We start from the raw sequence: 43,812 nt of genomic DNA, 5'->3' as shown, positions 1-43,812 counted from the left end.
TTGAGGCTACCGCGAGCGACATTGAAGGGAATTTCTAAATAAATCCTTGGTCAAAATCGTTCGCGGTAGCCTCAACCTCCCTCAACCATCTCAACTTCCCTCAACCAAAAAAAACGCAATGAATATTCGCCCAGCAACCCCCGCCGACCTCGATGCCGTCTGGCACCTCTGGAAAGCCGTGGTCGACCAAAAAATCTACTTCCCTTACGACGAGACCTACTCGCGGGAACAAATGGAAGCCACCTGGATCAACCTCGACAATGCGGTCTTTGTAGCTGAACTGGACGGGCAAATAGTCGGGGCCTACATTTTGCGCCCCAATCAACCGGGTTATGGCAAACACATCGTTAATGCTGCCTATATGGTGGATGCTCAAGTTCGGGGCAAAAAAATTGGCACTCAACTCTGCGCTCATTCCATTCTTGCAGCCAAGACCTTGGGCTATCGAGGCATGCAATTCAACCTGGTGGTTAGCACCAACGAATCGGCGGTACGCGCTTGGAAAGCCAATGGCTTTGAGATCATCGGTACCACCCCTGGTGGTTTTTACCACCATGAACTGGGTTATGTAGACACTTACATCTTTTTTAAAGACCTGACCAAAGTAGAATAGCCATGATCACATACCGATTAGTAGAGCCTCAAGACGAAGCTGCCATCGCCCAACTCCACGCCCAAAGTTGGCAAAAGCATTACCGAGGCATTTTTAGCGATGCCTATCTGGATGAACAAGTGGTGCAGGAACGTGCTGATTTGTGGGCCGAACGCTTTGCCCAGCCCATGCCCAATCGAGAGATTTTGTTGGCGGAAAAAAATGGGCTACTGGTAGGTTTTGCCTGTATTGAGATCAATGAAGACCCGAAATTTGGAACTTTATTGGACAATCTCCACGTCAGCCGGGAGGTTCAAGGCCAGGGAATTGGTGCCCAATTGATGGAACGCACCGCTCAATTGGCCGAATCCAAACAACCCGGATTAGGCTATTACCTGTGGGTATTGGAGGAGAATCACCAAGCTAGGAAATTTTATGCTTTGATGGGGGCCATCAATCATGAAACCATGCCCCACGGGAACCCGGATGGAGGGACGGCGATGGTGTGTCGGTACATTTGGCGGAGTACAGAGGAGGTTAGGTTGAGGAAGTAGTCATTACAATTCCTTCAACCACGCAATAATCCGCTCAAAAACCTGGATTTTTTCCGGCTCATTGTGTGTTTCGTGGTAAAATCCCTCAAATGCTGTAAAACTCAATGGGGCACCTACCCGCTCAGCAAAAGCTTTACTGGCTGGATAGGACGTAATTTGATCCGCAGTGCCATGAAACAACAAGGTGGGGACTGGCATGTTGCCCGCAAAAGTTTGTAAATCCTGCGCTGCCAGCATCAAATCATACCCCATGCTGGGCGTGATTCTATTGTGTATCAATGGATCTTTTTGGTAAGCGGATACGACCTGAGGATCATGCGACAAAAGGCTTACATTCAGGTCATTGGACATCGACAGTTTGGACAACAATAGTTTCAACCAACGCGCCGCACTTACCTTCCAGGCTGGTGGCGCAAAGGCCAATTCAATCCAGGGCGAAGAAACAATCAGCCCCGCAATGGCCGCCTTTCTTTTTAAGGTATAATTCAAAACCACATTTCCACCCATACTGTGTCCGTACAGCACGATGGGGGTTCCTGGATACTCCTTTTCCACTTTCCGCAGGAACAAAGCCAGATCATCCAGTAGGGCCTCAAAACTAGGGCTATGCCCCCTTGGGCCTCCCGATTCTCCATGCCCCCTTTGGTCGTAGGCCATCATAGCATAACCTTGTTGATTAAAATAATCGGCCACATGTCCATAACGACCACAATGCTCACCCATCCCGTGCACCAGGGCAATCACTGCTTTGGGTTCAACATGATCCCAACTTAAACAACGGAGATTTAAGCCATCAGAGGTAGTGAGGTAGAGGGTGCGTGGTGCTGGCATGGATTTTATATATTTACGCCAAATTAGCAATTAAGCATGAAATTAAAAATCGTTTTTATGGGAACCCCGGATTTTGCGGTTCCTTCACTCGATGTTCTGGTGAAAAATGGCTACGAAGTAGTAGGCGTGGTGACGGTAGCAGATAAAATGGGTGGCCGGGGCATGAAGCAGGTTTTGGAATCTCCAGTTAAAAAATATGCGGTTGAACAAGGTATTCCGGTACTGCAACCAGAAAAATTGCGCAACCCGGAGTTTTTGGCCCAGTTGCGGGCTTTGGAAGCCAATCTATTCATCGTAGTTGCTTTCCGCATGCTTCCCGAAATCGTGTGGAACATGCCGGCCATGGGCACTTTTAACCTGCACGGCTCCCTCTTGCCCCGGTATCGCGGTGCAGCCCCCATCAACTGGGCGGTCATCAATGGAGATGCCGAAACTGGCGTAACCACCTTTTTTCTGCAACATGAAATCGACACAGGCAACATCATTTTCCAGGATAAACTTCCCATCAATGAAAACGAAACCGCGGGTGAGGTACACGATCGCATGATGCAACTGGGGTCAGGTACTGTACTCAAAACGGTACAAGCTATCGAAGCAGGTACGGTGCCACGGCAAGCACAAGACGACTCCCAAGTGAGCCATGCCCCCAAAATTTTCCACGAAACCTGTCAGATCAATTTTGATCAAAACACTGCTCAAGTGCACAATTTTGTACGTGGCCTGAGCCCTTTCCCGGCAGCTTGGACAATGCTGGATGAGCTGGAATTAAAGGTGCTGCGGACAGAAAAGGAAATTGTCGAGCACGAGCATCCAGTGGGGCAGTTGTTTTCGGATGGGCGCTCATATTTGAAATACAGTACGAGAGATGGCTACGTGAAAGTATTGGAATTGCAGTTGCAGGGGCGGAAAAGGATGGGGGTGAAGGATTTTTTGAATGGGTATAAAATAAGTGGCTTGTAATCAATTTTGTCCACCTATGTCTAGAAGAAATAGCGACTCCAAAATTCATCCTTTTTTTGATCAACTATGGTATGGTGGTGATTTTTCTAACCATGAGATCATCAAGTGGATAGAGCTTGAACCAGACTTGTTGTATGCTGAAGCTTTGAATGGCAATATGCTGCTGGACTATGCAGCAGATAAAGGCAATGCCGAGCTGTTGAGTTATCTGTTAAAACATGGGTTAGATCTTAATACGAGAAAAAACATTCAAGCGCTTTATAAATCGGCCAATGTAGAAATCGCTCAATTACTATTGGAAGCAGGGGCCAGCCTGGAGCATGGTTATCCACATAGCATTTTATTTTGGTCTGGTCGGATGAATCGACCAGAAGTGTTCCGTTTTTTAATTGAGCAAGCTCAAAAAATTGGTAGGGATTTAGTAATTGGAAATCAGGACACTCTATTCCTGGTTGCACGATTTCCAGACGATGATGAGAAGGACGATATAGGTTGCCTACAAATACTCCTCGAATATGGAGCCAACCTCAATGCGATTCAAGAAGGCAATGAATTTACGGTAGTAGACGAAGCTGCGATGGGCAATAGTGTAACGCGCTTTGAGCTACTCATGTCCCTAGATGCACGGTTTAATCGCTCCAAGGTTTACAGATACGCCAAAAAGGACGTAAAAGCCTACATTGAAGAAAAATACCCCGAGCTCATTCTTTCTGAATGGAAATTGACTACTGAAGAGTTGGCAAAGATAGAACCAGAAGGATACTTTCCTGGGTATTTTATTCAAGAAGATGCTTTTTTATCGCGAGAATCGGAATTGCAAATCGTGCTTTGGCGTAAACAAAAAGATGGCACTTTCAAACCATATCGAGGCATTCAGTTAGTCGATCGGGCGTTTCGAGGGATTGCACTTTCTCCGGATAAAAAATTATGCACCATCCCCGATTGGGAAGGCTTGCACCTCAAAGATACTTCGACTCTGGAATCAGTAGCTTCCTATCAATTTTCACCCGGCAAATTTATTGAATATGCGGCCTTCTCGCTGTGTGGAAAATATATTGTGGCTCTTCCCTGCCAAGACACTAAACTTTATGTATTGAATCTAAAAACAGGCAAAATTACCAGTTCAGTTATTCCCTTCACCTCTCAACCGGTCAGCCTCAGTTTTTCAGGTGATGCACCTTTATTTTCTTACATCAGTATTGAAGAAGGCGGGGCAGAAAGTGGCATCTTTCGAATAGAACCCGATGAAACCGTTAGTCTCATCGAAGTGTATATCGAACTAGGTAATTATACTTGTAAATTCCATATGCATCCCTCGCTGCCTCTATTCCGCCTGGATAACCGTATTTACAGCTATGATGTTGAAACATATCTTGAAAAGCCAGCACTAAACTATCAATGGAACAACCATTATCCACTGTCTGCTACTTTAAAATGGGAAATTACTGCTGTCTCAGACGAATCTAAAACTATTTACTATTTTGTCGAGCAATATTTGTTGGTGTTAGCTGCGCACAAAGCAACTTATTTATTACTTGAGAATGGAAAGCAAATAGCAGAACATGAGTTTCATCTGGGTGAAGGAGAATCGATATTAGATTACATTTTTGAAACAAACCAATTTTTAGTAGGTACACTACAGCATATGAAGGTCATAGACAACCCAATTTTATTGAATCCTCATTAGGTTTAACTTATCGGGCAACTCCGTCATTTTACGCTTTCTCAAATCAAGTTTCTCCTCCGTGGTTTCTATATTCTTTCTAATTTGCTCATTAATAGTGAAAGATAGTAGTTGAATTCTACGCCCTGCTCAAATCCATCAGCAATGAGCACGGCGTAAAATTCAATCCCATAAAATCAAGACCCCGGATACCCCTCTACCGTCTTAACCTCATTAATTTGCTGCGTATGCCGATTGCTATGCCCAGCGATGAACAAAATGAACTGATAGGCGTCCATTTTGCCAAAAGGTAGGGCTACAATGTGATTACACAGGTCGGCATTGGTGGTTTTTACCAGTTCTATCAGCATTGCTCTTTTACCATCAAAGGCAGCAATAGCTTCCGCCAATGACTTGTAGCCGGTATTTTCTGGTTGAAAGGGTTCGGCGGTTTTTACCTTATTCGTTCGGCTGACCACCCCTGCTTTAATCTCTTCATCGGTAGCTTTTAATTCAGCTTTGGCTTTTGGATCAGCAGGAGCGTTTAGCGCTTGATCCAGGGCACCGCGTAGTGTACCTTCTGAAAAAGCGATATGGTACATACAATCTTGTGGCGACCAGCGGTCAGCCGCAGGTTTGAAGCTTAATTGAGCTTCCGATAAACCTTTCAAACTTTTCTTCAGCTCTTTGGTACACCATTTGATGTACTTCACGGCTTCTTTACGCTCAGTTTTGGTCAAGGTTTGAGCAGTTAAGGCTCCAGTAAAGACAAGCGCCAATAGAACAGTCATTAGTATTTTCATAAAATGAATTTTTGGTGTTTTAATTGTTTGATGTACTCAAAAATAAAAACTTTTATTTTATTTTCCAAACTAATTTTTTAATGCCCTCTCAATACCGAATCACTTAAAACGAGCAAAATGAATATTGATTTATTAACTTTGGCATACTTTGCCTCGGCAATACTTTCCACCCTCTAACGTTTCAACAAAAAACCGCCAACCCACGGATTTATCCGTGGGAGGCACATACACAAACCCAACCCATGGCTTTAGCCGTGGGAGAAGGCCGCCGGGCCTGAAAACGCACACCATGACCACCACCATCCACCCCGTCGCCCCCGGCGACACCCTCACCAGCATCGCCCGTCAATACGACGTCAAAATCCGGCACCTCAAAGCCCTCAATGGCCTGAAATCCAGCCAATTGTTCCTGGGGCAGAGCCTCCTGGTCCGAATAGACGAGGAAGACGACAGCCCCGTGATCGCCAAATCCCGCAGTTTGGTTGATACCTCCTCCTCCCAGCATGTCGTCAGACCTGGCGACACCCTCTACCGCATCGCCATCAATTACAAAATCACGGTTGATCAACTCAAAAAAGACAACAACCTCAAATCAGATGCCCTGAGTGTAGGTACGGCACTACGCATCGGCAGCAACAAGCCGATCACTACGCCAGTGAGTTCCCAGAATTTTAAAAACTACAAGGTGGTCAAAGGTGATACCCTGACTAAAATCGCCCGTGAAAACAACACGACCATCGTCGTCTTGCGCAGCCTAAACAACCTCAAAAACGATAACCTCAGCATTGGGCAAGTACTCAAGGTCAGTGTCAGCGTGGGAGGAAGTACCTTTCCGCCGATTACTCCATTGCCTCCAACGCCGCCGCCAGTGGTGGTGAAGCCGCCGGTTGTCAATCCTCCAGTTCCAACGCCGCCGCCACCCACGCCAACCCCGAACCCACCCGTTAATCCTGCGGGTAATTCAGCCCTATTGAGCCGCCGAGAAGACACTAACTATAACCTTTACCTGGAGATTCGTCTGCTCAGCAATGAAATCCGCACCTTTAAACTCATCCGAAAACTAAACGGCTATAGCCTTTCGGGCCAAGCCCGTGCTGTGCCTACCCACGCTGCCATTGCCGCCGCTGGACTAACGCCGAAAATCTTCAATGCCTTACAATTTTGTAAAAAAGTAGAAGGGCATTACGATGCGATCAATACCTATGACGTAGGCATTTTTTCCTACGGCTTCATCCAGTTTGCTGCCAAATTTAGCCTGAACCCGCTGCTGCAAAGCATGAAAACCAATGCCCCAGCGCAGTACCAACAAATCTTTGAACGGGCGGGAATTATGGTCAAAAATGGGCAGGTCAGTGTCGCCTCTGCACCATCGGTTGTCAATCAGGTGCTGATATGGGAGTACATTAAATCGCAGTCAGATTTGTTTGTGCCTTTTATTCAAGCCGGGTTTGTGCCAGAGTTGGTAGTGGAGCAATATCGGGTGGCCAACGCCTTGTATGCAGTGCCATCGCTCAGCGCGATGTTGAATTTGAATTTGGCAAATGGTGCCCGCATACAAACGCCTATATCAAATGTTTTACGTGACCTGGAAACTCAAGCCTTAGCCATTGCGATGGGCGTGAACCTCGGCCCGAACTACATGGCTATGGTGCTCAGTGAAGCCTTAAGCGATTTGGCGCAAAACCGCAGTATTGCAGATGTGAATTTCCTGGCCAGTACTGCCTGGCGCGACATTTGTAGCCATTTGATCGCCTTTGAAACGGTGCCTCGGCCGGATCAATCCCGGCGGAAAAGCGCACTGACGATTGAGCGGGCGCGGAAAATCCTGGAGATTGGAGTGCCAGTGGTTTTGGTATAAAGCTTAAAAAAATGTAGTACTGAGGTGAATCCTTAAGTGCCTTTAGTTTCTTAGGTGGTGAAATTGTTTTTTCTTTTTTCACCACCTAAGAAACTAAAGACACCTAAGGGACACCTCAGCAGGTATTCATATTATCTAGGGAAGCGTATCCGGTTTGATTCCCGCTAAGGGTGCCACCTGCAAGGTCTTCAAAAAGTTCGTATCCCTCCGCAGCAAATCCCGGTAAATGATCGAGTCCCGAATCATTTTGGTCTGGCGTTCATCCAGCGCGATCCTTTGCTTGTCCACTTTGAGGTAGAGCGTACCGAGAGCAAAGAGCACTCCGAGGTTGAGTACGACTAAAAAAATGAGAAACTGCTTGGCAAAAGTATACGTTTGATTTGGCTGGTTTTCCGACATGATTTTTTATTTAGGGTTGAGGGAGGTTGAGAAGGTTGAGAAGGTTTAGGCTCCGCAAGCGAATTTGACAATGACGCTCGCGGAGCTTAAACCTTCTCAACCTCCCTAAACCTTCTCAACCATTACACAGTACGTTTGACTACATACCCAATCAGCAGATTGAGCAAAAAGAACACCCAAATTCCTCCCGTAAGGTACGCCCAATCACGCGTGAATGCAACTAGAAAGCCTGATTGGCCGATCGAGTAAAAGCTATAGCGCAACCAGTCCAGGCCATTGCGCGTCCAGAGCTTTTGCACCGGATCGGGCTGGCCATCGGCAGTTTTGCCATAATCGAAGGGCGTATTGACATTGAGGTATTGGCTGAGTTCACTTTTTAGGGCGGGAAAAGGAGCCGTATTGTCTTTGATGGTGCGGGTGACTTCGTCCAGGCGGTGTTTGGCCAATTGATCTACGTAGGCCTTGCGCACCAGGTCTTCCTGCGCGCGTTCGTAGGCGGGGAAGGAGTTGGCGGTGCTATCACTTTCTTTGTCCATCAAACGGTCGTACTCGCCCTGCTTGGTAGATGCTTTAAAGAAGACGGGTAAAATGTCAACCAATACAAAAAAGACAATCAAAAACCACTTGGTCCACTTTACCGAGGTTCCACCGACTGGTTTGGCTTCCAGGCGCTCCAGGGCGACTTCACGGGCCAGGTAGTTGTAGCTGAATTGATCCTGGAAACCCTTGAGTTTTTCCTCTCGCTCGGCTTGTAGGCTGCCAATTTCTTTGGTGTTGTCACCAATTTTCACATCGTTCTTATTGCGCAAGGCGGCAATCTCCTCATTGAGGTAGCCAATTTCTTCCTTGATTTCATTGGCGCGTGGGCCGTATTGCTTCATGCCTGAGGTGGTACCACAATTCATGGTGGTATCCTTGCCACTCATTTCAAACAGCAGCAATTTTTCCTTACAAGCACGTTCAGCCAATTTGAGTTCTACTTCTCCCTTGAGCAAGGAGTCGCGGTTGCGCACCACGTCGATGGTGTTTTCGTACTGGGCATAAATGGCTTTTTCCCCTTCTTCTTTCATGGCAAAAAGCTCCTGCTCCAAACTATCGTCAAATACGAGCAGCACAATCGGATGAGAAACCAATACCCCAATGCCAATCGAAAACAACAAACGACTTAGGAACAAAAAGGAAAACAAGTCTTTGCGGGCGCTGTCGGACTTGCGGAAAGTGGAGACAATAAAGCGGTCGAACGTAAAAACGATGCAAGCCCAAACGATCCCGGCACCGATGTAAACAAATGCTTTGTCGGTCAAGGTAGAAACGGCGTACATCATCGAAAACAACCCGAGTACTGCCGGCACCAGCACCAAACCACCATATCCGGCGTGTTTGACGTGCTCAGAGCGCCCGGTTCGGTCCAGGATTTCCCGGTCCGAACCTGCACTCCACACAAAAAAATCGTAGAATAATCCCTTCATAAACAGTCGGATGAATAAGCCCCAAATAACAGGCTTTTTATTCCCCTATGTCACAATTTGGGACGAACCTGGGCAAAAAAGGGACAAATTCTAAGGTTTAACCTTTTTAAGTTGATAATCCAGGCGCTCCTGGTCTGAAATGCGTTGCTGAATCACGTAGACGTAGTTCTGCGATGTTTTGTTGCCGTACTGGGTGAAGGCTTTGCTGGCCCAGTCTTCAGCCTCTTTCAGGTTGCCATTGCGCTCCAGGGCGAGGGCCAGGTTGTGCGCTGCCTTACCTTTGGTTTTGGGATCGCGGGCTGAACTGAGCAAATCATTCCAGACTTCAGCGGCATCTTCCCATTTGTTGGCCTGGGTGAGGCGGTGAGCTTCTTCCATGGCACTCTTGTCTGCCCCCTTGGCGGTCGTGTAATAAGTGCGACTCACATTGACCCAAACTGGAGCAATCCGTTTGCCGTAAGCGTCACCAGCTTTGGAAGCGAGGTCTCGCACTGCAGTCAATTGAGAACGCAAATTGTTGCGGGCTCTATCTTGGGTGTCCCCCGTTGCCGAATCCTCATCGTATTCACTAACCGTATTTTCATCCACTACCACTCGTTTTTTGGCGTCGTATACGCGCCAGCCCATGTATACGCGCAGGTTGCGGCGGGCGGTGTGGGTGTATTTGGTGATTTCAGTACCGTCTTTTTGTTTGGATTTGTAGCTGGATTGGCTGTACGAAATATCGGAGGAGGAATCGAAGGACTCCAGGGCAATCATGGCATCCGCGCCGTATTTGCTACAAATGGATTGCACTTCGTTCCAATTGAGTGGGGGCAACATTTGTTTGCCATTTTTTAGGCCGTTGTATTCCAGCCCCGTTCCTTTTATCTGTAGGGTAGGCGTGCGGGTCAGGGTAGTGGTGAGGTTTTGCAGGGCCAAACGGCGACCTTCGCGGTCTTGTCCAATATCTTCACCAGAAATGGCACCTTCCAGGAAATTGGCAAAACCTTTTTCTGGTTTGCTGCGGTCAATCAGGGCCACTACTTTGATGTCATCAGGCAATACAATTTGAGAAGGTTGTAGAACTTCCAGCAAGGTAGAACTGGTGCCACAACTCCAGGAAATGAGCGCTACCAAAGCGAGTAGCAATAGGGATTGATTTTTCATCACTCGTGTCAGGTTTTGGTGGTTAGTATAAATGTGTATCTCAGACCAAAAAAGTCCGAGCTAGGATGCATTTTTTCGATGGGTGATGTAAAAACAGGGTGGAAATTCAGCTCTATTTCGATCTAAGTGATTTTTTAAGTTGCATCGGAATCAGGAATTTTCCGACTTTTGGGAATTCAGAAATGTACTCATGGCCAAAACCAACTCCTTGTCTCTGATTAGTGCTGTACTACTGCCCGAATTTAAGGAGCAGTTGCCAGATATTGATTGGCCTGAGTATGCCAAAAACTTCCCTAAGATAAGCTTTACCAGCGACAATTTCAGCTTTTATGCCTCGGTTTCCTCGGTTTATTCTTCAAAAATTGAAGGAGAAGACATCGATCTCAACAGTTTTTTGAACCACAAGTTTTTTAATGGAAACTACCAACCCGATTATACCCGCAAAATAGACGACCTTTTTGAGGCGTATACTTTGGCGAAAGATCAGGTGCTGAATCCTGCAAATTTACTCAAAGCCCACGGAGTATTGACCAAGCACATTTTGCGCAGCAGTGGAAGAGGGAAAATTCGCAACAAACAAGAGTTCATCATCAACAGTCAAGGGCAAATCGAATACGTGGCTGCCGATGCAGGCATTGTGGCTTTAGAGATGGAAAAGTTTTTTAAGGATTTGAAGCGACTGGTAAAAACGAAACTATCCTTTGCTGAAACCTTGTACTATGCGGCTATGCTGCATTTGGTTTTGCTCAAAATCCACCCTTTTGAAGATGGGAATGGGCGAATGGCCCGCTTGCTTGAAAAATGGTTTTTAGCTACTCAGCTAGGGCCGGAGGCCTGGAACATTCCCAGTGAACAATACTATTACCAAAACCTAAGCGCCTATTACCGCAATGTGCACATTGGCTTTGACTACGAAAGTGTAGACTATCAGCGTAGCTTGCCTTTTTTGCTCATGTTGCCACAGGCGATACGACATCAATCCTAAATTTACTAATAAACATGCTACCACCCATCCAACACAGCGTACTGGAACGTTTTTTGCGCTACGTGCAAATCGATACCCAATCCAACCCTTTTTCCCAAACTTTTCCCACCACTGAAAAGCAAAAAGACCTTGCGCGTATTCTGGCACAGGAACTCCAGGACTTGGGGGTAACTGACGCCCATATGGACGAGCACGGCTATGTGTACGCCACCATCCCCGCCACGGTGGACAAAGCGGTACCCGTCATTTGTTTTTGCTCCCACATGGATACTTCGCCGGATAGCAGTGGTACGAATGTGAAGCCCCTGATTCACCAGCATTACGATGGTCGCGATCTGGTACTGCCCGACGATCCCAACGTGGTCATCCGTTTGCAAGACCATCCCAATTTGGGCGAACAAATGGGCAACGACATTGTCACCGCCAGTGGCCTTACCTTGCTGGGCGCGGACAATAAAGCGGGCGTTGCCGAAATCATGGATGCAGCGCAGTATTTCATGCAGCATCCAGAACTTCCCCACGGAACCATTAAAATCCTCTTCACCCCCGATGAAGAAGTAGGCCGTGGAGTCGAAAAAGTTGACCTGCAAAAATTGGGTGCCCATTACGGATATACCATCGATGGGGAGCGGCGGGGTTCTTTTGAAGACGAAACTTTTAGCGCCGATGCAGTTACCTTGATCATCGATGGGGTGAGTGCACACCCGGGTTTTGCCAAGGGAAAAATGGAAAGTGCGGTCAAAATTGTTTGTGACATCATTGCCAAACTGCCGAAAGACCGCCTTACTCCCGAAGCTGTGGACGGCCGGGAAGGATTCATCCACCCTGTGACGTTAGAAGGCTTGGCGGAAAAAGCGGCAGTTCACTTCATCATCCGCGATTTTACCGACGAAAAACTGGTCGAGCATGAGGCGTTTTTGGAAAGTGTGGTGGAGGAAGTGATGCAAAACTACCCTAACTCTCGTTACGAATTGCGTGTACACGAGCAGTACCGCAACATGAAAAAGATCCTGGATCAACATCCACAAGTGAGCACCAATGCACTGGCCGCCATTCGCCGGGCAGGTATGGAGCCGATTCATTCCAGCATTCGCGGCGGTACGGATGGTTCACGCTTGTCCTTCATGGGCTTGCCTTGTCCGAATATCTTTGCGGGAGAACACGCCTTTCACTCCAAGCAGGAATGGGTCTCGGTACAGGACATGCAGAAGGCTGTGGAGACGATTGTGCATTTGGCGATGATTTGGGCGGAGTAAATAGAATGCCAATTGGCATATGAATGATGTCAATTGGCTTCTCCTATTGTTTTTTCAATACGCCAAGGATCAACATTTTTTTGGAAAAAAATAAAATCCTGATTATTTTTGGAACCGATGTTTGTTTTGCTAATCACCCTGCATTTTTCCATTTTTAAAAGCGAAACAACATGTCAAAACAAGATCTTGAACCCTACCGCCAAAACTTGCAGTACAAGCAAGCTTTTGAAGACTTAGGCGTAAACCTTGCCGAAGTGTTTGAGTTCACACCAATGGATTTGGATTTGGAAAATCAGCGGCTGGAAAATTTGCTAAACTTCACCCTGAAGTACCAGCAATACGGCAGCCAAGAGTTGATGGAACTGGAAGAAGGCAGATTTTGCTTTCCACCGATTTTTCCAGGTATTTCGCCAGAAAGTGATTGGTATCGCTTTGAGCTTTGGCTCTTAAATCAACCTACCCGGAAAACCATTGTGGAGCAATTGCCCCAAACCTTCAAAATTAAAAACCCTGATGAAATTCCCGAAGCAGAGATAGACCAGGAATTGGAAAAACTGCTTGTTGCGGTTGACCAAGCTGGTTATGGGATTGCGCTCTGCGAAGGAACTCCCGCTCGATTGGTATACAAAGCAGTGTTAGAATGGGTAGGAGAAGAGTTTGAACTGACTGGATCTGGTTCAGGAGGCTGGGTTTTTGATGGTTGCAGTGGTTATTGTCCAGCATGTATGCAACGTCCCTGGTGTAGTTCGGGGCAGGAAAATTGTTGGAAAGAAGACGAGGAAGCAGGGAAAATGACTTTGACTGATGAACTGAAACCGTATGTTTCAGCAAGCCCCCAGTCTTTGGCAATTTTGCAGGAAAGCCAGACAGAAAAAGATGCATACATGGCCAAGTTCATGGAAGAGCACAAAAATTCAGGGGCTGATGAAATTGGCGATTTTGAGGAGGATGATTGGAAAGTGAAACTAAATTGAGTGACTTGAAATCTTTAGAAAAAAGCAAAAAGGAAGGCATAGAGCCAAATTGGACTATGCCTTTCCTTTACCTTACTGTTCACCCCCTTAACACACCTTAACACCTCCCCTTACAATTTAACTTTTTAACAAATCTATCTTAACTTCCCCATAATGATTTGGTATTCATTACGGTATTAACTTTGACCTATTACAAGCTCAAAACACACTGCCATGACACCGAAGCACTTTATTTCCAGCATCACGACCACTATCGTATTGGCCCTCTTGGCCGCCGCCTGTGCTTCTCCAGTTAAACTAGCCGAAGTAGGCGATTACGACCAAGCCATCGAGCGCAGTGTAAACCGCCTGGTTGGGAAAGACCGCAAGAACGAAGAACTCGTCCGCACGGTGGAATTCGCTTTTGAAAAAGCCACCACCCGCGACATGGATCAAGCCGAAGCCCTGCGCAATGAAAACCGCGCCGAAGCCTGGCCCCGCATCTATGACGTTCTTCAACGCATCCAACGCCGCCAGCGCCTCGTAGAGCCCCTGATCCCACTGGTAGACCGTCGGGGATACAAAGCCTCATTCCAGTTTGTACGTGTGGAAGGTTTAATCACTGAAGCCCGCGAAAAAGCTGCTGAATACCACTACAACTATGCAAGCGACCTGCTCAGTCAGGCTCGTCGCAACAACAACGATAAAACACCTGCTCGCCGCGCTTACGATGAGTTGGAGCGCATCCGCGAATACTACTCAACTTACCGCGAGCGCGAAGCCCTACAACGTGAAGCTCAACACCTCGGCACCACATTTGTACTCGTAAATGTGGAAAACCGCGCCCCAGTTATTCTTCCTATTGGTTTTGATCGGGAACTGACCGAACTCAGTTTCCGCGACCTCAATGATCGCTGGCGGGTCTTTCACAACAACCGACAATCGGGCATCGACTACGACATCAAAGCTACCCTCATGCTGCGCGACGTACAGGTAAGCCCCGGCACCTACCGCGAGCGCCAGTACGAGGAGCAAACCCAAATCCAGGACGGCTGGGTGTACGAGTACGATACCCGTGGCAATGTGAAAAAAGACACGGCTGGTAACGACATCAAGTACCCCAACAAAATCAATGTCAAGGCCATGGTAACCGAAGTGTACCAACACAAAGGTGCCCGCCTGAACGCCCAATTGGAACTCTTTGACCTACACTCCGGTTCAGTGATCGATTCTCGTCCCCTTGGTGCAGAAGCGTTTTGGGAAAACTACGCGGCTACTTTCCGAGGTGATGAACGTGCCCTAAGTAAGGAAACCCGTAGCCGCATTGGCAATCGCCCCGGTAATTTCCCCGACGACGCCTTGATGATTTTGGATGCTGCCCGTAGACTACGACCAGTGATGGTGGATCAGTTGCGGCAGGTTAAAATTTAAGAGGGTTCCAGGAGAATAAACGGTCGCTGGCTGGTCACTGAGCGGAGTCGAAGTGTAGCCGAAGCGCCGTTTATTCTCCTGGAACCCTTTTTTGGTTTTTCCAAAAAAACTCCCTAACTTCACCCCCAGTATTTAGAATACTTTTTTTTGTTGTGATCTTAAGCTTGCAGGCATCAGTTTTTTTGGAACTGATGTCTTTTTTTATGTAGTAATATGAGCAACATCCTATACCAACACTGCCCGCTTTGTGGCAGCTACGACATTGAAAAAACCGTAGCTACCCGAGACCATTCTATTTCTGGAGAGTCCTTCGACCTGTACGATTGTCATGGTTGTGGCCTGCGTTTTACCCAAAACATTCCCGGGCCTGACAAGATTGGGTCGTACTACCAAAGTGAAAATTACATTTCACACAGCGATACCAAAAAAGGCTTGATCAACCGCTTGTACCACGCGGCCCGCGAGTACATGTTGCGCAACAAACAGCAGCTGGTGCAAAGCCTGAGCGACCAACGCCGCCTCTTAGACGTGGGTTGTGGCACCGGGTACTTTATGAATCACATGCGCGGCCAGGGCTACGAAGTGCTGGGTGTAGAAGTGGATGAAGGTGCGCGTAACTTTGGCATTCAACACTTTGGTCTGGATGTACGCCCACCCGCCGAACTGGAAGCGGGTACCCTGCCCGGCAAATTCGGCGCCATCAGTATGTGGCATGTTCTGGAGCACGTATACGAGCCCAAACTCTACCTACAACGCCTGCACGAACTGCTGGACGACGCTGGGGTGTTGATGATCGCGGTGCCCAATTACCAGTCGCTGGATGGTCAAAAATATGGCGCTCATTGGGCTGCCTACGATGTGCCGCGCCACCTTTGGCATTTTTCGCCAAAAACCTTGAGCAATCTGGCTGCCGAAATGGGTTTTAAGGTGGTTGACAAAAAAGGCATGCCGCTTGATCCTTTTTATGTGTCGCTGTTGAGTGAAAAATACCGTGGCAAGGGTATTCTGGCACTTCCCCTGGGAGCGATTACGGGCCTGCGTTCTTTTTTGAAGAGTTGGGGAAAAGCCGAGCGGGCGAGTTCGATTATTTACGTGTTGCGTAAAGTTTAAATGGGTGCAAAAACTATTATTTATATCCTTCTTCTTCATTCTTCCATTCACTGTCTTCACCCAAGATCACTACTGGTGGGCCAACAACGTAGGCTGGGATGGTCAGCGTTTCTGGGGTGATTACATCATCCGTACGCCACGGTTTTTAGGGCCAAATGCACTACCGATTCCACGTTTGGGCAATGGCCGGGTGCCCAATGAACGTTCTTTTGCACTATCAGGAAACAGCCATTCCACCCCAGGCGATGCCACCCAAAACCTTGCATTGTATGGCACTTACAATCTGGTGCCCGATGTGATCAGTTTTGAATTGTACTGGGTGCCCATCGAGTATTTCACCCTTTCTCACGTCATCAAAACCGAGCGCAAAACCTTCCACGTTTTTTACAATGAACATTTGGCGAGTGGGGATATTTACCTGCACACGCTGATCCAGATATTGAAGGCGGAAACCCATCCGCTGGATTTGGCGCTGCGCATCGGGTATCGTTTTCCTTCTTCTACCATGTTGGGGATGGCGCGCTATACGGATTCGCCAGGCTATTACCTTGATTTGTCTTTTGGCAAAAAACTGATTGATGGCAACCTGGATTTGAGCATACAAGGCATGGGCGGGATTTTTGTGTGGCAAATCAATCAAAACCGCCAAAATCAAAACGATGCGCCCTTATTTGGATTGGGACTGAATGTAGAAGGAAAAAATTGGGCGCTGTCGCCTGCTTTTCGTGGTTATTCAGGGTATCTCAACAATGGGGACCGACCCATGGCGTTGAGTTTGTCCGGGCAGGTAGAGGTGAATCCTCGTTGGCAATTGTTTGGCACTGTTCAAACTGGATTCGGTGATCTGTTGTACGATTCTTTTGAATTGGGCAGCAAATTCCGCTTCGCCTATCCACTTCTGAGGTGATTCCTTTAGTGCCTGAGGTTTCTTAGGTGGTGAAAGAAGTTTTTTTACCACCTAAGAAACCTGATACACCTAAGAGGCGCCTTAGTTATGCGCCTCAATAAACTCCAGTGCCCGATGCTCCAACCAATAATCCGGCCCCGCATAATTCCGAATCGCAAACCCCACATGCCCCCCCTTACGCGGCGTTTCCACATAAAAATAAGGATGGTTTTTGGCCAAGTGTTTAGGTGAACAGGATGGCGTCAGGATAGGATCATTCATGGCATTGCACAAAAGCGCTGGCACCGTAATCCCCTCCACAAAATTTTGCGCCGAAGCCTGCCAATAAAAATCTTCCGCATCCCGGTACCCATTGATGGGCGCAGAATAAAACTCGTCAAAATCCCGCCAGGTTTTGATTTGATCAAATTTACTCAAGTCGATTTGCCCCGGAAATTGCTCCGCTTTGGCCATAATTTTTTTGCTTAAACTGCTGAAAAACTTGCGGCGATAAAACCAGTTGCTGCGTTTTTCCAAAGTTTGGATGCTACCCGGCAGGTCGCAGGGTGAAGAAAAGGCGATACCTGTTTTGATGGGCTCAGGAATGTTTTTGCCGTGTACACCCAGGTATTTGAGCAAAATGCTGCCCCCCATGCTGTAACCAACCAGATGGATTTTTTGATACGCTTTGCGCTGCAAGGCATGGGTAATGACCTGCCCAAAATCTTCAATTTCCCCGTGGTTGTACAAGCGTAACTTGCGGTTCATCTCCCCACTGCAAGAACGGCAATTCCAGCCCAGCACGTCCATACCTTTTTGATGAAAAAAGTGTGCCGCTGCTTTCATGTACGCCCGGTCCGTGCTACCCTCCAAACCGTGGGACAAAATGACCAACTCCTGGCTGTTGGCATCTAGCCAATCCAAATCCACAAAGTCGCCATCCGCCAATTCCAGGCGTTCGCGCTCGTAAGGCAATGCCTGGATTTTGCGGGTCAAGGCGGGTAGAATGGTCTGGAAATGGCCATTGAGCTGGTAACGTGGGGGACCGGGGTAGGAAGAATGGGGGACGAGTGGCATGTTGCGAATTTTTTATTCCGCAAAATTATCAATCCCCCATTCTCAAACAAATGATATCTTTTAATTAAAACTCGGCACCATCATTACCGCGTTCTGCATCATCCGACTCGGCCCGCGCCAAAACATGCGGAACTGCGTATTGTCTTGCAAAAACACAATTTTGCCTTGCCCTAGCGGCAGGACTCCTGCGAAGGTGTTGCCCGCCAGCGATTTTTTATTGTCTTCCGAAATGTAACCCGCCACAAAAGCTTTGTCTGCGCTGGCATAGCGGCCTACACTTTGTAATTCAGGACTGGGGGCCAGGGCTATGTTGTCCTGCTTGATGCTGTACAACTCCTTACCCAAGCCAAAGGCGAGCGGGTGACTATTGTCGATCAGGCCGTTCAAGGCTGTACCCGGAGTGCGTTTTTTTCCATTAAAATCTTCCCGCTCTTCATAAGCCACCGTACGGGCCGCTGTACTCGAATCCCGGGCAGGTTCGATCAGTTTGACTGTAGTGAAACGGGAGCGTTGGGCGGTGAAAAAGCTCACTGCACTTTCGGTCGCGATGAGGGTTCCGCCCCGGCTGATCCAGTCGCGCAACTGGGCCTGTTGCTCTGGCTTGAACAATTCACCAAGCCCAGCCCCACCGTCGGGCAGGATCAACACATCGAACTGGTTCAAATCGGCAGCTCCGTAGCGTTCACCAAACTTGGGCAGAGCCGTTTGTTGCAATACCGAACCCCGCACCCGCTGGATGGGCAAACCCGTTTCGTAGTCGAACAAAAAGGTGATTTGCCCGGCAGTCAGAGAGGAAAACGGTGGATCGATCAACAAGGCCACCCGGGGTACCTTCAGCGGCCGGTTGCGGCCCGAAGCCAGATCCATGCCATCTTTGACCCTTCCAGAACCCAATCCGTGGATGATGACTCTGGCCTTATAAGCGATCTCCGCCATGTCCTGATGAATCTGCGTCAGCTTGTCTTCATTGCGCTCGATCAGTACAATCAAGGAACCGTAGCCCCAGGTCGTTTTGCCATCGCTGAAGGGCTCGTGGCAAGCCCGGACTTTGTAGCCTTTGGCCCACAATTGCGCCAGGGCCTGCGGAGCATTGCGCTGCTTCCATTCAATGACGTAGGCGTATTGGGCATTGGGGTTGATGACTGCAGTATTGGCAGTAACTGCCTGCGTGACCCTATCGGTTGCTACACTGTGTTTGCTATTGCTGGAATAGCCCTCAATGTTGTAAGCGAGGATGGCCGACCAAGTGGCCATGTCGTACATCACCGAATCTTCGATGGCCAGGCGGCGTTCTAAAACACTGTTGATGAACAAGTGTCGGGCTTGACTGGTACTCACGATGTAGGTGCCTGCAGGCAGGTTTTTGGTGCCCGTTTGCCCATTGCGGTAGTCTAACGCGTCACTTACCGTAAAAGCTTTGGTCGCTTTTTCCACCTTGACCTGTTGCCGAAGCAGCATGTTGACCACATCCAGGGTGTAGGGCGATTCGGCGGAAAGGTAATAGGTCTTGGTTGGGGTTTTACTGGTGCCAGGATTCCAGGCATCCACGCTGTATTTCAGGAGGGTTTCCTTGCGCTCCACCGATTTTTTGATGGTTGCCATCGAAGTGGTGTAGTGGTCAAAAATGCGTTGGCGCAGCACGTTGAAGCCACCGTCGTCGGTTTGTACTGCCCGGCCACCACCGATGCCACCTTGCTCGACCAGCATGGCAATGCCCCCCATTACGGAAGGGTAACTGGAGCCGTAGCCAGGATAAAAGAAGTCGAAAGCATCGCGGGTAAAATAGCTGATGCGGTGTTTGTCAAATTCTTTGATGTTGGCGCGGCCAAAGGTATCACTCAGGGCCTCGTAGGTATCGGGCAAAAGTTTGTTGCGGGGCGTGGTGCCGGGCGCAGTAAAGTAGTTGTTGTTGTACCCTTGCTCGTGGAAATCAACGTGCACTTGCGACATCCATTGCTGGTAATCCATGGTCAGGGTGCGGGTTTCGGGGTGGATGCCCCATACCCAGTCGCGGTTGACGTCGAACCAGTAGTGGTTGCCACGACCGCCGGGCCAGGGCTCGTAGTGTTCCAGGTCGCGGGGCTCGTAACCCAAAACGCTGCGCTGGGTCGATTTGTACCAATAAACGAAACGGTCGCGCCCATCGGGGTTGACACAGATGTAGAGTACAATCACGGAGTTGTTGAGGATACTTTTGGTTTCTTCATCCTGTGCAGCGGCCAGTCGATAGGCGACCTGGGCTACTGCTTCAGTCGAAGAGGCTTCGTTGCCGTGGATGTTGTAGCTGTAGGTGATAAAAATGGGTTCGGACTTGACCAGACTGGCTACCTCAGCAGCGCTGCCATCGAGGAGTTTGAGGTGGCGCTGGCGGATGCTCTCCAGGTTTTTGTGGTTCTCCGGCGAGGTAATCACCAGACGGATCAAGGGTCGACCTTCGTAGGTGCTGCCGTACTGGTGCAGGGTGATTTTGTCAGAAAGCCGATCCAGTTCTTTGACGTAGTTGACGGTATTGGCGTAAAGGGTGAATTCGGCTCCGAGTTTGTAGCCAAAGTATTGTTCGGGGGAGGGGATGTTGGAGTCGTAAGTGAGTTGGGGATCAAGGGGAAATCGTTTTTCGTCCACCAGCACTGGCCCTTGGGCAAGGAGCTGGAAACTGAGGAGGAGGAAAAAAAATAGGGTAAAAGTTGGCTTCATTTTGTGAAATTTTGGAGGTGTTGATTATGCACATTATTTCTTAGGTGTCCCTTAAGTGTCTTAGGATTCTTAGGTGGTGAAAAAACAAAACCTGCGTAGCAGGATACTCTTTCACCACCTAAGAATCCTAAGACACTTAAGGGACACCTAAGCAGGATAAGCTTATAAAATATTCTACATATTGTAAAAATTTACCGCCGCGCGATCAAGGTCGTCGGGTACACCACCAAACTTTCATGCCCATCTTTCCCCACCGAAGCGACCCCGAACAAATAATTATCAATGATAATGTTTTCCAAAGTAAAATCCGTCACCGATTTATCCACAAAGCGGGAATGTTGCCATTGCGCAGCCGTCGTTTCGCGCCAGTAGAGTTTGTAACCAATCAGGTCAGGATCATTCACCGCATCCCATTTTAGGCGGGTAGAAGGCAGGACGATGCCCCCAATCTGCACGTTTTTAGGCTCGGGAGGGGCCGAAGCCAGGGCGGCCATGACCAGCATGTTCACCCCCGTCAATTTCGCTGCGTAAGGAAAATTCACCCCCTCGATTACGTCGCCGTACTTGATGCCATCCTCGGTGCGCAAATCCTGGTGCTGGCGTTCGTACTGCTCGTGGGTTTCCATGATGCGTACCCCGGCAAACCCCTCGTCGTTGAAAGGGCGATGGTGACCACCGCGACCAAAACGATCTAGGCGGTAAATCATGATGGCATTCAGGTTGGTGCAGTATTGATCGGTTAGGCGATCGATGTAGCGGGCCAATTGGCGCGATGGGCCATCGACCTCACCGCCGTAAACCCGCCGCCAGGTGCGCTCGCGCTCACCTTCCTGCGGGGGCGTAGGTTCAGAAAACACGCGGAAAGTCGTATTGTCAATTTCGCCGTTGATGCCTTGGATGTTGCCAATCATGTCGTTGTTGAGCACCCCGATGATGTCCCAACCCTCGGCTTTGGCAATTTTGGCCATGTGTTGGCCGCCCCACAAGCCTTGTTCTTCACCAGAAAGCCCCACGTAAATGATGCTGACCGGGAATTTATACTTGCTCAGCACGCGTGCCGCTTCGATGGCACCAGCCATACCGGTTCCATTGTCATTGGCACCGGGGGAATCTTTGGTGGCATCCGAAGCATTGCTAACCCGCGAGTCGATGTCGCCACTCATGATCACGTAGCGGTTGGGGTAGCGGGTGCCACGCTGGATGGCCAGGATATTCACCACGGTTACGTCCTGGGTGATGCGGGGATTGCTGCCGCCTTTGAGGAACTCACTCTGGGTTTTGATTTCCAGGCAGGAGTTGCAGGCGGAGGAGATTTTTTCAAATTCGGATTTGATCCAACGTCGCGCGGCACCGATGCCCCGGGTGGTCGACACGGTGTCCGAAAAGGTGTTGCGCGTGCCAAAATTGACCAGTTTGCGGATATCGGCTTCCAGGCGTTGGGGCGAAGCGGCATTGGCAATGGTATACAATTTTGGATCGGACTGAGGTGGGAGTGCGTTTTGCGCTATCAACAAATGACTCGCACTCAAGAACAGTACACAAACTATGCTAGATTTCCAATTCATGTGGCGTTAATGGTTGATGAAGGGGAAATGTAGGAAAAATTGCTGGCTTTGGGTTCGGCTAGTAGACCAATGGTGGGTGGAAATGGCGGATTTGACGGGGTGGAGGGGGTGATTAGTTATCGCAGCAAGGTCTTTGTGCTTGCTCGCCGCGCAAGCAGGTTAGCTAAAGCGACACAATGTGAACGCGGACACGGATTAAGCGGATTGATGCGGATTTTTTCACACCTGCGGCGTGATGGGATGAGATTTGCCACGAATTACACGAATTTTCACGAATTACACATTCACTTCGTTCATGTCAATGTGCTTTCGCGCAAACGAAGTTTGTGCCTAAATTCGTGAAAATTTGTGCAATTCGTGGCTAAAAAAAATTTCGCCGCAGGCGAAAGCCGAAATCCGCGTAAATTCGCATTATCTGCGTCATCCGCGTTCCCATTGTGTCGCTTTGGTTTTTAAACACAAATTCATGCTCCACACCCACCTCGACCACCTCGTCATCACGGCCCCCAACCTACCCGCAGGCATTGCCTACGCGGAGGAAACCCTCGGTGTATCCCTCCAACCTGGCGGTACCCACCCCCGCATGGCTACCCACAATGCCTTGCTCAAACTCGGCGAAAGCTGTTACCTCGAAGTCATTGCCATCAATCCCGAATTACCGCAACCGAATTGCGCTCGTTGGTTTGAATTGGATGGTTTGGGCCGTTATGGGCAACCTCGACTACGGCATTGGGTAGCAAGAACCAATGACATCCAATCTGCCCAGGCGCTGCAAAAAGGCTGGTTTGGAGCCATCGAGCCCATGAGCCGGAGTCATTTAAACTGGTTGATCAGCATCCCGCCCGATGGGAGTTTGCCGCTCAGTGGCGTTTGCCCAACGCTGATTGAGTGGCAGAGTGAACCACATCCGGCGGCAATGCTGAGGGATGAAGGTTGTAGCTTGATTCGTTTGGAGGGCTACCATCCCAAGGCGGAAAAATTACAGGAAGTGTTGGACAAGATCAATTTTGAAGGGGTTTTTGAGTTGCATCCCCTTGCATCCTCGGAAAGGCCTTATCTGGTGGCGCATTTACAAACCCCAAAGGGGATTTGTATTTTGGACTCACGGTAGATGGGGCATCATTAATTCATTTTGTATTTTGGACAAGTAGCATTTCTGTATCGTTCGCGCTTCGCGCTTACTTTCACCAACGAAACCACAATTAGGAGAACGGATGACACGGATTTAACGGATTAAAACGGATCACTCTGAGGTAACCTAAAATTAATCCGTTTTAATCCGTTAAATCCGCGTCATCCGTATTGCTATTGATGTCGCTTTGCGCCGAAGGCGTTTGATTCATTCTCCGCATATTTTGCGGAGAATAAACCTCCTAATCTCCGCAAGTAACTACTCATTCAAACTCCAATCGTACTCCTGATACACAACCTTTGCCTTTGCACCCACTTTGGTACTGGCATATTTGTTGATAAAAGTGACCAAATTGCCAAAATCCTCCGCGTACCACTCAAAAACTTTGGAGACTTCCACTTTTTTCTCACTCAGTTTATTGAAAGCCGTATTGTTGATGAATTTTTTGGCCTGGGCGTCGAGGTTGCTGTTGAGGTTGCTGGCAGTCCAGGCGGCGTTGAGCAGGGGAGGACAGGATTTGGCCGCGCAGTTGACCGCAAAGTGGATGCGTGCATCCTTGAATTGCGGGCGCAGGATATCGTTTTCGAGGTTGTTGAGCGAATAGGTTTTTGCCCCGATTTTGATCCATTTGTGATCCCAGGGTTTGCCACCGTGCAGTTTGCTGATGCTGCTGAGGGGATAATTGTCGACAATGAGTTTGACGGTGAAGGCATTGTAGGCATTGATCCAGTAGGCCATTTCTTCCCCTTTGCTCCAGGATTCTTCCGGGGCATTGCTACTCAGGGTTTTGAGGTAGTCTTCCAGTTTGGTTTTATCGGTTTTGAGGCCTTTGTAGTTGACCTTACCCGTAGCGGATACATATTTTTTGAGCAGGGCATCCCAGGCTTCATGGCTGGGAGGATTGGCGGATACCCAATTGATGGTAGAAAACATCAAGCCCAGTGTAAAACAGAAATAAAGCAGTGATTTGTACATGGATTGGTTTTTGTAGTGAACGGGTGAACCCCGGTTTTGGTTGTACCTAAGCTTTTGTTTAAGTACTACGCATTTAGACGAAAAAAGGATGTTAAGTGACAAATAATAGTTCGTTAAACTATTGCTAATTAAACAAAACAAACTACTTTTGTGGCGTTTGAGCGTTGCTATAAGAATCGAGTTGCTACCGTGTATTATTTCAATTAAGTAATTTCTTTTCAAAACATTAAATATGGTAAAAAATGCATTGACCCTGCTTTTGCTAGGGGCAGTAGGACTATGCCATGCACAAACGCTCATCAGCCCTGGCGGTGCCACCGTTGCCAACGCTTCCATGAGTGTGTCCTACTCCATCGGCGAAATCGCGATCACAACCCTCAGTGATTTCGAAGACGCTTACACCCAGGGCTTCCAGCAGCCCACCTTTACCAAACCTGTCGATGAATGTATGCCCGGCGCCATCAATGTGCTCGTGCTCTTTCCCAACCCGGTGAAAGACGTGATCAATTTGCAAGGCCAGTTCAACTGCTTCATCCAGTACAGCATCCTGCGCGCAGGTCAAGCTGTAAGGACGGGCACTTTCGACGGTTCGCCCATCGACGTCAGTGGGCTTACCCCTGGCATTTACTTTCTGCACCTAATCGGTAAACAAACCCAATTTTCCAGAATCATCAAGTTCATTAAAATATGAAAAAGCTTTTGACCCTGATTGTAGTAGTGATCTACGCTCAACTCAGCTTCGCCCAAGCCCCGCAAGGATTTAGCTACCAAGCCATTGCTCGTGACAATGCGGGTAACCCCAAAGCGAACACCGGCGTAGCCGTAAAATTCAGCATCCTGAATGGTTCAGCTCAAGGCACTGCCATTTATGCCGAAACGCACCAAACGCAAACCAACAACTTCGGTTTGTTCAACCTGACCATTGGCAAGGGCAGCGCCATTACGGGCACTTTTGCCAGCATCGACTGGGCGGGCCCTAAATTCCTCAAAGTAGAAATTGATGGATTGTTGAGCAATACGACTCAATTGATGAGTGTGCCTTACGCGCTGTATGCGGAGAAGGCTGGAAACGCAGGTGGCGGCGGAAGCAGCCAATGGCGCGATACGACTGGCCTACGCAAAGGGGTTTATTACGATGGCCCAATTTTGGCTGGTTTGAAAGCTGCATTTACGAATGATGCCAGCATCATCATCGGCCAGGAGAATGCCGACCCCAACCGCAACTTGATTGGCTTGTTCACCAGACGGTTCAACAACCGCAATACGGATTTGCAATTGTATGCCTATCCCGATGAGTCCTCGGTTAATCCTTACTTGCGCGGTATGACCATGCTTTATTCCCCTTCCAGCAACAATGGCTTGCAGTTTACCGCAGCCAATGGGGTCTTGCGTTTTACTACCGGAGGTTTTGCGGATGCTAGCTCAGAAAGAATGCGGATTGACCTGAATGGCAACATTGGCATTGGCACCAGCAACCCGGCGGCTAAAGTTCAAGTGGCTAGTGGCGACGTTTACATTCAGGATGTGAATCGTGGGGTAATTATGAAATCTCCAGACGGGAGCTGCTGGCGCATGACGGTGAGCGATGCTGGCGCGCCTGTTTTGACGAAGGTTGCTTGTCCTAATTGAGAAGCATTCTTTTATTATCACAAAGGAAAAAAAAGAGGACACCAGGGACACAAAGTGAAGCGCTGTCAACGTCTAACTTTGTGTCCTTGGCGTCCTCTTTTTTTTCCTTTGTGATAATAAAAAGTCGCTTTGGGTTTAGGTCGAAATTTGGGAAACTTCAACGCCAAATAAACCCATGCAATTTTAACCGCTGCAACAACTTATTGATCGACAACAAAACCTGATAATTGAGTTTCTGCCGTCTGCTTTTAGGCGCAGGGTTTTCTGACTCAAAACTAGACTGCCCACTTTGCAGGGTGTATGGTTTTTCCATCGGTTTCTTTTCCAATACAACTATACCATCGTAAAAAGCCACCGAAGCCAGAGATTCGATCAAATGGTCTTTTTTGAAAGCCGCCTGCCCCGAATGCCAGGCATGAATGGAGTCAACAAATCTTTTCGAATATTCAATAAAAGTACCCCGCCGCCGGAATCCGCCGCCGTATTCCAACCAATAAGAAGTCATGGTGTCTTCACACAGGTAAATCCCATTGGGCTTGACTTTGGAGTACAATTCTTCAAAGGATACGATCTGCTGCTGCATCGTATGGCCACCATCATTGATCAGGATGTCTATTTCCGGAATTTGCGCCTTGACCTGTTGCAAAAATGCCCGATCAGCTTGTGAGCCAATGAAGATTTGAATGTTTTCCTCCTCTAGCTCCTTACATTTTGGATCGATATCGATGCCGTAAATTTTGGCTTTGTCTCCAAAATAACTTTTCCACATCTGGAGTGATCCCCCATGAAAAACCCCAATTTCCAGGATCACCACCTCTTGTCCTCGGTATTTCGCAAAATAGCGCTCATAGATGTCGAAATAATGTTTCCATTTGTGGATCAGCCGGTTTTGGTTGTTGCGGAAGTACTGTTCTAAGTCCGTCATGACAATAAGGATAAATGTATATTATTTGAAAGGGTTTTTAATGCCTAATGACCCTAAACCTCCATTCAGCATAGCGATGAGATCCGGGGCCAATTTCCAATAAACCAGGGGCAACAAATACCCCAACAACAGAATGATTCCACCCAATAGTCCGTCCAAAATGATGGAACCCGAAGAGGGCAATACATAGTGTATACCAATACAAATTAACGCAGAAATGGCCAAAAACAACATAGGCCGGGAAAAAGGCAACATCTTAAATTTTACCCAAAGAAAAATCACTTTGATGCAATTGAAAGCTACAATAAATACCAGGGAAGCATAGGCTGGACCAAATACATTGTACTTGCGGATAAAGGAATAATTGAGCAAAATATTGCCCAGGCTGAGCGCGATAATCAAGAGCATACTGAAGCGATAATATTTTGAAATGCCAATGATCATATCATTGGGGCCAGTGAGCATGTCCATCAACTTGGCGAGCCCCAGGATCATGGCAATGTTGCGGGCAATTAGCAATTCTGGCTTGCCTGTCAGCATAAAAATATCGTCTGCAACGAGCACCAAACCCAGGTATAAAAAGAGCCCAACCGAAAACAAATTCAGGGCAATCTTTTTATAATGCTCCCCAATTTTTCCCATTTCCCCTTTTGCAAAAAAATCGCTGATCAAGGGAGCTGAAATGTTCAACACCGATCTAGCGGGCATGTCGATGGTCGTAGCAATTGTAAGCGCGAAAGTAAATACACCAACGGCTTTCATACTCAGTACTGTCCCCAGCATACTCTGGTCGATGCGGTACGCCATTTGAGTACCCGCAATGCCCAACAGGCCATAAAGGCCATAAGTAATCATTTCCTGGAGGGTAGCTCGTGGGTAGAACTCCCAACGAGGTTGTAGATTCAGTTGGCCCAAACTTTGCAAATAAAAGACCAGCGCCAGCACCGAAACCAGGACCATCCCCAACACCGAATAAATGATACCAGAAGTATCCAAAATCTGGTAGTAGGCCAACAAAAAGGTAGCTGGCATCCACAACTTGGGCAAAATGCTCAGGATAATGCCCGGAATAACAATGCGGTGCAAATTGGCAATGTAGTAGTTGAACAGATTTTGTAGCGCCAACAAAGCAACCAACACAGGGATGAAATTGAAAAACAGGTCGATGTTTTCAGCGTCCTTGGGATTCAATCGTTGGATCAACCCTGAAATGGGCCCAGAAAACAACCAAAACAGGATGGAAAAAAGCACAATGCCAACGCTGATGTGCAACAAGGAGTAGAGCAAAAGCCCGTGCTTGGTCTTATCCAGGTCTTTGAAGCGAGAAAAATAGCGCAGGATGATGGCCTGGATTCCGAGGCTGGCCAGGGGTTCAAATAAGGTGCCTGTGGCATACAAAAACATCATCAGCCCATAAAGCGCCGAATCTTTGGGGTAAATAAAGATGACGCTTAAAAAACCGATCCCTACACCCAAAAAATTGGCAATGGTCAATTTAGCTCCCTGCCTGCCAATAATTCCCATCTCTTTTTTTGTTGCAAAGATGCAGATTAAGTTTTGCTTTCAAAATAAAGTTGGACATAGAAGCATTAGGAACGGAAATGAAATAAAGTTCGAAATGCAGCAAAGAATTATTTGCTACTTTTGCGCCGAATTCCCCATAAAAGGAAATCAATCATCAGCAATGACACAATCTGTAAGCCAACTGAAAAAACTGGCCATTAAGTTCCGAAACCTGCTTTTTTGGATCACCAACTACCAGATGTACCCTGGGATTGGGTTTCGGGAGTTGCACCGCATTCGCACCCAAACCCCGTATACGGCAGGAGTAGGGCGCTTCATGAACAAAACCTTCCAATACACCGATGGGCTGGGTTTTTTGGGCAACATCAAGGAGTTGTTTAAAGAGGAATGTTACTTCTTTGAAACCAGCAATAAAACCCCCTTCATCATTGATTGTGGAGCCTACATCGGGCTGAGTATCTATTACTTCAAATACCGTTTTCCGGGGGCTAAAATCCTGGCTTTTGAGGCTGACCCCTCCACTTTCGCGGTATTGAATCAAAACCTTGCCGACCACCAGCTCAACAACGTAGAAGTGCACAACCGCGCGGTATGGAATGAAGAGACCGAACTGGTATTTTATTCCGGCAACTCTATGTCGGGCTCCGTTATGGTCGACGCAGGCAACAAAGGCGCACCCATTCACGTCAAAACGGCCCGCCTCAAAAATTACCTCACCCAGCCCGTTGATTTCCTCAAACTCGACATCGAAGGTGCTGAAGTACAAGTACTCCGAGATATTCGTGACGATTTGGGCCAGGTTCAGCGCATCTTTTTTGAATACCACAGCGTAGCCCACCAACCCCAGGCTTTGGGCGAATTGTTGGAAATCCTTACCGCAGCCGGATTCCGCTACTACATCCAGGAAGCGAAGAATTATGCGAAGCGCCCCTTTACCGGACTGGCGCAAGAGGGTTTTGACCTGCAACTCAATATTTTTGCCATGCGTTAAAGCCCGCGAGCATGATTTCTATTGTTGTATGTCATCGTTCGCCCCATTTTTTGGAGCAGTTCAAACAAAGCCTTGCGGAAACTATTGGCCTTGACTATGAATTGATTGTCATCGACAATTCTCAAAACGCCTACGGGATTTGTCAGGCGTACAACCTGGGCGGCGCGCAAGCTCAATACGACATCCTCTGTTTTGCCCACGAAGACATTTTGTTCCATACGCCCAACTGGGGTCAAAACCTGATGTTGCACTTCGAGGACCCGAAGGTGGGGGCGGTGGGCGTAGCCGGGAGTAAAATTTTTAGCACCAAGTGGTTCACCTTTGGAGGAAAACACGGTTTTGGAAAAATCAATATCCTACAACATACCGTAGAAGGCAAAGCGGTTCATCTAGAAAAAACAGACTCTGGAGTCAAAGCGAGCATGGTGGTATCGCTGGATGGTGTCTTCATTGCCTGCCGTAAGAGTGTCTTTGCTACCACCCCATTCGACGAGCAAAATCTCCAGCATTTTCATTGCTACGACATGGATTTTTCCCTGCGGGTAAGCCAGCAACAAGTGGTTTTAGTCGCCTACGATATTTTGTTGGAACACATTTCCTGTGCCAACTACAATGAGCGTTTTGCCCAGGAATTTGACCGTCATTTTATGCCAAAATGGGCCTCTCAGTTACCTATTTATACCGCAGATTTTGATGTCAAAATGTTGCCCAAAGCCGAGTGGTATTTGTTTCAAACCTATGCGCGTACACCGATGATGCAAGGTAAAATCGGGCGTTTGTTGCGCGAAAGTTTACAGCTGTTTTTCCGCTATCCACAGCTTGGTTTGGCCATCAAAATTTGGGCCTTAATCCTGTTTTTTGAGCCGCTTGAACGACTCAAAAAACAACTTCAACCCCATCACAATGGAGCCAAGTCAAGCAATCCCTGATCATCACATCATTGTGGTAACGGTCACTTATGGTGATCGTTGGCCGCACCTGTTGCAGGTCATTCCTGCCGTGTTTCAGCAAGGGATTGTGGATCAATTGCTGATTGTGGACAATGCTTCAGTGTATGATTTGTCGGTAAAAATCCGGGCTTCGTTTCCACAATTCCTTGATCGCATTTTGGTTTTGCCCCAAACTGAAAATTTGGGTTCAGCGGGTGGTTTTTCACTCGGCCTGAAAAAAGCCTACGACTTGAATGCCGATTTTGTCTACCTCATCGACGATGACAATTTGCCCGAAGACCAGGCTTTACCAATTTTGTATGCAGAGTGGAAAACTTTAGCGGAAGGTAGTCTGGCTGCACTTTTGTCCTTCCGTTATCAGAATTTACCCAACCTAAAAAAAGCGGCTTATGGCCAGGAGGTCCGTTATTTCCACGATAAACCCAACAGTTTTTTAGGTTTTAGCGTGACCAATGCTTTGGCCAAGCTTAAAAAACCAGCTAAAGAGCCTAAGCCAAACGGAGAACTTTTACCTCGGGTCAGCATCTTGCAAGCACCCTATGGTGGGCTTTTTTTGCCACGTACCACCATTGATCGGATTGGTTTTCCCAATGAGCACTTGTACTTGTACGCCGACGATACCGAGTATACCTACCGCATTATCCAGCAGGGCGGTGAAATTTTGATGCTTACGGCCAGCCGATTGAAGGATTTGGAAACTTCCTGGTGGAGCGATAGTATCTCTTTGAGCAAAAAATGGTCGGTGCCCTTGCTGGAAGAAGGTGGGTTTAAAGCCTATTACAGCACCCGAAATTTGACCTGGTTTTTGTGGAAAAACCTTAGCCCCAATCCGCTGTTGTTTTTATTCAATGGAGTAATTTATCTAGGTTATTTGTTGTTGATGGCCATCGTTTCCAAGCGGATGAAGGCGTTTTGGACTATTCTTCGGGCGGTTAAAGATGGCTTGTTGGGGAAGTTGGGTAAAAGAAAGGGCGGTACCCTTTCTTAGCAATATACCGCCCCTTCAGGGCTAGCTCATCTTGCGTAGTTTGAGATCTTGTTACCTTATTTTTCTCGCCACCAATACGTATCCTAAGGGAAAACGCGCACTGGTTTTACGCTGAATTTTTTGACTGATTTTCCAGCCCACTATCCATTTGGCGATCGGCTGAAAAACCCGGGAAAGCGCCTTGTTTTTACCCAAACCTTTGCTCAAAAGATCAAATAGTACTTCCAAATAACCACCATAAGCCCGGAGCTCAATGACTTCCAGCTGATTGTCTGCACACATTTTCCGTAGTGCAAACTCAGTATACCGGTAATAGTCATGTGGCGTTTCATGCAACCAGTAAAAAAACGGCACCATTAACATCAGGTCGCCACCGGGTTTGAGTACCCGGGCGGTTTCCCGCATAAACGCAAAAGGGTCGGCAATGTGCTCCATGACATCGGAACAGAGAATGCTGTCGAAGGTCGCATCAGGGATCGGAAAATTTTGATTGAGGTCGGCTACAATGTCCAGATGTGGGTTGCTGTGCAGGGAGTTGGCCCAATCGATGCAGACATTTTCCTCGACCTTGTCTTTGTAAATGCCGTAAAAAGGCACCATTCCTGCACCCAAATCCAGCAGTTTCCCCTTGGCATATTGCCGAATGATGGCCACATACAAATCAATGTATACCGATAAGATGAACCAGGAACCAGGGTAGACATGGCTGGGGTTTGGCTTCCATTGCCCGGCTTTGCGACCGGGAATAAATTTTGAAGCTTGCCAAATTTCAATTTGTTGCATAGTGCTTGCGTTAAAGGGGCGTAAATTAAGCATAATGTCTTACTTTTGAACCCTTATCTCCTTACTACATGAAGCCCAATATTGCAATTGTTACACCACTCCAGCCCACCTATTCCGAAACCTTTCTGCGGGCGCATCTGGAGCGGCTACCTTTTCAAGTCCATCATTTTTATGGCCTGCCCAAAATGGGTTACCATCCCATCTACGACGGAGCAGGTGAAGCTTTGTCAAGCGATCAAAAATGGTTCAACTACCTGGAAACGGGCATTGATACCCTCCTGGGCGAAAAGGGTTGGGGGTATATTTTGCGCCGTCGGGCGATGGTGGCGTACCTTAAAAAACATAAAATCCAGGGGGTACTTGCCGAATATGGGCCAACTGGCACCTACATCATGGAGGCTTGTAAGCAGGCCAAGGTGCCCATGTTGGTGCATTACCATGGCCGGGATGCTTACCATTATAAGACCATTGAGCGGTTTGGAGCCAAATATAGGCGCATGTTTGATTTTGCCAGCACCATTTTTCCCGTCTCCACCGATATGTTTCAGCAGTTGCAAAACCTGGGCGCAGCACCTGAAAAAATGCTACTGAATCCTTACGGCCCCAATCCCAGTTTTTTCAATTTTCAAGACATCAGTTCCAATCCACCCACTTTCCTAACGGTTGGGCGCTTTACGGCCAAAAAAGCGCCACACTTGACCATTCGTGCATTTGCCAAGGTAGTTTCATCCGTTCCTGAAGCCAAAATGTTGATGCTGGGCGATGGAGAGTTGTGGGAAGAGAGCAAAAATCTGGCTAAAAGCCTGGGTGTATTTGAACAGATCAACTTTGCAGGGCCATGTAAGCCCGAACAAATTGGAGCTGCCCACCATCAAGTGAGGGTATTCGTTCAACACTCGGTGCGTGCTGCCGACGGTGACTCGGAAGGGACGCCTGTCGCCATTCTCGAAGCCATGAAATCTGGCCTGCCTATCGTTGCTACCCGCCATGCAGGGATTAAGGACACCGTTCTGGAGGGTGAAACCGGTTTTTTGGTCAACGAAGGAGATTGGGAAGGAATGGCCGAAGCCATGTTGAAGTTGGCCAAAGATGCTACTTTAGCCGCCGAAATGGGAAAAAGAGGGAACGTCAGAGTCGAGGCGCACTACACCATGGAGCAACACATTGAGCGCCTAGCCAGTGCCATCCAATCTGCAATCAATCAAAATCAACGTGTCTAGGGGCGATAAAAAAATAAGTGTTTCATTTTGTTAAAGGATTAGATAAGTAAACGATTCATTTTAAGTGTCTTATCTAATCCTTTGACTCAGGGAAAATGGAACACTTATTTTTGCCCCACTACTTAGCGGAAGTCCGAGTTAACGGATCAGAGCAAGTCCTCCCGAAGCTACCTTCGGCAGTTTTTTGCTGTCATCCGCCAACTCGTACTGTACCACGTAAACGTAGTTTGCCTGAGGGGCTCTTTGGCCTTTGTAAGAACCGTCCCAACCTTCGTCGGCAGAGGAACTTTCAAAAACCAGCGCGCCAAATCGGTCAAAAACCTTGAGGCTAAATTGTGTGAGGGAACAGGAAGTTCCTGGAATGGCTTTGAAAACATCGTTCTTAGTGTCTCCATTTGGACTGAAGACATTCGGAACATAGATTTCACAAGCACAATCTTTAGTGTTTTCAGTGTGTGGGTAATCGGGAGCTGAACTTGTTGCTGTCGTCAAAAAAAACACAAAAAGCAAAAAAGAAAAAAAGGTCGTCTTCGTTTTCATGGGATGATATGGCATTATTCGCAGTGCAATAATACGCCTATTCATAAGGTATGCAAAAAAAAATTAAGTGTATTTTGCAAATGTGAAGTTCGGTCTAGTGTATGGAGGGGTTTTGTAGGAGAACGGTCACAGATGTATAAACTTTGGCATGTAAACTTGAACGTTTGTGCAAAAGAGCCATCAAATGGTACCGAATCTTCCTAAAAAGGGCCTGGAAATTCAGACCATTTCGTTCGCCATTTCGTGATCCCGCTGCAAATGAGCCTTGATTTTTTTGAAGCCAAGCCGCCAAAGCTTAATCACAACGAAGGTGAATAAGACAATCAAACCGATGATGATCAGTGGATCGAGCGCTTCGGTTTCCGCGTACATGAGTGCAAAGTCGTACAAGCCATGAAAAAGAATGGGCATGGCCAGGCTCATCAACAGCAATCGATTTTTTTTACCACCCGTATGGAATTTAGCCAAGGAAAAATAATACCCCATCAATACGGCAAAGAAACCGTGACCAGGCACTGCAAGAATGGCCCGGGCTATGGCTACACCCATTCCACCCTCCATCACGTATAGGATGTTTTCCACCAAGGCAAAACCCAGGGAAACAAAAATGGCATACAGGATGCCGTCGTAATATTGATCAAAATCTTTACTGCGCCAAATCATCCAATATAAAATGAGGAACTTGGAAAATTCTTCAGGGATGGCTGCAATACAAAAGGCGTCGAAAAAGGCTTTCCAGAATGGGCTACCGATGGTTTCTGCAATTGGAGCAATTGGTTCATCGATGATCAAGGTCAAAATCAAGGCCAAAAAGCCACCGAAAAAACACTTCAAAAGTAGTGCTCGTGGCTCTTTGAGTTTGTCCCGGCGGTAAACCAGGTACATAAAAATCATTACAGGGGTAATAGAGGCGATCAGCAGGCTCATGTTAGCGTAGGTTTTCTAGGTGTTGTTGGCAGTAAGATAATTTATTTTACCATATCAGCCACTACTTTTATCCAGCGTGGATCATCGTTTAGACTTGGCACCAGGTCCACTTTTTCGCCACCCATTTTTTCGAACTCTTCCTGATATTCGGTACCAATTTCTACGATTGTTTCCAGACAGTCAGCCACAAAAGCTGCGCTGAACACCAGGAGACGTTTGGCACCACCATGCGCCAGTTTTTCGATCACCTCACTGGTATAAGGTTGTGCCCAGGGGTCTCTGCCCAAGCGACTTTGGAAACAGGTGGTGTAGCGTTCGCGAGGCAAATTAAGGGCACTGGCAATGGCTTGAGTGGTGCCATAACACTGAGCGGAGTAACAAAACTGGTTTTTGAGGGAGATGGTCTCGCAGCAATCCGCGCTTTTCAGGCAATGGTTACAGGAATCGGCCTTGCGCAATTGGCGTTGGGGCAGGCCATGAAAACTGAATAGGATATGGTCGTAGGCATCGAGATCAAATTGCCGGGCATTGTCGGCAAAAATTTCGATCATCGGCGCATGGTCGTAATAACTGTTGATGAATCGTAGGGAGGGGATGGTCTGCTCCTTGCGCAGTAGGCGCATCACTTCATCGTGCACCGAACCCGTGGTAGCCGAGGCGTACTGCGGGAATAGGGCCAAAACGGTGATTTCTGATACCTGTTTGGCCAGTAGTTTTTTCAGCGCCGACTCAACAGAAGGGTTTTGGTAACGCATGCCCAATTCAACGACGTATTCATCGCCCAGGAGCTCCTGTACACCAGCCGCTACTCTTTCGCCATAAATTTTGATTGGAGAGCCATCGGGTGTCCATAATTCCTGGTACAACTTGGCCGAAGACCCCGAACGGAAGGGGGCAATGATGCCCTTGACCAACAATTGCCGGGGCAACCAAGGAATATCGATGACCCGTGGATCGGTCAAAAATTCTCTCAAATACACGTATACATCGCCGCGAGTAGGGGAGTTGGGCGTCCCCAAATTGACCAGCAAAACGCCTTTTTTACCAAAAACCATAATACCCTGACTTTTATAGCTTGAACAAGCCCGTACAAACACCATTGGGAACAAGTCTGCCCCCATTTGGTTTATTTTTTTGTCAAAACCCATGACTATCTATAAATGGGTTTATTTTTGACCCTGCGAAAATAAGCGTATCCAAGATGAATCCACAACCCGATATGAAAAAACCCTTAATTCTGGTCACAAATGACGATGGGATTGCCGCACGAGGCATCAAAACATTGATTGACATTGCCAAACAAATCGGCGATGTCATTGTCGTCGCCCCCGATTCACCCCAATCGGGCCAGGGACACGCCATCACCCTGGAGCATCCGCTCCGCCTGTACAAAGTAGATTTGTTTGAAGGAGTAGAAGCTTATGAATGTTCGGGTACCCCGGTTGATTGTGTGAAGCTGGCCAAAAACGTTTTGCTCAAAGACCGCGAACTGCACCTTTGTGTGTCTGGCATCAACCATGGTTCCAATGCCTCCATCAACATCCTTTATTCTGGTACCATGTCTGCCGCCATGGAAGCATCTTTGGAAGGGGTTCCCTCCATTGGTTTTTCCTTCCTGAATTATTCTCCCCGGGCCGACTTTGCCGCTACCGCTCCTTACGTGAAAGGCCTGATGGAATACGTGCTCGAACACCGGATGAGCAAGGGGAATTTGTGGAACGTCAATTTGCCCGACTTACCCGCCAATGAAATCAAAGGTGTCAAAGCCTGTCGCCAGGCTGATTCGCGTTGGGTCGAGGAGTTTGTAGAAGCAACCGATCCACGGGGCCAGAAGTATTATTGGTTGACCGGGCGTTTTGTCAATGAGGACGAAGCGGAAGATACCGATATTTGGGCACTGGAAAATGGTTACATCTCCGTTGTGCCTTCCAAACACGACTTGACCAATTACGAGGCATTGGCGGAATTGGCTCCGCTGGAGGCTTTGTTTAAATAAAAACCGCATGAACATTGATCGCAATCAAATTTGGGTGGGGACGCTGACTGGACTGCTGGTTCCATTTGTAGGTTATGCTGTCCTGCTCATGATTTCCGAAAAACTGGATGAATGGATGCCCGAATACACCGCCGACGGCGAGTCGGTGATCGCGCCGCGAACCCTTTACTTGCTGGCCATTTGTTGCAATTTGTTGCCTTTCCATTTTTTCAACAGTCGCCGTGCCGTGAGGGCCATGCGGGGAATCATCATTGCAACGATTGGCTTGGGGGCGGTGTGGTTGGTTTATTTTGGGAAAACCATGATGGAATAGGTTGAGGGAGGTTGAGATGGTTGAGGGAGGTTGAGGCTACCGCAGCGTCTTAGACAATGTCCTTGTCAAAATCGCCGCGGTAGCCTCAACCTCCCTCAACCATCTCAACCTTCCTCAACTCGTCAACTCAATCTATGAAATACTACATCATCGCAGGCGAAGCCTCTGGCGACCTCCACGGTTCCAACCTCATGAAAGCCCTCAAAGTCGAAGACCCCGCTGCGGACTTCCACATTTGGGGAGGTGATCTCATGCAGGAAGCTGGCGGAGACTTGCGCAAGCATTACCGCGATCTAGCCTTCATGGGTTTTGTGGAAGTACTGAAAAACCTGCGCACCATTGTGCGCAACCTGCGTTTTTGTGAGCAGGATATTTTGGCCTACCAACCAGATGCTTTGATTCTGATCGATTACCCTGGTTTCAACCTGCGCATCGCCAAATGGGCCAAAGAGCAGGGCATCAAAGTGCTCTATTACATCTCGCCACAAATCTGGGCCTGGCATACCAGCCGGGTACACCAAATCAAAGCCACTGTGGATCGCATGTACGTGATCCTGCCTTTTGAAAAGGATTTTTACGCTAAATACAATTGTGAGGTTGATTTTGTAGGACATCCGCTGCTGGATGTGGTCAAGGGCTATGCCGCTGCGCCCGATTTTCGCAGTAAAAATGGCCTTACAGAAGCCCCCATTATCGCTCTTTTGCCAGGTAGCCGCAAGCAGGAAATCATTCGGATGCTGAGCGTCATGCTAGAGATGGCGCCACTTTTCCCGCAGTACCAGTTTGTCATCGCTGGTGCGCCTTCGATGCCTGTTGCCTTTTATGAACAGATTTCAGCCGAAAAACAACGCCCGCAGAATGTCAAACTGGTGCAGAAACAAACCTACGACCTGCTCTCTCAAGCTGAAGCTGCATTGGTGACTTCAGGTACGGCTACGCTCGAAACGGCTTTGTTTCAGGTGCCTGAAGTGGTGTGTTACCGGGGCAATAATTTGTCCTACCAGATCGCCAAACGTTTGATCAGCGTCAAATACATTTCACTGGTGAATCTGATCGTAGATAAGCCTCTGGTGAAGGAGCTTATTCAAAATGATTTTAATTCAAAAAGGCTTCATACTGAGCTGGAAAAAATTTTGCAACCCGTCGTGAGGCAGGAAATAAAAGCTGGATATGCTGAATTACAACTACTTATGGGTGACGCAGGTGCTTCTCGTCGCGCAGCCAGACTGATGTATGAAAAAATAAGTGATTAAATATTTTTATAATATTATAAAATTAGTACATTTGCGAAGTCGAGATTAACTCGACAGACTTTGTTTGACGCAAAAAATTACTTTCCGATTTTTTTTTGAGGCTTTTGAATAGGAAGCTCACTTAAAATGAAGCGTTCGGCTTCCTATTCAAAACCCAAAATCGGGAAGTTAATTTTTCTGCGTTATGTTGCAGGCTTTTCTACACATCAAGGACCGGACCAAAATTTGGCTGTGCACCAATCTAACATAGGGTGTGCAGGCTAAATGGCGTTCCACTCATCTCCTCGACATCTCCACAAAAGTATTCCCAACTGCTGTTTTTTAACTTTCAAAATTAGATCTGTTTTTTGATCGGCTTCGATGAAGCCCTGGATTGTTCATGTTTTCAACCGCTTGTTTTTTTATTTTCAACCGCTTAACTTTTTTGTTTTCAACCGCTTGAATGTTTTTTTTGTAAACCGCTTTATTGTCTTTTTTACGCTTTGAGTTTTTTAACCGCTTGATTCCCAAAAACAAGTAACCGTTTTTTTCGACTGCCGACGCGCCAGTACAGCGCCCTCGGCCTGGTCACTCTATGCCTTTGATGCGGTGCATCGTCAGGGAAGACGTGCATGAACGCCAAGCGTAAACACCTTGTTTGATTGGATTTGCTTTTTCACACACCAAAATATTTTTACTATGAAACACACTGAAATTTCTCAACGCAAACGTACTACTGAAAGTTTTCTGCTTTTTGCTCTGGCTGCCTTAGGCGGTCTAGGGCTATTTGTGTGTATGGGAATCTGAAAAAAGGTTCCAGAGTTCCAGGGTTGGGGTTGAACACTGGAACTCTGGAACCCTATTTTTGGGGGCTTGTTCAGGGAATCTTATTTTTTTTCCGTCTTTCCATATATTGCCTACGTAATTTCAAAAACATGGAGGAGGTAGATATGGAAGAACTGAAAGCCTATGCCGCTGGCACCTTGTCTGCCCGTGAACGCAGCGCTTTTGAGCGTCGTTGCCGGGCCCAGGGCTACGATCCACAAATTCTAGTTGAGATACTGGAGTTTGAAAAAGGAGCTCGTGTACCTTCCTCACGGTTTGACGAAAACAAAGCCTTCGAACAACTCAAATCCAAGCTCAACAAATGAGGTTTTTAGAACAAACATGGCGCTGGTTTGGCCCCAATGACCCGGTTTCGCTCAGCGACATCCGGCAAGCCGGTGCCACGGGCATCGTCACTGCACTGCACCATGTGCCCAACGGTACGGTGTGGTCCATTGAAGAAATTGAAAAACGCAAGGCCCAAATCGAGGCTGCTGGTTTGCGCTGGAGTGTAGTGGAAAGTGTACCTGTACATGAGGACATCAAAAAGCGCAGCGGCAACTATCTCCAATACTACCTCAATTACGCTCAATCGCTGCGCAACTTGGGCGCCTGTGGCATTCATACGGTCTGCTACAATTTTATGCCTGTACTCGATTGGACCCGTACCGATCTGGCTTACACCTTGCCCGACGGCTCGAAAGCCCTGCGTTTTGAAAAAAAGGCTTTTGCGGCTTTTGAATTGTGTATGCTCAAACGCCCGGGTGCCGACCGAGACTACAGTGATGAAGAGGTTGCCCTTGCAGGTTTGTACTATCAGCAAATGAGTGAAGCCGAGCGGGCCTTGCTGCAACGCAACATCATCGCCGGGTTGCCGGGGGCGGAAGAGGGCTATACTTTGGAAGAATTTCAACAAGTTTTAGATACTTATCGGGACATTGATGCGCTGGCCTTAGCCGAAAATTTGCAGGAGTTTTTGCGTCAAATTGTGCCAGCGGCGGAAGAAGCCGGGGTTAAACTGACCATTCACCCCGATGATCCTCCTTATCCTATTTTGGGCTTGCCCCGTGTGGTGAGCACCGAGGCGGATGCCCGGCGCATTGTAGAGGGAGTGCCCTCCACGAGCAATGGCTTGTGTTTTTGCACCGGTTCTTACGGTGTTCGTGCCGACAATGACCTGGTTGGAATTGTACAACGCCTGGGTCATGCCATCCATTTTATACACCTGCGCAGCACGCGCCGCGATGCCACTGGTAACTTCTACGAAGCCGACCACCTCGATGGTGATGTGGACATGTACAGCGTCATGAAAGCCCTGGTAGAACTGCAACAAAGCCGCCCGGATCAAATTCCTTTCCGCCCGGATCACGGCCACCAGATGCTGGATGATTTGCAGAAAAAGACGAATCCTGGCTATTCAGCAATCGGTCGATTGCGGGGATTGGCGGAGTTGCGGGGACTGGAATTTGGGATAGCGAAATCTTTGTGAGTGAAAAGTGAAGAGTGAAGAGTGAAAAGCAGGTACACCATTTGAATTCCACCGCTTAATTTTTCACTCTTCACTCTTAATTCTTCTTCACCATCACCTCCCCCTTCAATCCCTCAATATTCACGCGGATTTCATCATAACCCGCGGCAGAAAAGAAAGGTAAAAGATCGAAATAATAAGTACGGGTAACCAATGCCTCGCAGTCGTCCGCTTTGCTATAGTGCAGCTTCAAGCTGGCCAAGGGAGGCAGGCTTTTGGACAGGCCACCATTCCAGACCAATTCAGGTTCTTGCTCCACACAACCACCGCTGTAGGTCACTTCCAGCACGAGGCAGTTTTCGATTTGATAAGCTTCTTTGATTACTGCATCAAGTTCTTTGCTTGGGCTGTTGTACAGGCCATTGTCTTTCAACACTGGGCGACATTGGTCTTCCAATTTGGCGAAAATCAACTCTTGCCGACTGTTGGCATCATTGAGGAAGGTCATATTACTGCCTTCAATGCGGTAATCGCTGGCGGTACGCACACCCTCCATAAACCAGATAGAGAATGGGTTGTCGGCCACCCGGGTGGTCATGTTGACCTCCAGGCCAATTTTTTTGTCTTCTTTGGTGGTGAAATTGCCTGCCAGAATGTTGCGCGAGCTATGCCCCCGCATTTTACCTCCTTTCATCAGGGTGATCCAGGCAGGTCCACGGCTTTTGTCGCCTTCACCCCCCAGGCCGATATCGAGTGGCCCATTGACCAGGAGCCAAGTGCCCTCTAATTTGGGATCTACATCAACCAAGGCATCAGCATTCAGGACCAATTCATTCTGCTCACAGCTCCAGCCCAGCAACATGGCCAAAGCGAAGGACAGCATATGGAATTTACGCATCATGGTGTTTTCTTTTTTTTAGGTAGACGGAGATGTTGGGAAATGGGTTGGGAATTTCTGTGAAAGATTTTATCCCCGCATTCCCTGTAAAAGGCACCCTAAATATCCACGATTTTTATAGTTTTACCGACTTTCTCTCCCACACCTCCATTCAAAGTTGGAAATGTCGATTCGTACCGTTCCATCACTTATATTCCAGAAACACCTAAATCGTTGACTACTATGCCAAAAGCTACACTACGAGAAAAACTACGTTACCGTTTTGAAAATTCACTATCGCATGGCCCGATTGCCATCATTGGCTGGCTGGCTTTGGTTTCCTTTGTCATTGTCGTCATTGCTGCTGCGATGCTCCATTTAACCGGGATTGGCCCGGCACCAGATGAAAAATTGGGCTTTGCCGAGGCAGCCTGGCAAAGTTTGATGCGTGCACTCGACTCTGGAGCCGTAGGCGGCGATTCGGGCTGGATTTTTCGTGGCATCATGCTGGTTGTGACCATCGGGGGTATTTTTATTTTATCGACCCTGATCGGTTCCATTTCCAGTGGCATCGACCAAAGCATTGAAGACTTGCGCAAGGGCAAATCGATGGTTTTGGAGTCCAATCACACCCTGATCCTGGGCTACTCTTCCAAAATTTATTCCATCATCTCCGACTTGTGCATCGCCAATGAAAACCAAAAGAATCCACGGATTGTGGTTTTGGCCAATTTGGACAAGGTAGAAATGGAAGATGACATTCGCTCCAAAATACCCGACACCAAAAACACCAAAATCATTGTGCGCAGCGGTAGCCCGCTGGAAGCATCGGATATTCAGGTCGTGAATCCTACCGAGGCGCGATCGATCATCATCTTGAGCCCGGAAGACATTGACAACCCGGATGTACACGTGATCAAAGCAGTACTTTCCCTAACCAACAGCAAGCGTCGGAAGCAGGGCAAGTACCATATTGTAGCGGAGATCAATGACCCGCATAACCTGGAGGCCGCCAAACTGGTTGGGGGCGACGAGGCGGTGTATGTACTAACTGCCGATTTAATTTCCCGCCTTACTGCCCAAACTTGCCGCCAGTCGGGCTTGAGCATTGTTTACACCGAGTTGCTGCAATTTGAGGGAGACGAAATTTATTTCAGCGAAGAAAAACAACTCAAGGGTAAAACCTATAAAGACAGCCTCTTTGCTTACGAAGAGTCCAGCATCATCGGGGTGTTTACTGCTCAGGGGCAAGCACTGCTCAATCCCAAAATGGACTACGTGTTGCAGGAGGGAGATAAACTGATCGCCATTTCCAAAGACGATGACACCATCAAACTCAGTGGCCTAACTCTGGCTGAACCCAACGAAGCGCTGTTAACCAAAGGTGCGGGTAGCAGCGCTGGAGTAGAAAGTACCCTGATTCTTGGTTGGAATCCCAAGGCCATTCGCATCATCGAGGAATTGGACAATTATGTATTGCCAGCATCAAAAGTTCGGATTCTGGCAGAGGTAGAAGGCATTGAAGAAGATGTGGTGTTTTTAAATGACAAACTCAAAAACATCAAAATAGAGCTAACCCAGGGTGACATCAATGATCGCAGCACCCTAGAATCTTTAGAAGTTGAAACTTTTGACCACATCATTTTGCTGAGTTACGTTCACAACATCGAAACTCAAGAATCGGACGCAAAAACCTTGATTTGCCTGCTCCACTTACGCGACCTGGCAGAAAAAGCGGGTAAAGACTTCTCCATCGTATCGGAAATGTTGGACATCCGCAACCGCGAGTTGGCCGAGGTGTCCAAAGCCGACGATTTTATCCTGAGTGATAAATTGTTGAGCCTGGTATTGACTCAGCTTTCGGAAAACAAGGAACTCAAAAAAGTATACGACATCTTGTTTGAAGCGGAAGGCTCAGAAATTTACCTCAAAGACGTTGGCCAATTTGTAAAAACAGATTCAGAGCTGGATTTTTATACCATTTTGGAAAGTGCAGCGCGCCAGGGGCAAACGGCAATTGGTTACCGGATTATGCGAGATTCCCAGGATGAAACCAAAATGTACGGCGTGAACATCAACCCGAAGAAATCGGAAAAAATTCGATTTGCGGAGGGGGATAAGATCATTGTACTGGGGGAAGTGTGATGAATAACTGGTAATTGATGATTTGTCTAATGCTTTTGGCAAAAAGCTATTTTGAGTGACGAGTTCCGAATACATGACTTAAGAGTTTTGAAGTGAGCTACCGCAGCGACTCAGGCACAGCCTTGGTCCAAGTCGCC

41 protein-coding genes are annotated in these 43,812 nt (G+C 47.8%); 24 read left to right on the top strand and 17 right to left on the bottom strand.

All coding sequences use genetic code 11. From position 1 onward, the window contains the following. Window positions 1-118 precede the first annotated feature (118 nt). Both ACEW9O_RS14040 and ACEW9O_RS14035 read left to right on the top strand, forming a co-directional pair. On the top strand, window positions 119-613 hold the full coding sequence (locus ACEW9O_RS14040; protein WP_373550804.1) for an N-acetyltransferase family protein: 495 nt from the start codon (window positions 119-121) through the stop codon (window positions 611-613). A 2-nt stretch (window positions 614-615) separates the two neighbouring features. Beyond that, the gene (locus tag ACEW9O_RS14035; RefSeq protein ID WP_373550803.1) at window positions 616-1,146 is read left to right on the top strand and encodes an N-acetyltransferase family protein; all 531 of its coding nucleotides are present in this window, start codon (window positions 616-618) and stop codon (window positions 1,144-1,146) included. A 3-nt stretch (window positions 1,147-1,149) separates the two neighbouring features. On the opposite strand, the gene ACEW9O_RS14030 is transcribed toward ACEW9O_RS14035, so the two are convergent. Next, window positions 1,150-1,977 (bottom strand): lysophospholipase, encoded by an 828-nt coding sequence (locus ACEW9O_RS14030; RefSeq protein WP_373550802.1) that lies wholly within the window; start codon window positions 1,975-1,977, stop codon window positions 1,150-1,152. A gap of 36 nt (window positions 1,978-2,013) precedes the next feature. Here ACEW9O_RS14030 and fmt point away from each other — a divergent pair, with 36 nt between their 5' ends. Then, window positions 2,014-2,937 carry a methionyl-tRNA formyltransferase gene (gene fmt / locus ACEW9O_RS14025; protein ID WP_373550801.1) on the top strand — a complete coding sequence of 308 codons (924 nt, stop codon included), beginning with the start codon at window positions 2,014-2,016 and terminating at the stop codon, window positions 2,935-2,937. A 16-nt stretch (window positions 2,938-2,953) separates the two neighbouring features. After that, window positions 2,954-4,624 (top strand): ankyrin repeat domain-containing protein, encoded by a 1,671-nt coding sequence (locus ACEW9O_RS14020; RefSeq protein WP_373550800.1) that lies wholly within the window; start codon window positions 2,954-2,956, stop codon window positions 4,622-4,624. A gap of 173 nt (window positions 4,625-4,797) precedes the next feature. Here the strand turns inward: ACEW9O_RS14020 and ACEW9O_RS14015 are convergent, their stop codons facing one another. Beyond that, a complete protein-coding gene (locus ACEW9O_RS14015; RefSeq protein WP_373550799.1) occupies window positions 4,798-5,403 on the bottom strand; it encodes a DinB family protein in 606 nt (201 codons plus the stop codon). Between the two features lie 289 nt (window positions 5,404-5,692). Here ACEW9O_RS14015 and ACEW9O_RS14010 point away from each other — a divergent pair, with 289 nt between their 5' ends. Beyond that, window positions 5,693-7,261, top strand: coding sequence for a LysM peptidoglycan-binding domain-containing protein (locus tag ACEW9O_RS14010; protein WP_373550798.1), 1,569 nt, complete (start codon window positions 5,693-5,695; stop codon window positions 7,259-7,261). A 135-nt stretch (window positions 7,262-7,396) separates the two neighbouring features. Here ACEW9O_RS14010 and ACEW9O_RS14005 read toward each other — a convergent pair whose 3' ends face one another. From ACEW9O_RS14005 to ACEW9O_RS13995, 3 genes are all read right to left on the bottom strand, one after another. Then, window positions 7,397-7,660 (bottom strand): hypothetical protein, encoded by a 264-nt coding sequence (locus tag ACEW9O_RS14005; RefSeq protein ID WP_373550797.1) that lies wholly within the window; start codon window positions 7,658-7,660, stop codon window positions 7,397-7,399. A 122-nt stretch (window positions 7,661-7,782) separates the two neighbouring features. Further along, on the bottom strand, window positions 7,783-9,129 hold the full coding sequence (locus ACEW9O_RS14000) for a DUF4407 domain-containing protein (protein ID WP_373550796.1): 1,347 nt from the start codon (window positions 9,127-9,129) through the stop codon (window positions 7,783-7,785). Between the two features lie 90 nt (window positions 9,130-9,219). Then, on the bottom strand, window positions 9,220-10,278 hold the full coding sequence (locus ACEW9O_RS13995; protein WP_373550795.1) for a DUF6340 family protein: 1,059 nt from the start codon (window positions 10,276-10,278) through the stop codon (window positions 9,220-9,222). Window positions 10,279-10,468: 190 nt separating this feature from the next. Here ACEW9O_RS13995 and ACEW9O_RS13990 point away from each other — a divergent pair, with 190 nt between their 5' ends. From ACEW9O_RS13990 to ACEW9O_RS13965, 6 genes are all read left to right on the top strand, one after another. After that, window positions 10,469-11,263 carry a Fic family protein gene (locus ACEW9O_RS13990; protein ID WP_373550794.1) on the top strand — a complete coding sequence of 265 codons (795 nt, stop codon included), beginning with the start codon at window positions 10,469-10,471 and terminating at the stop codon, window positions 11,261-11,263. Window positions 11,264-11,277: 14 nt separating this feature from the next. Then, window positions 11,278-12,519 (top strand): peptidase T, encoded by a 1,242-nt coding sequence (pepT, locus tag ACEW9O_RS13985; protein WP_373550793.1) that lies wholly within the window; start codon window positions 11,278-11,280, stop codon window positions 12,517-12,519. A 170-nt stretch (window positions 12,520-12,689) separates the two neighbouring features. Continuing rightward, a complete protein-coding gene (locus tag ACEW9O_RS13980) occupies window positions 12,690-13,493 on the top strand; it encodes a hypothetical protein (protein WP_373550792.1) in 804 nt (267 codons plus the stop codon). 213 nt (window positions 13,494-13,706) lie between these two features. Continuing rightward, window positions 13,707-14,903 carry a hypothetical protein gene (locus ACEW9O_RS13975; protein ID WP_373550791.1) on the top strand — a complete coding sequence of 399 codons (1,197 nt, stop codon included), beginning with the start codon at window positions 13,707-13,709 and terminating at the stop codon, window positions 14,901-14,903. Between the two features lie 213 nt (window positions 14,904-15,116). Further along, window positions 15,117-16,013 carry a class I SAM-dependent methyltransferase gene (locus ACEW9O_RS13970; protein ID WP_373550790.1) on the top strand — a complete coding sequence of 299 codons (897 nt, stop codon included), beginning with the start codon at window positions 15,117-15,119 and terminating at the stop codon, window positions 16,011-16,013. 4 nt (window positions 16,014-16,017) lie between these two features. Then, window positions 16,018-16,920, top strand: coding sequence for a hypothetical protein (locus ACEW9O_RS13965; protein ID WP_373550789.1), 903 nt, complete (start codon window positions 16,018-16,020; stop codon window positions 16,918-16,920). 81 nt (window positions 16,921-17,001) lie between these two features. On the opposite strand, the gene ACEW9O_RS13960 is transcribed toward ACEW9O_RS13965, so the two are convergent. The 3 genes from ACEW9O_RS13960 to ACEW9O_RS13950 all read right to left on the bottom strand — a co-directional run bounded on the left by ACEW9O_RS13960 (window position 17,002) and on the right by ACEW9O_RS13950 (window position 22,235). Then, the gene (locus ACEW9O_RS13960; RefSeq protein WP_373550788.1) at window positions 17,002-17,976 is read right to left on the bottom strand and encodes a YheT family hydrolase; all 975 of its coding nucleotides are present in this window, start codon (window positions 17,974-17,976) and stop codon (window positions 17,002-17,004) included. 60 nt (window positions 17,977-18,036) lie between these two features. After that, a complete protein-coding gene (locus ACEW9O_RS13955) occupies window positions 18,037-20,670 on the bottom strand; it encodes a M14 family metallopeptidase (RefSeq protein WP_373550787.1) in 2,634 nt (877 codons plus the stop codon). A gap of 191 nt (window positions 20,671-20,861) precedes the next feature. Further along, complete coding sequence (locus ACEW9O_RS13950; protein ID WP_373550786.1) at window positions 20,862-22,235, bottom strand: M28 family metallopeptidase; 1,374 nt, start codon at window positions 22,233-22,235, stop codon at window positions 20,862-20,864. A 466-nt stretch (window positions 22,236-22,701) separates the two neighbouring features. Here ACEW9O_RS13950 and ACEW9O_RS13945 point away from each other — a divergent pair, with 466 nt between their 5' ends. Then, window positions 22,702-23,346: a VOC family protein gene (locus tag ACEW9O_RS13945; RefSeq protein ID WP_373550785.1), complete on the top strand. Its 645-nt coding sequence runs from the start codon at window positions 22,702-22,704 to the stop codon at window positions 23,344-23,346. A 279-nt stretch (window positions 23,347-23,625) separates the two neighbouring features. Here the strand turns inward: ACEW9O_RS13945 and ACEW9O_RS13940 are convergent, their stop codons facing one another. After that, window positions 23,626-24,342: a DUF547 domain-containing protein gene (locus tag ACEW9O_RS13940; RefSeq protein ID WP_373550784.1), complete on the bottom strand. Its 717-nt coding sequence runs from the start codon at window positions 24,340-24,342 to the stop codon at window positions 23,626-23,628. Window positions 24,343-24,574: 232 nt separating this feature from the next. Here ACEW9O_RS13940 and ACEW9O_RS13935 point away from each other — a divergent pair, with 232 nt between their 5' ends. Both ACEW9O_RS13935 and ACEW9O_RS13930 read left to right on the top strand, forming a co-directional pair. Further along, window positions 24,575-25,033, top strand: coding sequence for a T9SS type A sorting domain-containing protein (locus ACEW9O_RS13935; protein WP_373550783.1), 459 nt, complete (start codon window positions 24,575-24,577; stop codon window positions 25,031-25,033). Continuing rightward, entirely contained in the window at window positions 25,030-25,971 is a 942-nt protein-coding gene (locus ACEW9O_RS13930; RefSeq protein WP_373550782.1) for a hypothetical protein, read from the top strand. Before ACEW9O_RS13935 ends, ACEW9O_RS13930 begins: the two co-directional genes overlap by 4 nt. Before the next feature lie 157 nt (window positions 25,972-26,128). Here the strand turns inward: ACEW9O_RS13930 and ACEW9O_RS13925 are convergent, their stop codons facing one another. Together ACEW9O_RS13925 and ACEW9O_RS13920 are read right to left on the bottom strand one after the other, a co-directional pair. Continuing rightward, window positions 26,129-26,896, bottom strand: a complete 768-nt coding sequence (locus ACEW9O_RS13925) for a class I SAM-dependent methyltransferase (RefSeq protein ID WP_373550781.1) — start codon at window positions 26,894-26,896, stop codon at window positions 26,129-26,131. Window positions 26,897-26,917: 21 nt separating this feature from the next. Continuing rightward, window positions 26,918-28,420: a lipopolysaccharide biosynthesis protein gene (locus ACEW9O_RS13920; protein WP_373550780.1), complete on the bottom strand. Its 1,503-nt coding sequence runs from the start codon at window positions 28,418-28,420 to the stop codon at window positions 26,918-26,920. Window positions 28,421-28,580: 160 nt separating this feature from the next. On the opposite strand from ACEW9O_RS13920, the gene ACEW9O_RS13915 reads away from it, so the two are divergent. The 3 genes from ACEW9O_RS13915 to ACEW9O_RS13905 are packed head-to-tail and all read left to right on the top strand — an operon-like array spanning window position 28,581 to window position 31,349. After that, window positions 28,581-29,411, top strand: coding sequence for an FkbM family methyltransferase (locus ACEW9O_RS13915; RefSeq protein WP_373550779.1), 831 nt, complete (start codon window positions 28,581-28,583; stop codon window positions 29,409-29,411). An 11-nt stretch (window positions 29,412-29,422) separates the two neighbouring features. After that, window positions 29,423-30,340, top strand: coding sequence for a glycosyltransferase (locus ACEW9O_RS13910; protein ID WP_373550778.1), 918 nt, complete (start codon window positions 29,423-29,425; stop codon window positions 30,338-30,340). Further along, window positions 30,315-31,349, top strand: coding sequence for a glycosyltransferase (locus ACEW9O_RS13905; RefSeq protein ID WP_373550777.1), 1,035 nt, complete (start codon window positions 30,315-30,317; stop codon window positions 31,347-31,349). The genes ACEW9O_RS13910 and ACEW9O_RS13905 overlap by 26 nt, the downstream gene beginning before the upstream one ends. A gap of 51 nt (window positions 31,350-31,400) precedes the next feature. Here ACEW9O_RS13905 and ACEW9O_RS13900 read toward each other — a convergent pair whose 3' ends face one another. Then, on the bottom strand, window positions 31,401-32,132 hold the full coding sequence (locus ACEW9O_RS13900; RefSeq protein WP_373550776.1) for a methyltransferase domain-containing protein: 732 nt from the start codon (window positions 32,130-32,132) through the stop codon (window positions 31,401-31,403). 68 nt (window positions 32,133-32,200) lie between these two features. On the opposite strand from ACEW9O_RS13900, the gene ACEW9O_RS13895 reads away from it, so the two are divergent. Continuing rightward, window positions 32,201-33,352, top strand: coding sequence for a glycosyltransferase family 4 protein (locus tag ACEW9O_RS13895; RefSeq protein WP_373550775.1), 1,152 nt, complete (start codon window positions 32,201-32,203; stop codon window positions 33,350-33,352). A gap of 138 nt (window positions 33,353-33,490) precedes the next feature. Here ACEW9O_RS13895 and ACEW9O_RS13890 read toward each other — a convergent pair whose 3' ends face one another. The 3 genes from ACEW9O_RS13890 to hemH all read right to left on the bottom strand — a co-directional run bounded on the left by ACEW9O_RS13890 (window position 33,491) and on the right by hemH (window position 35,874). Beyond that, the gene (locus tag ACEW9O_RS13890) at window positions 33,491-33,892 is read right to left on the bottom strand and encodes a gliding motility-associated C-terminal domain-containing protein (protein ID WP_373550774.1); all 402 of its coding nucleotides are present in this window, start codon (window positions 33,890-33,892) and stop codon (window positions 33,491-33,493) included. Between the two features lie 219 nt (window positions 33,893-34,111). Next, complete coding sequence (locus tag ACEW9O_RS13885) at window positions 34,112-34,819, bottom strand: PrsW family glutamic-type intramembrane protease (RefSeq protein ID WP_373550773.1); 708 nt, start codon at window positions 34,817-34,819, stop codon at window positions 34,112-34,114. 41 nt (window positions 34,820-34,860) lie between these two features. Next, the gene (gene hemH, locus ACEW9O_RS13880; RefSeq protein ID WP_373550805.1) at window positions 34,861-35,874 is read right to left on the bottom strand and encodes a ferrochelatase; all 1,014 of its coding nucleotides are present in this window, start codon (window positions 35,872-35,874) and stop codon (window positions 34,861-34,863) included. A gap of 164 nt (window positions 35,875-36,038) precedes the next feature. Between hemH and surE the strand changes: the two genes are divergently transcribed. From surE to lpxB, 3 genes are all read left to right on the top strand, one after another. Further along, window positions 36,039-36,815: a 5'/3'-nucleotidase SurE gene (surE, locus tag ACEW9O_RS13875; protein WP_373550772.1), complete on the top strand. Its 777-nt coding sequence runs from the start codon at window positions 36,039-36,041 to the stop codon at window positions 36,813-36,815. Window positions 36,816-36,822: 7 nt separating this feature from the next. After that, window positions 36,823-37,128, top strand: coding sequence for a hypothetical protein (locus tag ACEW9O_RS13870; RefSeq protein WP_373550771.1), 306 nt, complete (start codon window positions 36,823-36,825; stop codon window positions 37,126-37,128). Between the two features lie 134 nt (window positions 37,129-37,262). Next, complete coding sequence (lpxB, locus tag ACEW9O_RS13865; RefSeq protein WP_373550770.1) at window positions 37,263-38,381, top strand: lipid-A-disaccharide synthase; 1,119 nt, start codon at window positions 37,263-37,265, stop codon at window positions 38,379-38,381. Between the two features lie 321 nt (window positions 38,382-38,702). Here the strand turns inward: lpxB and ACEW9O_RS13860 are convergent, their stop codons facing one another. Further along, window positions 38,703-38,897, bottom strand: a complete 195-nt coding sequence (locus tag ACEW9O_RS13860) for a hypothetical protein (RefSeq protein WP_373550769.1) — start codon at window positions 38,895-38,897, stop codon at window positions 38,703-38,705. Between the two features lie 398 nt (window positions 38,898-39,295). Here ACEW9O_RS13860 and ACEW9O_RS13855 point away from each other — a divergent pair, with 398 nt between their 5' ends. Continuing rightward, a complete protein-coding gene (locus ACEW9O_RS13855) occupies window positions 39,296-39,511 on the top strand; it encodes a hypothetical protein (RefSeq protein ID WP_373550768.1) in 216 nt (71 codons plus the stop codon). Then, window positions 39,508-40,674 (top strand): mannonate dehydratase, encoded by a 1,167-nt coding sequence (gene uxuA, locus ACEW9O_RS13850; RefSeq protein ID WP_373550767.1) that lies wholly within the window; start codon window positions 39,508-39,510, stop codon window positions 40,672-40,674. Before ACEW9O_RS13855 ends, uxuA begins: the two co-directional genes overlap by 4 nt. A 76-nt stretch (window positions 40,675-40,750) precedes the next feature. Here uxuA and ACEW9O_RS13845 read toward each other — a convergent pair whose 3' ends face one another. Beyond that, window positions 40,751-41,554, bottom strand: a complete 804-nt coding sequence (locus tag ACEW9O_RS13845) for a hypothetical protein (RefSeq protein WP_373550766.1) — start codon at window positions 41,552-41,554, stop codon at window positions 40,751-40,753. A gap of 219 nt (window positions 41,555-41,773) precedes the next feature. Between ACEW9O_RS13845 and ACEW9O_RS13840 the strand changes: the two genes are divergently transcribed. Beyond that, window positions 41,774-43,675, top strand: a complete 1,902-nt coding sequence (locus ACEW9O_RS13840; RefSeq protein WP_373550765.1) for a potassium transporter TrkA — start codon at window positions 41,774-41,776, stop codon at window positions 43,673-43,675. The last annotated feature ends 137 nt before the right edge of the window (window positions 43,676-43,812 follow it).

It is taken from the genome of Haliscomenobacter sp., from assembly GCF_041740695.1.
In the GTDB taxonomy this organism is placed as follows: domain Bacteria; phylum Bacteroidota; class Bacteroidia; order Chitinophagales; family Saprospiraceae; genus Haliscomenobacter.
The sequence above is the reverse complement of the archived record's forward strand: the minus strand, read 5'-3'. Positions and strand labels throughout refer to the sequence as shown.

What these genes read in the sequence shown, in the direction of transcription:
- ACEW9O_RS14040 (WP_373550804.1), top strand. Translation starts at nt 119, where the DNA reads ATGAATATTCGCCCAGCAACCCCCGCCGACCTCGATGCCGTCTGGCAC.
- ACEW9O_RS14035 (WP_373550803.1), top strand. Translation starts at nt 616, where the DNA reads ATGATCACATACCGATTAGTAGAGCCTCAAGACGAAGCTGCCATCGCC.
- ACEW9O_RS14030 (WP_373550802.1), bottom strand. Translation starts at nt 1,977, where the DNA reads ATGCCAGCACCACGCACCCTCTACCTCACTACCTCTGATGGCTTAAAT.
- fmt (WP_373550801.1), top strand. Translation starts at nt 2,014, where the DNA reads ATGAAATTAAAAATCGTTTTTATGGGAACCCCGGATTTTGCGGTTCCT.
- ACEW9O_RS14020 (WP_373550800.1), top strand. Translation starts at nt 2,954, where the DNA reads ATGTCTAGAAGAAATAGCGACTCCAAAATTCATCCTTTTTTTGATCAA.
- ACEW9O_RS14015 (WP_373550799.1), bottom strand. Translation starts at nt 5,403, where the DNA reads ATGAAAATACTAATGACTGTTCTATTGGCGCTTGTCTTTACTGGAGCC.
- ACEW9O_RS14010 (WP_373550798.1), top strand. Translation starts at nt 5,693, where the DNA reads ATGACCACCACCATCCACCCCGTCGCCCCCGGCGACACCCTCACCAGC.
- ACEW9O_RS14005 (WP_373550797.1), bottom strand. Translation starts at nt 7,660, where the DNA reads ATGTCGGAAAACCAGCCAAATCAAACGTATACTTTTGCCAAGCAGTTT.
- ACEW9O_RS14000 (WP_373550796.1), bottom strand. Translation starts at nt 9,129, where the DNA reads ATGAAGGGATTATTCTACGATTTTTTTGTGTGGAGTGCAGGTTCGGAC.
- ACEW9O_RS13995 (WP_373550795.1), bottom strand. Translation starts at nt 10,278, where the DNA reads ATGAAAAATCAATCCCTATTGCTACTCGCTTTGGTAGCGCTCATTTCC.
- ACEW9O_RS13990 (WP_373550794.1), top strand. Translation starts at nt 10,469, where the DNA reads ATGGCCAAAACCAACTCCTTGTCTCTGATTAGTGCTGTACTACTGCCC.
- pepT (WP_373550793.1), top strand. Translation starts at nt 11,278, where the DNA reads ATGCTACCACCCATCCAACACAGCGTACTGGAACGTTTTTTGCGCTAC.
- ACEW9O_RS13980 (WP_373550792.1), top strand. Translation starts at nt 12,690, where the DNA reads ATGTCAAAACAAGATCTTGAACCCTACCGCCAAAACTTGCAGTACAAG.
- ACEW9O_RS13975 (WP_373550791.1), top strand. Translation starts at nt 13,707, where the DNA reads ATGACACCGAAGCACTTTATTTCCAGCATCACGACCACTATCGTATTG.
- ACEW9O_RS13970 (WP_373550790.1), top strand. Translation starts at nt 15,117, where the DNA reads ATGAGCAACATCCTATACCAACACTGCCCGCTTTGTGGCAGCTACGAC.
- ACEW9O_RS13960 (WP_373550788.1), bottom strand. Translation starts at nt 17,976, where the DNA reads ATGCCACTCGTCCCCCATTCTTCCTACCCCGGTCCCCCACGTTACCAG.
- ACEW9O_RS13955 (WP_373550787.1), bottom strand. Translation starts at nt 20,670, where the DNA reads ATGAAGCCAACTTTTACCCTATTTTTTTTCCTCCTCCTCAGTTTCCAG.
- ACEW9O_RS13950 (WP_373550786.1), bottom strand. Translation starts at nt 22,235, where the DNA reads ATGAATTGGAAATCTAGCATAGTTTGTGTACTGTTCTTGAGTGCGAGT.
- ACEW9O_RS13945 (WP_373550785.1), top strand. Translation starts at nt 22,702, where the DNA reads ATGCTCCACACCCACCTCGACCACCTCGTCATCACGGCCCCCAACCTA.
- ACEW9O_RS13940 (WP_373550784.1), bottom strand. Translation starts at nt 24,342, where the DNA reads ATGTACAAATCACTGCTTTATTTCTGTTTTACACTGGGCTTGATGTTT.
- ACEW9O_RS13935 (WP_373550783.1), top strand. Translation starts at nt 24,575, where the DNA reads ATGGTAAAAAATGCATTGACCCTGCTTTTGCTAGGGGCAGTAGGACTA.
- ACEW9O_RS13930 (WP_373550782.1), top strand. Translation starts at nt 25,030, where the DNA reads ATGAAAAAGCTTTTGACCCTGATTGTAGTAGTGATCTACGCTCAACTC.
- ACEW9O_RS13925 (WP_373550781.1), bottom strand. Translation starts at nt 26,896, where the DNA reads ATGACGGACTTAGAACAGTACTTCCGCAACAACCAAAACCGGCTGATC.
- ACEW9O_RS13920 (WP_373550780.1), bottom strand. Translation starts at nt 28,420, where the DNA reads ATGGGAATTATTGGCAGGCAGGGAGCTAAATTGACCATTGCCAATTTT.
- ACEW9O_RS13915 (WP_373550779.1), top strand. Translation starts at nt 28,581, where the DNA reads ATGACACAATCTGTAAGCCAACTGAAAAAACTGGCCATTAAGTTCCGA.
- ACEW9O_RS13910 (WP_373550778.1), top strand. Translation starts at nt 29,423, where the DNA reads ATGATTTCTATTGTTGTATGTCATCGTTCGCCCCATTTTTTGGAGCAG.
- ACEW9O_RS13905 (WP_373550777.1), top strand. Translation starts at nt 30,315, where the DNA reads ATGGAGCCAAGTCAAGCAATCCCTGATCATCACATCATTGTGGTAACG.
- ACEW9O_RS13900 (WP_373550776.1), bottom strand. Translation starts at nt 32,132, where the DNA reads ATGCAACAAATTGAAATTTGGCAAGCTTCAAAATTTATTCCCGGTCGC.
- ACEW9O_RS13895 (WP_373550775.1), top strand. Translation starts at nt 32,201, where the DNA reads ATGAAGCCCAATATTGCAATTGTTACACCACTCCAGCCCACCTATTCC.
- ACEW9O_RS13890 (WP_373550774.1), bottom strand. Translation starts at nt 33,892, where the DNA reads ATGAAAACGAAGACGACCTTTTTTTCTTTTTTGCTTTTTGTGTTTTTT.
- ACEW9O_RS13885 (WP_373550773.1), bottom strand. Translation starts at nt 34,819, where the DNA reads ATGAGCCTGCTGATCGCCTCTATTACCCCTGTAATGATTTTTATGTAC.
- hemH (WP_373550805.1), bottom strand. Translation starts at nt 35,874, where the DNA reads ATGGTTTTTGGTAAAAAAGGCGTTTTGCTGGTCAATTTGGGGACGCCC.
- surE (WP_373550772.1), top strand. Translation starts at nt 36,039, where the DNA reads ATGAAAAAACCCTTAATTCTGGTCACAAATGACGATGGGATTGCCGCA.
- ACEW9O_RS13870 (WP_373550771.1), top strand. Translation starts at nt 36,823, where the DNA reads ATGAACATTGATCGCAATCAAATTTGGGTGGGGACGCTGACTGGACTG.
- lpxB (WP_373550770.1), top strand. Translation starts at nt 37,263, where the DNA reads ATGAAATACTACATCATCGCAGGCGAAGCCTCTGGCGACCTCCACGGT.
- ACEW9O_RS13855 (WP_373550768.1), top strand. Translation starts at nt 39,296, where the DNA reads ATGGAGGAGGTAGATATGGAAGAACTGAAAGCCTATGCCGCTGGCACC.
- uxuA (WP_373550767.1), top strand. Translation starts at nt 39,508, where the DNA reads ATGAGGTTTTTAGAACAAACATGGCGCTGGTTTGGCCCCAATGACCCG.
- ACEW9O_RS13845 (WP_373550766.1), bottom strand. Translation starts at nt 41,554, where the DNA reads ATGATGCGTAAATTCCATATGCTGTCCTTCGCTTTGGCCATGTTGCTG.
- ACEW9O_RS13840 (WP_373550765.1), top strand. Translation starts at nt 41,774, where the DNA reads ATGCCAAAAGCTACACTACGAGAAAAACTACGTTACCGTTTTGAAAAT.